Origin of the sequence: Halostagnicola sp. A56 (genome assembly GCF_000691505.1) — an archaeon.
GTDB lineage: Archaea > Halobacteriota > Halobacteria > Halobacteriales > Natrialbaceae > Halostagnicola.
The window spans coordinates 57,672-115,131 of the sequence record NZ_JMIP02000023.1 but is presented as its reverse complement, the minus strand read 5'-3'; the positions used below and the strand labels follow the sequence as shown (position 1 = coordinate 115,131).

Annotated in this window: 47 protein-coding genes and 13 pseudogenes (1 of these 60 running past the window's edge); 25 read left to right on the top strand and 35 right to left on the bottom strand. The window is 59.6% G+C overall.

Features of this window, described 5'->3' with window-relative positions; all coding sequences use genetic code 11:
• Positions 1-181, bottom strand: the 5' portion of a protein-coding gene (locus tag EL22_RS13725) for a type II toxin-antitoxin system VapC family toxin (protein ID WP_197075919.1). 23 nt of this gene lie to the left of the window's left edge; only the first 181 of its 204 coding nucleotides appear in the window; its start codon is at positions 179-181; its stop codon lies off the left edge, out of view.
• A gap of 298 nt (positions 182-479) precedes the next feature.
• On the opposite strand from EL22_RS13725, the gene EL22_RS13720 reads away from it, so the two are divergent.
• The gene (locus tag EL22_RS13720) at positions 480-1,385 is read left to right on the top strand and encodes a PhzF family phenazine biosynthesis protein (RefSeq protein ID WP_050052018.1); all 906 of its coding nucleotides are present in this window, start codon (positions 480-482) and stop codon (positions 1,383-1,385) included.
• A gap of 85 nt (positions 1,386-1,470) precedes the next feature.
• On the opposite strand, the gene EL22_RS13715 is transcribed toward EL22_RS13720, so the two are convergent.
• Complete coding sequence (locus EL22_RS13715; protein ID WP_050052017.1) at positions 1,471-2,298, bottom strand: hypothetical protein; 828 nt, start codon at positions 2,296-2,298, stop codon at positions 1,471-1,473.
• 197 nt (positions 2,299-2,495) lie between these two features.
• On the opposite strand from EL22_RS13715, the pseudogene EL22_RS16240 reads away from it, so the two are divergent.
• Positions 2,496-2,826, top strand: a pseudogene (locus EL22_RS16240) (PEP/pyruvate-binding domain-containing protein); the annotation flags it as partial.
• Positions 2,827-2,867: 41 nt separating this feature from the next.
• Here the strand turns inward: EL22_RS16240 and EL22_RS19375 are convergent.
• Positions 2,868-3,824: pseudogene (locus tag EL22_RS19375) on the bottom strand (UvrB domain 3-containing protein); the annotation flags it as partial.
• 295 nt (positions 3,825-4,119) lie between these two features.
• Between EL22_RS19375 and EL22_RS13705 the strand changes: the two are divergent.
• Positions 4,120-4,881 carry an IclR family transcriptional regulator gene (locus EL22_RS13705; RefSeq protein WP_050052015.1) on the top strand — a complete coding sequence of 254 codons (762 nt, stop codon included), beginning with the start codon at positions 4,120-4,122 and terminating at the stop codon, positions 4,879-4,881.
• A 421-nt stretch (positions 4,882-5,302) separates the two neighbouring features.
• Here the strand turns inward: EL22_RS13705 and EL22_RS13700 are convergent, their stop codons facing one another.
• Positions 5,303-5,926, bottom strand: a complete 624-nt coding sequence (locus EL22_RS13700; RefSeq protein WP_050052014.1) for a hypothetical protein — start codon at positions 5,924-5,926, stop codon at positions 5,303-5,305.
• A gap of 345 nt (positions 5,927-6,271) precedes the next feature.
• Here EL22_RS13700 and EL22_RS13695 point away from each other — a divergent pair, with 345 nt between their 5' ends.
• Positions 6,272-6,991, top strand: a complete 720-nt coding sequence (locus EL22_RS13695; protein WP_050052013.1) for a type 1 glutamine amidotransferase — start codon at positions 6,272-6,274, stop codon at positions 6,989-6,991.
• Between the two features lie 626 nt (positions 6,992-7,617).
• On the opposite strand, the gene EL22_RS13690 is transcribed toward EL22_RS13695, so the two are convergent.
• The 3 genes from EL22_RS13690 to EL22_RS13685 form a co-directional block, all read right to left on the bottom strand.
• A complete protein-coding gene (locus EL22_RS13690) occupies positions 7,618-7,944 on the bottom strand; it encodes a hypothetical protein (protein ID WP_050052012.1) in 327 nt (108 codons plus the stop codon).
• Positions 7,945-8,025: 81 nt separating this feature from the next.
• Positions 8,026-8,247 carry a hypothetical protein gene (locus EL22_RS19370; protein ID WP_071401626.1) on the bottom strand — a complete coding sequence of 74 codons (222 nt, stop codon included), beginning with the start codon at positions 8,245-8,247 and terminating at the stop codon, positions 8,026-8,028.
• An 11-nt stretch (positions 8,248-8,258) separates the two neighbouring features.
• Positions 8,259-9,038 carry a hypothetical protein gene (locus tag EL22_RS13685; protein WP_050052011.1) on the bottom strand — a complete coding sequence of 260 codons (780 nt, stop codon included), beginning with the start codon at positions 9,036-9,038 and terminating at the stop codon, positions 8,259-8,261.
• Between the two features lie 26 nt (positions 9,039-9,064).
• Here EL22_RS13685 and EL22_RS13680 point away from each other — a divergent pair.
• Both EL22_RS13680 and EL22_RS13675 read left to right on the top strand, forming a co-directional pair.
• A pseudogene (locus tag EL22_RS13680) lies at positions 9,065-9,376 on the top strand (phosphoesterase); the annotation flags it as partial.
• Positions 9,377-9,442: 66 nt separating this feature from the next.
• A complete protein-coding gene (locus EL22_RS13675) occupies positions 9,443-10,060 on the top strand; it encodes a MarR family transcriptional regulator (RefSeq protein ID WP_050052009.1) in 618 nt (205 codons plus the stop codon).
• A 65-nt stretch (positions 10,061-10,125) separates the two neighbouring features.
• On the opposite strand, the gene EL22_RS13670 is transcribed toward EL22_RS13675, so the two are convergent.
• From EL22_RS13670 to EL22_RS18150, 5 genes are all read right to left on the bottom strand, one after another.
• Positions 10,126-10,791, bottom strand: a complete 666-nt coding sequence (locus EL22_RS13670; protein ID WP_050052083.1) for an HAD family hydrolase — start codon at positions 10,789-10,791, stop codon at positions 10,126-10,128.
• Between the two features lie 231 nt (positions 10,792-11,022).
• Positions 11,023-11,256 carry a hypothetical protein gene (locus EL22_RS13665; RefSeq protein ID WP_082146796.1) on the bottom strand — a complete coding sequence of 78 codons (234 nt, stop codon included), beginning with the start codon at positions 11,254-11,256 and terminating at the stop codon, positions 11,023-11,025.
• 202 nt (positions 11,257-11,458) lie between these two features.
• A complete protein-coding gene (locus EL22_RS13660) occupies positions 11,459-11,980 on the bottom strand; it encodes a DUF84 family protein (protein ID WP_050052007.1) in 522 nt (173 codons plus the stop codon).
• Positions 11,981-12,313: 333 nt separating this feature from the next.
• Positions 12,314-13,072, bottom strand: coding sequence for an ATPase domain-containing protein (locus EL22_RS13655; protein ID WP_050052006.1), 759 nt, complete (start codon positions 13,070-13,072; stop codon positions 12,314-12,316).
• Entirely contained in the window at positions 13,069-15,993 is a 2,925-nt protein-coding gene (locus EL22_RS18150) for a FlaD/FlaE family flagellar protein (RefSeq protein ID WP_197075918.1), read from the bottom strand. Before EL22_RS18150 ends, EL22_RS13655 begins: the two co-directional genes overlap by 4 nt.
• Positions 15,994-16,516: 523 nt before the next feature.
• Between EL22_RS18150 and EL22_RS13645 the strand changes: the two genes are divergently transcribed.
• From EL22_RS13645 to EL22_RS13635, 3 genes and pseudogenes are all read left to right on the top strand, one after another.
• A complete protein-coding gene (locus tag EL22_RS13645) occupies positions 16,517-18,358 on the top strand; it encodes an acyl-CoA carboxylase subunit beta (protein WP_050052004.1) in 1,842 nt (613 codons plus the stop codon).
• Positions 18,359-18,452: 94 nt separating this feature from the next.
• Positions 18,453-19,478, top strand: a pseudogene (locus tag EL22_RS13640) (replication factor C small subunit); the annotation flags it as partial.
• 274 nt (positions 19,479-19,752) lie between these two features.
• Entirely contained in the window at positions 19,753-20,574 is an 822-nt protein-coding gene (locus EL22_RS13635) for a DUF6159 family protein (RefSeq protein WP_050052003.1), read from the top strand.
• 34 nt (positions 20,575-20,608) lie between these two features.
• On the opposite strand, the gene EL22_RS13630 is transcribed toward EL22_RS13635, so the two are convergent.
• Positions 20,609-21,070: a helix-turn-helix domain-containing protein gene (locus EL22_RS13630; protein ID WP_050052002.1), complete on the bottom strand. Its 462-nt coding sequence runs from the start codon at positions 21,068-21,070 to the stop codon at positions 20,609-20,611.
• Positions 21,071-21,470: 400 nt separating this feature from the next.
• On the opposite strand from EL22_RS13630, the pseudogene EL22_RS13625 reads away from it, so the two are divergent.
• Together EL22_RS13625 and EL22_RS13620 are read left to right on the top strand one after the other, a co-directional pair.
• Positions 21,471-22,463, top strand: a pseudogene (locus EL22_RS13625) (aldehyde dehydrogenase family protein); the annotation flags it as partial.
• Positions 22,464-23,153: 690 nt separating this feature from the next.
• Positions 23,154-24,321, top strand: a pseudogene (locus EL22_RS13620) (ISH3 family transposase).
• 419 nt (positions 24,322-24,740) lie between these two features.
• Here EL22_RS13620 and EL22_RS19155 read toward each other — a convergent pair.
• Together EL22_RS19155 and EL22_RS13615 are read right to left on the bottom strand one after the other, a co-directional pair.
• Positions 24,741-24,821, bottom strand: a pseudogene (locus EL22_RS19155) (response regulator); the annotation flags it as partial.
• A 193-nt stretch (positions 24,822-25,014) separates the two neighbouring features.
• Complete coding sequence (locus tag EL22_RS13615; RefSeq protein WP_050052081.1) at positions 25,015-26,688, bottom strand: type II/IV secretion system ATPase subunit; 1,674 nt, start codon at positions 26,686-26,688, stop codon at positions 25,015-25,017.
• Positions 26,689-27,557: 869 nt separating this feature from the next.
• On the opposite strand from EL22_RS13615, the gene EL22_RS13605 reads away from it, so the two are divergent.
• Positions 27,558-28,586, top strand: coding sequence for a Cdc6/Cdc18 family protein (locus EL22_RS13605; RefSeq protein ID WP_050052000.1), 1,029 nt, complete (start codon positions 27,558-27,560; stop codon positions 28,584-28,586).
• A gap of 78 nt (positions 28,587-28,664) precedes the next feature.
• Here the strand turns inward: EL22_RS13605 and EL22_RS13600 are convergent, their stop codons facing one another.
• From EL22_RS13600 to EL22_RS13580, 5 genes and pseudogenes are all read right to left on the bottom strand, one after another.
• Entirely contained in the window at positions 28,665-28,982 is a 318-nt protein-coding gene (locus tag EL22_RS13600) for a hypothetical protein (protein WP_156184143.1), read from the bottom strand.
• Between the two features lie 607 nt (positions 28,983-29,589).
• Positions 29,590-29,865 (bottom strand): type II toxin-antitoxin system PemK/MazF family toxin, encoded by a 276-nt coding sequence (locus EL22_RS19365; protein ID WP_394298908.1) that lies wholly within the window; start codon positions 29,863-29,865, stop codon positions 29,590-29,592.
• Positions 29,866-30,207 (bottom strand): winged helix-turn-helix domain-containing protein, encoded by a 342-nt coding sequence (locus EL22_RS18145; RefSeq protein WP_197075917.1) that lies wholly within the window; start codon positions 30,205-30,207, stop codon positions 29,866-29,868.
• Between the two features lie 192 nt (positions 30,208-30,399).
• The gene (locus EL22_RS13585; protein WP_255349673.1) at positions 30,400-31,341 is read right to left on the bottom strand and encodes a transposase; all 942 of its coding nucleotides are present in this window, start codon (positions 31,339-31,341) and stop codon (positions 30,400-30,402) included.
• Positions 31,342-31,432: 91 nt separating this feature from the next.
• Positions 31,433-31,786, bottom strand: a pseudogene (locus EL22_RS13580) (DUF5781 family protein); the annotation flags it as partial.
• Between the two features lie 252 nt (positions 31,787-32,038).
• On the opposite strand from EL22_RS13580, the gene EL22_RS13575 reads away from it, so the two are divergent.
• Complete coding sequence (locus tag EL22_RS13575; protein ID WP_050051998.1) at positions 32,039-34,225, top strand: elongation factor EF-2; 2,187 nt, start codon at positions 32,039-32,041, stop codon at positions 34,223-34,225.
• A 260-nt stretch (positions 34,226-34,485) separates the two neighbouring features.
• On the opposite strand, the gene serS is transcribed toward EL22_RS13575, so the two are convergent.
• The gene (gene serS, locus EL22_RS13570; RefSeq protein WP_050052080.1) at positions 34,486-35,865 is read right to left on the bottom strand and encodes a serine--tRNA ligase; all 1,380 of its coding nucleotides are present in this window, start codon (positions 35,863-35,865) and stop codon (positions 34,486-34,488) included.
• A gap of 240 nt (positions 35,866-36,105) precedes the next feature.
• Here serS and EL22_RS13565 point away from each other — a divergent pair, with 240 nt between their 5' ends.
• On the top strand, positions 36,106-37,314 hold the full coding sequence (locus EL22_RS13565; RefSeq protein ID WP_050051997.1) for a potassium channel family protein: 1,209 nt from the start codon (positions 36,106-36,108) through the stop codon (positions 37,312-37,314).
• A gap of 71 nt (positions 37,315-37,385) precedes the next feature.
• On the opposite strand, the gene EL22_RS13560 is transcribed toward EL22_RS13565, so the two are convergent.
• Complete coding sequence (locus tag EL22_RS13560; RefSeq protein ID WP_050051996.1) at positions 37,386-37,964, bottom strand: magnesium transporter; 579 nt, start codon at positions 37,962-37,964, stop codon at positions 37,386-37,388.
• Positions 37,964-38,533, bottom strand: coding sequence for a magnesium transporter (locus EL22_RS13555; RefSeq protein ID WP_050051995.1), 570 nt, complete (start codon positions 38,531-38,533; stop codon positions 37,964-37,966). The genes EL22_RS13560 and EL22_RS13555 overlap by 1 nt, the downstream gene beginning before the upstream one ends.
• A 163-nt stretch (positions 38,534-38,696) precedes the next feature.
• Between EL22_RS13555 and EL22_RS16220 the strand changes: the two are divergent.
• Positions 38,697-38,795 (top strand): annotated as a pseudogene (locus EL22_RS16220) (50S ribosomal protein L39e); the annotation flags it as partial.
• Between the two features lie 467 nt (positions 38,796-39,262).
• Here the strand turns inward: EL22_RS16220 and EL22_RS13545 are convergent.
• Together EL22_RS13545 and EL22_RS13540 are read right to left on the bottom strand one after the other, a co-directional pair.
• Positions 39,263-40,672 (bottom strand): GntP family permease, encoded by a 1,410-nt coding sequence (locus EL22_RS13545; RefSeq protein WP_050051993.1) that lies wholly within the window; start codon positions 40,670-40,672, stop codon positions 39,263-39,265.
• A 695-nt stretch (positions 40,673-41,367) separates the two neighbouring features.
• On the bottom strand, positions 41,368-41,892 hold the full coding sequence (locus EL22_RS13540; protein WP_197075916.1) for a hypothetical protein: 525 nt from the start codon (positions 41,890-41,892) through the stop codon (positions 41,368-41,370).
• 210 nt (positions 41,893-42,102) lie between these two features.
• Here EL22_RS13540 and EL22_RS17320 point away from each other — a divergent pair, with 210 nt between their 5' ends.
• Positions 42,103-42,276, top strand: coding sequence for a hypothetical protein (locus tag EL22_RS17320; RefSeq protein ID WP_156184142.1), 174 nt, complete (start codon positions 42,103-42,105; stop codon positions 42,274-42,276).
• Positions 42,273-42,491: a hypothetical protein gene (locus EL22_RS16210; RefSeq protein WP_082146802.1), complete on the top strand. Its 219-nt coding sequence runs from the start codon at positions 42,273-42,275 to the stop codon at positions 42,489-42,491. The genes EL22_RS17320 and EL22_RS16210 overlap by 4 nt, the downstream gene beginning before the upstream one ends.
• Positions 42,492-42,683: 192 nt before the next feature.
• Here EL22_RS16210 and EL22_RS13535 read toward each other — a convergent pair whose 3' ends face one another.
• A complete protein-coding gene (locus EL22_RS13535; RefSeq protein ID WP_050051992.1) occupies positions 42,684-43,022 on the bottom strand; it encodes a hypothetical protein in 339 nt (112 codons plus the stop codon).
• A gap of 605 nt (positions 43,023-43,627) precedes the next feature.
• On the opposite strand from EL22_RS13535, the gene EL22_RS13530 reads away from it, so the two are divergent.
• A complete protein-coding gene (locus tag EL22_RS13530) occupies positions 43,628-44,332 on the top strand; it encodes a DUF1405 domain-containing protein (protein WP_050051991.1) in 705 nt (234 codons plus the stop codon).
• A 17-nt stretch (positions 44,333-44,349) separates the two neighbouring features.
• Here EL22_RS13530 and EL22_RS13525 read toward each other — a convergent pair whose 3' ends face one another.
• The 3 genes and pseudogenes from EL22_RS13525 to EL22_RS13515 form a co-directional block, all read right to left on the bottom strand.
• Positions 44,350-44,724: a hypothetical protein gene (locus EL22_RS13525; RefSeq protein WP_050051990.1), complete on the bottom strand. Its 375-nt coding sequence runs from the start codon at positions 44,722-44,724 to the stop codon at positions 44,350-44,352.
• A gap of 213 nt (positions 44,725-44,937) precedes the next feature.
• The gene (locus tag EL22_RS13520) at positions 44,938-45,138 is read right to left on the bottom strand and encodes a hypothetical protein (protein WP_156184141.1); all 201 of its coding nucleotides are present in this window, start codon (positions 45,136-45,138) and stop codon (positions 44,938-44,940) included.
• A gap of 168 nt (positions 45,139-45,306) precedes the next feature.
• Positions 45,307-48,053: pseudogene (locus EL22_RS13515) on the bottom strand (valine--tRNA ligase).
• Between the two features lie 346 nt (positions 48,054-48,399).
• Here EL22_RS13515 and EL22_RS13510 point away from each other — a divergent pair.
• Entirely contained in the window at positions 48,400-48,753 is a 354-nt protein-coding gene (locus tag EL22_RS13510) for a hypothetical protein (protein WP_050051988.1), read from the top strand.
• A gap of 9 nt (positions 48,754-48,762) precedes the next feature.
• On the opposite strand, the pseudogene EL22_RS13505 reads toward EL22_RS13510, so the two are convergent.
• The 5 genes and pseudogenes from EL22_RS13505 to EL22_RS13485 form a co-directional block, all read right to left on the bottom strand.
• Positions 48,763-49,023 (bottom strand): annotated as a pseudogene (locus EL22_RS13505) (aspartate kinase); the annotation flags it as partial.
• Between the two features lie 390 nt (positions 49,024-49,413).
• Complete coding sequence (locus EL22_RS13500; RefSeq protein WP_050051986.1) at positions 49,414-49,926, bottom strand: hypothetical protein; 513 nt, start codon at positions 49,924-49,926, stop codon at positions 49,414-49,416.
• On the bottom strand, positions 49,927-50,229 hold the full coding sequence (locus EL22_RS13495; protein WP_050051985.1) for a hypothetical protein: 303 nt from the start codon (positions 50,227-50,229) through the stop codon (positions 49,927-49,929).
• 147 nt (positions 50,230-50,376) lie between these two features.
• A pseudogene (locus EL22_RS13490) lies at positions 50,377-52,388 on the bottom strand (heterodisulfide reductase-related iron-sulfur binding cluster); the annotation flags it as partial.
• Positions 52,389-52,493: 105 nt separating this feature from the next.
• Complete coding sequence (locus EL22_RS13485; RefSeq protein ID WP_050052078.1) at positions 52,494-53,435, bottom strand: electron transfer flavoprotein subunit alpha/FixB family protein; 942 nt, start codon at positions 53,433-53,435, stop codon at positions 52,494-52,496.
• Between the two features lie 407 nt (positions 53,436-53,842).
• Here EL22_RS13485 and EL22_RS18590 point away from each other — a divergent pair.
• From EL22_RS18590 to EL22_RS13470, 6 genes and pseudogenes are all read left to right on the top strand, one after another.
• A pseudogene (locus EL22_RS18590) lies at positions 53,843-54,049 on the top strand (hypothetical protein); the annotation flags it as partial.
• A gap of 44 nt (positions 54,050-54,093) precedes the next feature.
• Positions 54,094-54,270, top strand: coding sequence for an AMP-binding protein (locus EL22_RS18585; RefSeq protein WP_231587962.1), 177 nt, complete (start codon positions 54,094-54,096; stop codon positions 54,268-54,270).
• Between the two features lie 58 nt (positions 54,271-54,328).
• Positions 54,329-54,592, top strand: coding sequence for a long-chain fatty acid--CoA ligase (locus EL22_RS18580; RefSeq protein ID WP_231587961.1), 264 nt, complete (start codon positions 54,329-54,331; stop codon positions 54,590-54,592).
• On the top strand, positions 54,592-54,840 hold the full coding sequence (locus tag EL22_RS18575; RefSeq protein WP_231587960.1) for an AMP-binding protein: 249 nt from the start codon (positions 54,592-54,594) through the stop codon (positions 54,838-54,840). Before EL22_RS18580 ends, EL22_RS18575 begins: the two co-directional genes overlap by 1 nt.
• Complete coding sequence (locus tag EL22_RS18570; RefSeq protein ID WP_231587959.1) at positions 54,827-55,252, top strand: hypothetical protein; 426 nt, start codon at positions 54,827-54,829, stop codon at positions 55,250-55,252. Before EL22_RS18575 ends, EL22_RS18570 begins: the two co-directional genes overlap by 14 nt.
• 394 nt (positions 55,253-55,646) lie before the next feature.
• Entirely contained in the window at positions 55,647-56,744 is a 1,098-nt protein-coding gene (locus tag EL22_RS13470; protein ID WP_050051984.1) for a hypothetical protein, read from the top strand.
• A 208-nt stretch (positions 56,745-56,952) separates the two neighbouring features.
• Here EL22_RS13470 and EL22_RS13465 read toward each other — a convergent pair whose 3' ends face one another.
• Positions 56,953-57,144: an Lrp/AsnC ligand binding domain-containing protein gene (locus tag EL22_RS13465; protein WP_304413707.1), complete on the bottom strand. Its 192-nt coding sequence runs from the start codon at positions 57,142-57,144 to the stop codon at positions 56,953-56,955.
• Between the last annotated feature and the right edge of the window lie 316 nt (positions 57,145-57,460).

Genomic DNA, 57,460 nt, shown 5'->3' with positions numbered 1-57,460 from the left:
CGTCGAATAGCTGGAAGTCGTCCGTGTTCTGTGTGACAACCGTTGCGCCCGTCTCTTTCGCAACGGCGGCAATCAATACGTCTCCGGCGAGGGAATTTATTTTGTCCTTGTTTATATGTTCGTTCTGGTGAAGTTCAGCTTCTAATTCCCCAGCGACAAAGGCGTGTTCCTTATCAATCAATAACGGTATTGGGTACAGACAACCCGAAAGGAAATTAGTACGCCAGGACGGTCACAAATTCGTGACCGATTGTGTATTGTTTCAGTCCATCCTATGTTAGTTACAACTCAAACCGCTCGTAGTAAATGTACCCAACGAAACATGATTGGTTCGCTATCGATGACACCTCGACGAGGAACCGTACTCGCAGTGGTATCGACGGCCCGTAGGTGAGTCGGTAGCGGCGACCGGCGTGATCGAGTGCCGGTATCGTGGCGACGGCGGTGGATTGATACGCCGCCTGCCCTACCGACTTCGTATGGAGACGATTCGGATCGTCCAGGTCGACGCCTTCACCGACGAACCGCTTTCCGGCAATCCCGCCGGCGTCGTGCCGGACGCAGACGGCCTCTCGGCCGCGCAGATGCAGTCGATCGCCGCCGAGATGGCCGTCAGCGAGACGGCCTTCCTGCGTTCGAGCGACGATCCGGACGCCGACCGCCGCGTGCGCTATTTCACCCCAACGCAGGAGGTCGACCTCTGTGGCCACGCGACGATCGGCTCCTTCGCACACCTCCACGACGACGGGCTTGAGCCCGGAACGACCGCCCTCGAGACGAACGTCGGCGTCCTCGAGATCGAGGTCGAGAACGACGGTACAGTCTGGATGACCCAGGGCGAGCCCCGAGTTCGCGAGGCCGACGTCGGTTACGATCGCGTCGCCGACGCGCTGGGGGTAAGCCAGGCCGCGCTCGAGGGGGCCAGCGACGACATTCCGCTCGCGGTTTCCTCGACCGGCCTGCCGTTCTTGATCGTGCCGATCACCTACCTCTCTGACCTCGGCGACGCCGACCCGGACATGAACGCTGTCGAGAAACTCGCCGATTCGGTCGACGCAACGGGCGTCTACTGCTTTACCTTCGACGCGCTCGGCCGCGACTCGACGCTGCACGGACGGATGTTCGCACCCAGCGCGGGCGTCTCCGAGGATCCCGTTACGGGCACTGCGAGCGGCGCCGCCGCGGCCTATCTCGATCGGTTCGGCGCGTTCGACGACGACCTCCCCGAGGAACTACGCCTCGAGCAGGGCCACTACGTCGACCGGCCGGGGCTAGTCCGAGTCCGCCTCGAGGACGGCGTGCGTGTCGGTGGCCGGGGCGTTACCGCGCTGGACGGAACGATCACCGTTCCCGACATCGAGGAAGACGACATCCTCGAGGCCTAAGTATCGCGGCGACGAGAAACGATCTGTGCGTTTCGAAGGGCGGAAACGACGGCGGGCGGTGGCGTCGTCGCTGATTGAACTGCGATCAGTTTCGGGGCTCGTCCGACTCCGATGGCGCGTTCTGGTCGTCCGCGTTGGTCACATCCCGTCGATCCGTCTCGGCGGGAGACGACGGCGCTTCGCCCTCGCTCTTGGCCGTCGGCTGTGGGTCCTGTGAGTGTGAGTCGTCCGGAGCCTGCTCGCCGGTCCGTTCGGAGTTCGAACCGTCAGGAGACGAAAACTCGAACCCGGATTCGGCCGATTTACCGGATTCGGATGCAGAGCGCTCGGCCGAGTGGGACTGTGGCCGACCGGTCGCTTCCGACCGATCCGTCGCCGATTGCCCGCCGGTCGTCTCCGAAGGGGTTGTCACCGCCGATTGCTGGGCGGTCATCGCTGAATCGGAAGTCGACTCTGACTGCTGGACGGGCGTCGACTCGAGGGCGTCCTCCTCGTCGAAGGCGGCCGCGTGTTCGGACCGTTTCAGTTCCTGGACGCTCCGGCGGGTTTCTGCGACGTCTTCTTCCATCTCAGCCAGTCGCTCGTCGAGCGCCTCGACGACCTCGCTCTTGAGTCGGCCATGGTCGAAGCGCTTTGCGGCGGCTCGGCCGGACGCTCGAGGGAGCGACCAGAACAGCGCGTACGTTTTTCCCATCTGCCAGACGAGAAATCCAAGCCCCGCGAGCGCGAGGGTGACGATCGGGTTCGCGTTCTCGACTGCGAGCTGTACGTTGCGGTCGACGACCAGCGTTTCGATCGATCCCCAGAAGCCGAGGACGAAGCCGAGGAGGGCCAATCCAGTTCCGAGAAGCATCGCGCCCGCCGTGAGCGCCCGATTGAATAGCGTCCACTTCGCAGCGTTGGAGAGTTCCATGGTCTGACCAGTAACTCGAGTTGCATAATCGCTGTGGGATACTGTTCAACGATCGAACCAGTCCCGTCCGGGGCCGACCGACCACTGTCGAAGCGGAGAAACCAGCAGGCCGCGGAGATACTCATTCGGGCCCGAGTAGTCTCTGTGAAGTATGTTCGCAACCTTCTTTATCGGACCTGCTGTCCACGCATATAGAGATGGCTGTACTCTGGCTGGACGAGATCAGCGCCGACGACCTCGAGACGGTCGGCGGCAAAGGTGCTTCTCTCGGTGAACTCACGGGGGCGGGCTTGCCGGTCCCACCGGGATTCGTCGTCACGGCAGGTACCTACCGATCGTTTATCGAAAACGCCGACATCGACGACGAACTCTTCGACGTCGTCGACGTCGACACCGACGACTCGAGCGCGCTCGCGACCGCGGCCGACCGCGCTCAGGAACTCATCCTCGAGACGCCGTTCCCCGAGGCCCTCCGCGAGGAGATCCTCGAGGCCTACCGCGAGGTCGGCGACGGCGAGGCCTTGGTACTTCTCGATGAGTTCTTCGAGTCGATCCCTGAGAGAACCATACTGCACTGGGTCTTCGTCGAATCGGATGTTGATCTCGTGCTTGACCGCATTTTGCATCTCACTTGCACGAGCTTCGTCGTTTTCTAAGTCTTCCAGTTTCGCATCAAACTCGACCTCTTCCATGATCGATACTGGCTCATCGTTCAGAACCTCGATCCCGCGTGACGTGATGTGATCTTGAATGAGGTCGCGGACTTTTGCCCCAGCTCCTTCGAGGTTCATCGTCTCATCGCGGTAGCGTTCTTTGGACTTCCCATAAACCGTACTGAGCCGCCTGAGATCCTCTCGGTACGGGTTCGCCATTGGGTCCGGTAGGACAACGTCCATCAGCTGAGAGAATCGCTTAAACGCATTCTTGAACTCGATCCGACGATCATCTGGTTCGAGCGATTGGACGCACTGCTCTACATTATCGAGATCGTCGAAGAACGAGATCGCCTTGTTATGGGCTGCCTCTAGCTCTGGCTGCTTGTCCTCGACCGGAACCATCGCCCGCTCGACATCCTTCGAACTGAACATTGTGAGTGCTTCCTTCAGTTCGTCGGAGACGCCGTAGTAGTCGACGACGAGCCCATGGGTTTTCTCCTCGAACGGACGGTTGACGCGAGCGATTGCCTGTAGCAGGCTGTGCTCACGGAGAGGCTTATCGAGATACATTACTTGTGCGACTGGCGCGTCGAATCCAGTCAAAAGCATGTCGCAGACGATGAGCAGTTCGACTTCACCGTTCGGGTCGACGAAGGACTCCTTGTATCGGCTCTTCTCGGAGTCGCTGGGTGTCCACTCCTTGATGTGTTCGGGGTCGTTGTGTCCCTCCGAGACAATAACCCTCGATTCCGGCCCATTGAAGTTGTCGAGAGTTTCCTTGTATCGGATTGACGATTCCTTGCTGGTGGTGACGACTAGTCCCTTGAACGGCGACGGAACATCGTTCTCGAAGTGTTCAATGATATCCAACGCAACGCGATCGATTCGGGTCTGCGCTTCCGCGAGGTCCTGTGACCGGGCATACCGCTTCTGAATCTCTGCCTTCTCATCGTCCGTCTTGTCCGCGAAAATTCGGTCGAAGAGCTTGTCGAGCGTTTATACTCTGTGTTGATTGCGGAGATCCGTCTATCTTGATTGGACGTTCTCTAGTTATTCGTCCTACAATTCTCCGTCGGACTCGTCGAGACGAGTCGTTTCGCCCCGAACCGACGATTCGTCTAATATAACCGAACGGCTTAACAGGAACAACGTGCTTGGTGGTTTCATGCCAAGTGCAACACCCTCGCTCACGTCGGTCCAGCGGGCCTTCGACGTCATCCGGTTGCTCTGGGAAACCAACGGCGCGGGCCCGTCGGAAATCGCCTCGCGAATGGAGATCCCGAAAAGCACCGCGCACGTCTACCTGCGGACCCTCGAGTCGACCGGCTACGTCGTCAATCGGGGCGGCGAGTACTCGCTCAGTTACAAGTTCCTCTCGACGGGGTCGCGGATCAAGTACCGAAGCCGGATCTATCAGGTCTCGAAACTCGAACTCAAGCGCCTGACCGAGGCGACCGGCGAGCTCGTGACGCTCGTGATCGAAGAGGCCGGTCGGTCCGTGATCCTCCACGAGGAGTTCGAAGATCAGTCCCTCGAGTTAGGTATCTATCCGGGGATGACGTTCCCGTCGCACGCGCACGCACCCGGGAAGACGATTCTCGCTCACATGTCCGAGGAGCGTCTCGAGGAGGTTCTCGAGACGCGCGGCCTCCCGCAGGTCACCGAACAGACGATCACGGACAGGGAGACGCTGCTCGCGGAACTCGCGGACATTCGAGAGCAGGGGTACGCGGTCGATTGGGACCAGCAGGTCGACGGAATGGGCTTGCTCGCGGTTCCGATCGTCGTCGAGGGAACTCTCAAGGCCTGTCTCGGTATCGCCGTGCCGACCGGCCGGCTCAAGAACGAGTCCTACCAGCGGACGCTCCTGCGCGAGGCGGAGGAGTCGGCCGATACGATCCGAATCAAGTATCGGTACGGCCAGTGACCGATCGAACGGCTACGGTAGGCTGATTTCCGTCGATCGGTATCAACGATCGTTGGATAGATATATTATCTGTTACTATACGACTCACATACGAGTTATGACTAATATGCGGTCGGGCTAGTCAACGTTGCTCTCGTTATTCGTCCCGAGCGACTGAACGTTAGAAAGCACACGTATAGGGGCGTTTCGGGTACTGTATTCACGTTCGTCCCTGATGTCCAATTACGAGCAGTTCGATCCGTCACGACGACTCGAACAGACACTAGTCAAGGCTAAAACTAGCCATATACACCTCCTCCCGTGATCTTGTGCTATTTTGTTTGTCGAGATCGAAATAGCCATAATAAATCAATTATATTTGACCTATTTAGAACTCTCCTATAACAACAATATGGTTGTTTTCGCTATTTCAGATACTGATTCAGTTTCCCGCGCCAGTCACTCGCGTCTCGAGCAGGACGAGCCACACTAGCGAGAATCCAAGAACGCTTTTCAGATTCGAGCGAACGAGGTGAATACTTCTCCGAAACGAATCGATAACGTTCTCGTTTTCGACGACGATTGCAGCATCGTAGAACTGCACGAACACTATCACGACGAGGACGAGCAACAACCAGACGAGTATGGAACCGACGCCCGCGATGACAGCGGCCATCTCGTGGATCACAACGAGTACCAGAGAGCCGATACCGAGGATAAAACTGACGAACCCGAATCCGATCGCGGTGACTCCCACGACCAGTACGAACAGAACTGTCCCAAGTAACAGACGTACGTAGTAGGATCGTCCCCCAGCGACAAACTGGCCTAGTGATGTCTCCTTCCCTTCGATTGCAGCCTGAGCACTGGCGATGAAGCCGCCGAGAGCGAACGGAACGACGATCAGATAGGCGAGTGACGCGCCTGCCGAAAGCAGGGGTGAGTCGATCAGACTATTGACGTACTGTAGCTGTCCTCCCGCTCCGATGAGGAGACCAGCGACAAGAAGGACCGGATTCGCTCGGAGGGCGACGTATCCATCTTTGAACGCGGAGACGATTACCATTGTACCTCTGAGTAGACATTCCCGTGTATTAGGTCGAACGTAGGCTCAAAACCGAATTTAAGTATTTCAACGCCCCGCCTGTGTCGAGATACCACTCATCGCGAGAGGCGCGCTGAAGTAGTCGAATTTTCACCGTTCGTCGGTCGAGGCAACCTGTATCGGAGTTCACTTCGTGAGACACGGGTTTCATCACGTCTTCTCCGAACCCACATCTTGCAGTTTCCTTTCTCACCGAGGCCCTCGAGGCTATTCTCGACGATGCTCGAGGCTCGCCTCCCGCGATTCGGTCTCGACAACCCCTAGCGGGCGCAAGGCACTTTTGCGACGAACCGTCTATACCCGGTAATGAGTCAGCTCCGAATCGCCGTCCTCAACGCCGCACAGGAGGACGCGAACACGACGCGAAACTTCCGACGCGAACTCGAGGCCTCACTTGTCGAGTTCGACGTCTGCAATGGCGAGATCCCCGACACCGTCGCGTTCGACGGCGCGGTCGTCACCGGCTCTCGGACCTCGGTCTACTGGGATGAGGAGTGGATCGGTCCCGTCAAAGAGTGGGTCGGCGACGCGATCGACGCCGGCGTCCCCTTCCTCGGGATCTGTTGGGGCCACCAGCTCCTCGCGGACGTGCTCGGGGGCACCATCGCGGATATGGGCGCCTACGAGATCGGCTATAGCGAGATCGAACACACCGGCTCCTCGCGGCTCTTCGAGGGTATCGACGCCGAGTTCACCGCCTTCACGAGCCACTCCGACGAAGTCGCCGAACTGCCGCCGGGTGCCGACTCGCTGGCCGAGAACGACTACTCGAACCACGGCTTTCGCAAGGACCGGGTCTTCGGCGTCCAGTTCCACCCCGAGTACGACCAGCAAACCGCCCGCGAACTCGTAGAGCGAAAGGACCTCTCCGACGACCGCCGCGAGTCCGTCCTCGAGGAAATCACGGACGAGAACTACCAGCAGGCCTGTCAGGCGAAATTGGTCTTCGAGAACTTCCTCGAGTACGTTCGAGAGGTGCGACTCGAGGACGCTGGCGGGAGGGCGTCTCGAGATGCATCCGCTTAAATAATCATCGTCGAAACCGTCTCTCTCTCGTCTTCTTCCTCGAATTTCACTTTTGATCCTCCGCAGTGTTACAGTCCTTCCACCGCTATTCGTTCCCGGATAGGATATTCGATCGTAGAAAGTTTTACTTCTCTACTATCCCTATCGTTCTCCATGCGACTTCGGTAAAGATGGACCACTGGGGAGATTCTCACATTGCTTGTCGATAATCCCTATACAGCGTTCGGAATTCGGGATTTGAGCCGAGCGACGGATCATCCGCATCGAAGCATTTCGGCGGCTGTTGATGACCTCGAGGCAATTGGCTTCGTCGAGATTGAGCATAGTGGGCGGAAGAAGCTCGTGCAGATTAATCGTGCTCGACTCAGCAAGCCTGACGATCCAAAGTGATGTGAGTTCTCCTCCCAAACGAATCGATACCACTAGGTGATTCAAGAGAGATTCGAGTCAATAGTAAACAGAGTGATTTGGAGATCAGCATGTTCATCGCTGTAACAACTGACAAAGGCGGGTGGTAATCCAACCTGCAACAAGCGAGAGTTCCACAGCGTTTGATCGGGCTGCTCGAGTAACTCTCATTTTGGCTCTGGTGAATCGCTGGACAGCGTCGTCTTCGACCGTCAGAACTAGGAGTGTGAAGCGGGAAATCGCCGATGCTCCTCCGAGATGCTTTCTCTCACCTCTCTTTTGAGCTCCTCTTTGAGATTCTGCCCCTCACCGATTTCGTCAGCAGTTCCCCTATTCGTCTGACGACCCATCAAAATCCGAAGCGGAGCGTGGCCGAGCTCATCGGGGTCAGCCAGATTTTCAAGGTCTTCCCGGTAGAGGTCGAATCCTGAGAGATAAAAGTAGCCAGTTGCGATACGGCCTTCCTCGATCTGGGGAATAATCCGCTTGTAAGCGTCTTCTAGTGTTCTATTGGCGTTATCGACAAGCGGAGGAAGCGAGAGCATCGTAATGCCGAGATGTATTCAGTACGCTAACTTAGTGTTTAGTGAACTTAGACTACAGAGGTGGCACCAGACAATAGCCAATCAAACTGGCCGAAGATCCCGCCAGCGGACGTCAACGGTGTCACCATTGGCGATTTCAACCCGGAAAAGATAGCCTTCTCGTTGATCACCAGTCACAGTTCCTGCATCGTCTGAGAGGATCTCAACGATTGTTCCTCGACGTCCATGGAGACGCTCGTGATCTGGATCTGTCACGTCCGGGATATCGATTCGGACCGTGTCTCCAATATCGAATCGTTTCATAGTAGGTGTCATCAGCTCCGAATCCAGAATAGCCCTATCGAACCAGCCATAACGGTCGCACCGGTTATTAGCCCGACTGCCGTCGGAGACGGCAGAGAATAGCCTGCACCCGTGAGCAAAGGAGTTAGAATGAACCCGCCAGCGTATCCTCCGACAGTAAGATATCCAGCGGCAAGGAGACGGACAAACCACTGTTCCACAATTGTATGCGAGCGGTGATCTGGGTCGTCATCAGGTCGGGGCTCAACGATTTCCGGATCGGGCTTTTCCCGCTTGAGGTATCGCCATTCATCAAGATACATTCGGACAGGAAGGGCAGACTCGATTTGGTTGAGAATAGCATATCGGGCCTTGTTCAGCCGGCGATACGACTGTAAACTTTGATACCAAAAGTAACAGATCAGACTTCCAAATCCAGAGGCGAATAGAACGATTGCAGCACTCGTAGTCGTCAAATTTCCTCGGGCGAGAGCGAAGAGTCCGGCTAGTATCGACGTCAAAATCAAGCCGAAAAATCGGTTCATCTGAACCCGCTGATTCGCAGTCTCGATTGCTACCTCCCCATAGTGGATGTATTGATCCATCAAGCGATCCGTCTCTTCGTCGTTCAGATTCGTTAACGGCCCATTCTCTACGGCATTGGGCTCGGCCGATTCGGCCGGGTCTCCCCCAGTAACCTCTTCGGGGTGTTCCGGCTCTGTTTCAGGCATGTCTTTGTCCTCGGTATTTTCGCCAAGATTTGCATTATTCGGCTCGCTCTCGTCAGAGGTCTCGTCAATTGATTCAGACATATTCCGCTAAGGTGTCGGCGAATGACGGCAAACATCTCACCGGCAGCGACGTCGAGTCCGACGGCACCGAACTCGACAGCCTCGAGTTCGACGAAGAGACCCGTGAACTGATCGGCCTCGACGACATCGCCGAGATCATCGGCGAGATCGACGAAGAAGCCGAGATGGACCTAGAGGAGATGGAAAAACAGGCACAGGCGATCAAGGAAGGGAAAGACGCCGGAACGATCAGCGATCCGGACGACGTTATCGAGGAGATGGATCAGTCCTTCGAGGGCGGGGAGGGACAGACTCAGACGGAGACCGAGTCCGAGACCAAGACGGAGACCGACTCCTAGCCCGCAGTGAACGACGCGGAGCGAAACGCGTTTTACCGTTCGGCCCGTCTCGAACTGTAGATTGTTATGACAGCACCCGAGGGTGTCGACGAGGAGAAGCGATCGACCCTGCGTCGATTCGCTGCCGTCGGCGCCGCCTCGCCATTGGCCGGATTCTCGGACTCCGCGAACGCCGACACCGGCGAAAGCAAAACCCGCGACGCGATCGCCGGCTACCTCTCGACGACCCCCGGGGCGCACTTTTCGAAGATCCGTGACGACCTCCAGCTCGGGACCGGCGAGACCCAACACCACCTCAGACGGCTCGAGGAACGCGACGCCGTCGAACGCTACAGCGACGGCGACTACAAGCGGTTCGTGCTCGCGGGTCGGTTCGACGAGTTCGAGAAGAACGCCCTCGGCTACTTGCGCCGGACGACCCCTCGTGGAATGTTGATCGAACTGCTTCGCGACCCGGACGCGAGCGCGGGCGATCTCGCCGACTCCCTCGAGGTCTCTGCGCCCACCGTGAGCAAGTACGCCGGCAAACTCGAGTCGGCGGGGCTCTTATCGCGCGAGGACGGCTACAGCGTCGAACGGCCCACGACGGTCCTGTTACTGTTGATCCGACACGCCGATTCCTTTGGCGACCGGGCGACGGCGCTCGCGCGCGAGTCTGACGAACTGCTCACCTACGACGGCTAATCGTCCGACCGAGTTTGTACACACTGGCGGGTAGCCCCGCGACGGACCGAAACTGACCAGTGAAATCAGCGTGAGTCGCCGGTCTCGAGTACCTCAAGCAGTTCGGTGAGCGATTCGAGTTCGTACTCTGGTTCGGCGGGGAGGTCGACCAAGCGATTGTGCGGGCGTCGAACGAACGCGGTCTCGAGCGACGCGTTCTGCCCGGCGACGATGTCGACGCCGGAGTCGCCGACGTAGAGGCCGCCGTCGACGCCGAGTCGGTCGAGCGTTTCCTCGAGGTAGGCGGGGTTCGGTTTCCGTCGCCGGTAGCCGGCCATCGACGGGTCGCGCCCGCGGACGGTCTCGAACCCGAACTCGAAGTAGTCGTCGACGAACTCCGCCGTCCTGTGGCGGTTGTTCGTCACCAGAGCGGTCGTCGTCCGGTCGGCGAGCTCGGACAGCGTCTCGGCGTCGTCGTAGACCGCGCGGTCGCCGGACCGAACCCGCTCGTGGGTGAGCTCGGACGCGCGGTCGTCTCGTAGTTTCCAGAATTCGTCGGCGTCGAACCCGTGTGCGGCCGCACGCTCGCTGATGCCGTTGGGATCAAATTCTCGAAACGCCTCGCGCTCGCGGTCCGTCGGCTCGATCCCGAGTTCGGAGAGGGCGTGGTCGGTCGCGTTCGCGTAGACCTGCGGGTCGGTTCGTGGCCCCTCGAGGATGACGCCGTCCATGTCGAAGAGGATCGCCTGCATCGTCTCCACTATCGGGCCGGCGAGTGAAGTGCCATTCGGAGTCGGAAAACCAAAGTTTCGCGCCGTAAGCAGCGGTTTCGAGATGTAATACTCACGTTCGGTGACCGGACGCGACCGGGAGGCGACAGAGCGCTCGAGCGGCGTGACAGCATTCGATCGAAGCGGCTGCGGTGGTGATACCCGCCGATCGGCGCGAAGAACTCGAGTCGCGAACGCGGGGATATCGACCGTTCAAACGTCCACTTTCCAGGTCGTACTCGAGGAGTAGCCCCACTTCTCGATGTCGATGTCGTACTCGCTGTTCTGGAGCGCGGTGATGTTCGAGCCGACCTCCTTGGCAGTCATCCCGAGTTCCTTGCCGATCAGTCGCGACTTAAAGTACGTCTTCGTTGCGGCGTTCTCGCGGAGGTACTGCAGGATTTGGCGCTGTTTGCTCGTGAGGTCGGCGGCCATTGCAGTGCTCATACCCGTGCGGACGACCGCACCGACCTTAGGGGGTTTGGTACGTGCGGTTAATGAGTCGCAGTCGGGCGGTTTTCGGGGTTGGTAATGGATCGATACTCCGGTGGAAAGGCCTCGTTGGTACGGCCGGTTAATACATCCGAGCGGACGACACTCAGAAAACGCGACCGATCGTCGAGGAAAGACGCGGCTAACGGCGATCGATTCACTCGACTTCGTAGCGTGTCGTGACGAACGGACCGAACGCACACGCGACCGCTTCGGAAAGCGCCCGCGCTCGAGACGTCAGACCGCCGGTGAGCGCGCCGGCGGCGCCCTCGGCTTCGGCGACGTTTTCCGTCCCGAGTCGGTCATCCATGATCGGACCGAGTTCCGCCCCGGCGTCGAGACGAGCGCCGACAGAGTCCGGAAGCCGAAGCGACGGGCCGCTGGCGACCTCAAGGTGCTCCCCGTCGGTGACGCAGGCCCACATGACGAGTCGCACGCCGGGTGCGTACTCGAATCGCGTCACGCCGCCCTCGAGACCCACGCCGTAGTCCGCGTCGGTCGCCTCGAGCGCGCCTCGAGCGCGTTTTTTCGCACCGGTGACGGTCTCCTCGACGGACGAGGGTTGTTCGCTCACACCCGAGTCGACGCCGACGGGAACGATCTCCGCGTCGAACTCCGCGAGCGTTCGTTCGACGGCGCGTTGCTTGACTGGGTTCATACTCCCGACGGCGACGTGCATACTCGAGATGGGGTGCGTGATCGTTGTGTACTTTACTCTCTGCGGGGCGAACCGAGCGGATCGTCGACACGGAGATCGATACTAATTTGAATGTTTTGATAATTCATACCACTTCCGACGAATTACCTGTTTTCGAGCGTTGTGAGCTACGGATTCCGAAACTCTTATCTCTCGAGTCTCAGAACGAGAAAGGGGGCTCGTCGATGAGAATCGGAAATTCGCCGGTTATCTGGCGGAACTTCTTCAAATGATTTCGGAGGTGTGGCCGACGGGCGGCGAGTTCTCGTAACTCGTCCGACGGTTTCGGTGTTCCCAGCTCTGTCATTGCGAGGGTTAGGCGACGCTCCGGTTCTCGATTACGATTCCCGTGCCGGATCGGACCGAGTACCCGATCCGGTCACCGACCTGTTCGCCCATCCCCGCAAAGCGCTTGATGAACAGCTGTCGACGGATGTCGTTGCCCACCTCGATCATCTCGAGTTCGATGAAAACGTCAGCGATCGATCGGAACGGGCCGATCGCCTCCTCACCGACGGTCGAGGGGTCGACGGTCAACACGACGACTTTCCCCTGCGAGATGATGTCCCGGAGAAAGGAGATGATCTCGAGTGCGGCCTGGCGTTCCTCGTTCTGTCTGACGAGTGCCTCGAACTTCGGATCGTTCCGCAAGATCGCGTCGAACGTGTCGATGACCACAATGTCGGCCGTCCAGATCGTCTCTTCGTCCATCAGATCCGTCAGCAGGTCCTGTCGATTCTGCTCGTCGTCGCTCGCTGTCAGGACGCTCCCGCTGTCTAAGTCGCCGTGGAGAAACAGCATGTTCTCGAACAGGAGGTGTTCCTCGACGTTGTAGTTCAGCGAGTGCATCTGCTTGACGAAGCCCTGCACCTCGAGTTCCGTCGAGAGAAAGGAGACCGACTTGCCGGTCTCACAGAGGCCGTAGGCAAAGCGCTGGGAAATCGCGCTCTTGCCGGCACCGTAATCGCCCTCCATGAGCACGATGCTCCCGGTCGGAATGCCGCCACCGAGTTCCTTGTTCAGTCGGTCGCGGTCGTCGAGTCCGATCGAGAATATGTTATTCATCTGACTCATTCGTCTTCACCCTCCGTCTCCTCGTCGACGACGACGCCGTCGCGCTCCTCGAGCATCACGTCGCGGTGGGTCTCCCGGGAGCCATGAGCGCTACTCGAGGAGTCAGCCGCGTCGTCCCACATCGCCCGTCCGCCGTCGGTGTCGACGCCCTGAGGCGTCGCGTCCGACGCGTTTCCGGCGTGCGGCTCGCCCTCCGATTCGGACGTCTCAGGGCCGTTTCCCGATTCGTTCGATGGCGTCCAGAACCCGTCGTCCTGTCCGGAATCGTCGCTTCCATCGTCCCATATCGCGCCGTCGTCGGTCGAATCGTCGGCCGATCCGCCCCACAGGTCGTCCGGATCGTCGTCCCCGTCGTCGTCCGACTCGACGAGCCAGCCTATGTCTTCGTCGGTATCGGTGTCTGCTTTGTCGGTGCCGTCGTCCACTTCGCCACTGTCGTCGTCCGACCCGTCGATATCGTCGTCCGCTTCTCCAGCATCGTCACGCTCTGGCTCGTCCCCACCTCCAATCGACTCGTCTACGTCCTCGCTGTCGGTCGACGCCGAGTCCGTCTCGGCCGAAACCCAATCGACGCCCTGCTGGGTCGACTCGGAGTCGTCGGCCGAATCGCCCTGTGGTGTGGGTTCGTGGTCGTCAGCCGAATCGTCCTGTGGTGTGGGTTCGGGGGTTTCCCAGGCGAAATCCTCGGACGCTTGCTCGTCCTCGGACTCGGATTCGTCCTGACGGGCAGCGTCGATCGGTTCCGGGTCGGCCGGTTCTGTACCAACCGCGTCCGAGTCGGTTGGTTCCACGCCTGTCGTATCCGTTTCCGGTGTGTCCGCCGCCCGACCGTCGTCGGCCAGCATCTCGCCGGCGGCATCATCATGTACGAGGTCGCCGTCGAATTCGACGGCCGGATCCGCGCCGACGACCGTTGGTTCAACGGTCGCCGATTCGCCGGAGTCGGCCGCCGTCGTCTCGGCAGTGACCGCGGCCGCGGCGACCGCCCGTTCGTCTGTCTCGGTTGACTCGAGAGAGTCGTCGATCCCCGAGTTCGTCTCGCGCTCGAGACCCTCGGACTGCCTCGCGACCGGGTCGATGTCGTCGGCCGCATCATCGCGCTCGAGTGCGGAGCCATCGTCCGAACGGTCCGCCTCGGGATGAGTCGCGCCATCGGCGGAACTGGTCACCTCACCGAGCGAGTTGGTCTCGTCATCGGCCGAGTTAGTCTCGTCATCGGCCGAGGGTCGGTCCGGTTCGGCGTCGACGATCAGGCCGTTCGAGGACGGATCGAACGACCCGTCCTCGCCGCCGACACCGACGTAACTCACGAACGTCAGTTCCGTTCCGGTACCGTCTGCGTCACCTTCCTCGGTCGCCGGCGACATCTGGTTCGAAGCCGCATCCTCGCTCGAGCCTGCCACGCCGGTTGGGGGCGTCGACTCGGCTTCGGCGACAGGCGAGTCGGCCTCGGCGTCGGCTTCCGCGTCCGCCATTCGTTTCTCGATGGCCTCGGCGTCGAGTTCGGTCTCGAGTCGACTCGTCGGGATGCCTTCCTCGCGGACCCACTCGCCGAACGTGCGTCGTTTCTTCTTCGGCGAGGCGGCCTGACTGATCCACCACAGGCTTCGCCGGTGGTCGATGCCGAGCGAGGAGTTGGGCTGTGGATCCTCGAGGTCGGGGCCGCCTCCGAAGCCGTTGAGCATCGTCTGCAAGTACTCCTCGACGGGGTCGTCGACCCAGCGAATCGACCCGTAGAACCGAACCGTCTCCGCCGCGCCGTCGAGGCCGACCTCCTCGACGAGGTAGTCCAACCACTCCATGACGAGGAACTCCGTGTCGTACTCCGAGGGGAGCGACTCGAGGTACGGTCGCCCGCCGTCGTTCCAGGCGCTCTCAATGCCGCTCGCGGTCGAGTCATCGGATCCGGACGACGGTCCCGTCGTATCGTCCGCTCCGAAAACGTCGGCCGCGCTGGCCGTGTCGGCCTCCGAAGCGTCGCCAGTGTCCAAATCGGAGTCATCGGCTGCGCCCGCGAGGTCGTCGGCCGAATCCTCCGCCTGGCCGTCGTCGTCCCACTCAGCCGAACCCGACTCGTATTCGTCTTTGAGTTCGTCGAACGAAAGGTCACCGCCGCCGACCTCGTCATCCGAATCTGTTTCGTCGCCGAAGTCGTCGGCGTCGTCGAACTCGTCGCCGAATCCGTCGTCCGTATCGTCCGCAATCACGTCCTCATCGAGGAAGTCCTCCGCATCCGCTTCCGACACGTCTTCGTCGACGTCCGCTTCGTCTTCGTCGTCGCCGTCGAACAGGCTGTTCCCGCCGAAATCGCCGGTTCCCTGTGCGCCTCCGCCGTCGTCGAACGAATCGCTCAGCGAATCGCCCTCGACGAACGGGTTTACGCCCTGGGTTACCATCTCGTAGACTTCCAGCAGTTTCCGGATGTTCTCTTCGATATCCTCGAGCGACTCGCTAATCTTCTCGTTCTCGCTTTGTACCGTGTTGACCGTCGAGGAGAGCGAACCGACATCGTTTTCCATCTCTTCGACCCGCGCTTCGATCTCGCTCGAGGCCCCGTCGTCGTCGCCGCCGTCGTCCATCTCGTCGAAGGACATCTCCCCGCCCATCGCGTCGCCGCCGCCCATCATGTCACCACCACCCATCACGTCGTCGCCGCCCATCATACCGTCGCCACCCATCGAATCGCCGCCCCCGAGGAGGTCGTCGCCGCCGTCCATGCTGCCGCCGTCCATCCCTCCACCGGAACTCGAGTCGGGCATCAGTCCACCGCCCGAACCGCCGGAGAGTCCACCGTCCGAACCGCCGGAGAGCCCACCGCTCGAACTGCTCGAGAGGCTGTCGTCGCCCATCAGGCCGTCACCGCCGCCTCCCGAGCTATCGTCGTTGCCGCCACCGAACATATCACCGATTATAGATAACATGACCAATTCATCTCTCAAGCGGGTGTTTGTGCTCCTCGTCGCCCCAGCGGACTGGTTCGTCTGCGACGGAGGTCGCCATCTCCGTTGTGCTCAACGACGAGAGTACCCATATAGTATGTAACTATGAACGTATGTATTAAGGTATTGTGGCCGCCGACATTCAGTCGTATTGAATGCTCTAATTCCGCGTTATAGAGCGTTTAGACCCCATTTTCGCCGCCACTACCACACCGAGTATAATGTTCCGTTCACGTGTATTTCGGAGAATTAAGTCGCAGGTCAACCGTGACAGACCGCGTCGAGACGGACGCTTCGAGATCGTGATTTTTCGGTTCGACAGACTCTCAGCGTGGGCGAAGGTTTGTCCTCGTCTGCCGTGTCGTGGACTTAGAGACGAGCCGAAACGTATCGGGAATACAGGGAGTTTGGGCTCGTCTCGTATTCGTCCCCGCGAATTTATTTCTTTAATTATTAAACCGGCAAAAGGGAAAACGGTTTCAAGATATCGGTCGCAGGCTTTGTCATGCACGTTCGTATCGCCGACGGAGCGAGCGAGGCGGAAGCGACGGCCATTGCGACGGCGCTGGCCGAACACGTCGGCGTCGACATCGAGGTCTACGTGGGCGAGGAAGCCGAGCCGACGGTCGTCCGCGAGGCCGACTCGAGTTCGGATGCGACGCCAGCGTCTTCGAGCGCCGCGAGCGAGGACCAAAGCACTCACGCGGCAAACCCGGCCGCGTCGGGTGCGACGGCGGATCGAGCGTCGGACCCGACTGAACCGACCGACCGCGAAGAACGCCTGTGGGCGGAAATCGAGGATATCCTCGAGGGCGGTCCACGGAAGTACAGAGAACAGCTTTCGTCGGAAGGAAAGTTGTTCGTCCGGGACCGCCTCGAGTACTGGTTTTCGGGCCCGGACGACGAATTCCTGTTCGAAGACGGCAAGTTCGCCGCGTTCGACGAGTGGCACCCCGACGGCGTCGAGACTGACGATTCGGGAGAAAGCGACGACAGGCTGCCGGCCGACGGGCTCATCACCGGAGCGGCAACGTTCGAGGGCCGGGACGTCCACGTCATGGCCAACGACTACACCGTCAAACGAGGCAGCATGGCCGAGAAGGGAGTCGAGAAGTTCCTCCGGATGCAACAGCGGGCGCTAAAAACCGGCAACCCCGTACTGTACCTGATGGATTCCTCGGGCGGTCGAATCGACCAGCAGACAGGCTTCTTCGCCAACCGGGAGGGGATCGGCAAGTACTACTACAACCACTCGATGCTCTCGGGTCGGGTCCCGCAGATCTGCGTGCTCTATGGTCCCTGTATCGCCGGTGCAGCCTACACGCCCGTCTTCGCCGATTTTACCGTGATGGTCGAGGGAATGTCCGCGATGGCCATCGCCTCCCCGCGGATGGTACAGATGGTCACCGGCGAGGAGATCGACTTACAGGAACTCGGCGGCCCGGCCGTCCACGCGCGGGAATCGGGCTCGGCGGATCTCGTCGCTCGAGACGAGGAACACGCCCGCGAACTCGTCGCCAAACTGCTCTCGTATCTACCGAGCAACGCAGACGAGACGCCGCCTCGAGTCGAGGGTCGGTCGCCGGCGTCCTCGCCGGCGGGGATCGACGCGGTGGTTCCCGAGCGGCCGAACGCGAGTTACGACGTGAACGCGGTGATCGAGCGCGTCGTCGACGCGGACTCGGTGCTCGAGATCGGATCGGAGTACGGCGACGAGATCGTCACGGCGTTCGCCCGGATCGACGGCAGACCGGTCGGCATCGTCGCAAACCAGCCGGCGCGACGCGCGGGAGCGATCTTCCCGGACGCGGCCGAGAAGGCTGCTCGGTTCATCTGGACTGCGGACGCGTTCAACGTCCCCCTGCTGTACCTCTGTGATACGCCGGGATTCATGGCCGGGTCGCAGGTCGAGAAAGAGGGAGTCCTCGAGAAAGGAAAGAAGCTGATCTACGCGACCGCCTCGGCGACGGTCCCACAGCAGACGGTCATCGTCAGGAAAGCCTACGGGGCGGGGATCTACGCGATGGGCGGGCCGGCCTACGATCCCGAGAGCGTCATCGGTCTCCCCTCCGGAGAGATCGCGATCATGGGCCCCGAAGCGGCGATCAACGCGGTGTACGCCCGAAAGCTCGCCGCGGTCGAGGACCCCGACGAGCGCGAGGCCCTCGAGCGAGAACTTCGCGAAGCTTACCGCGAGGACATCGACATCCACCGCATGGCGAGCGACGTCGTCATCGACGAGATCGTTCCCCCGAGCACGCTCCGGACGGAACTCGAGAACCGCTTCGAGTTCTACGCGGATGTCGAGAAATCCCTCCCGAGCAAGAAACACGGCACGATTCTGTGAGCGACGGCGGCGATGGTCGCCAATCCGGCGAACCGAGGCGACGAAATTCAACGGAACGAAAGAGCAGTCAACAGGACAGCGAAACGAAACGGCATTCGAGACCGTTTCTGATGGGATTCTCGAAACCGTTTCAGAAATGTGTTCGATGGAGAGTATCGAGCAATTAGTTGTGCTTGACCGACTTTCTCGCGGGACACTCTACTTCGATCGAGTCACGACTGTTGAACACGTTCAGGACGAGCGTCGCGTCTACGATCTCACGGTTCCAGGAACCCGAAATTACGTTGCAGGTAATGTTCCAACTGTCATGCATAATACCACCGCGTCACAGGCTGTAGCCCGCGAAATCTACGGAGAAGACTGGCGAGAGAACTTCCTCGAGCTGAACGCCTCCGACCAGCGCGGGATCGACGTCGTCCGCGATCGGATCAAGAACTTCGCCCGCTCGAGTTTCGGCGGCTACGACTACCGGATCATCTTCCTGGACGAGGCCGACGCACTGACCTCCGACGCCCAGTCCGCACTTCGCCGGACGATGGAGCAGTTCTCGCACAACACCCGCTTTATCCTCTCGTGTAACTACTCGAGTCAGATCATCGACCCGATTCAGTCGCGCTGTGCGGTGTTTCGGTTCACGGAACTCTCCGAATCTGCGATCGAGGAGCAGGTGCGCGAAATCGCCGAAAACGAGGACATCGACGTGACCGACGATGGGGTCGACGCGCTGGTCTACGCCGCCGCGGGGGACATGCGAAAGGCGATCAACGGTCTGCAGGCCGCGGCGGTGATGGGCGACACCGTGGACGAGGAAAGCGTCTTCGCGATCACGGCGACGGCCCGCCCCGAGGAGGTCGAGCAGATGGTCGAGCAGGCCATCGACGGCGACTTCACCGCCGCCCGCTCGACGCTCGAGACGCTGTTGATGGACCGCGGCCTCGCGGGCGGCGATGTCATCGATCAGCTTCACCGCTCGGCCTGGGAGTTCGACCTCTCGGAGGACGCCACCGTCCGACTGCTAGAGCGACTCGGCGAGGTCGACTATCGCATCACGGAGGGTGCGAACGAGCGATTGCAGCTCGAGGCGATGCTGGCGGCGCTGGCGCTCGAGAACGAGGCCTGAATCGGCGGCGCTGGCGCTCGAAAATGACCCGCGAGTCGGCGAGATCGAGCGACGCCGTGTGTTCGAAGCGTTTCGAACCGTTCGGCTAGTTTTTCTTTTCCCCCGACAAATAGGCGTGTATGGCTCGAACGCTCAGACGGTGGCGGAAGCCGGGATTCGGACACTGGCGACCGACTGAACGGATTCACTCGAGTGCGAGGCCGACTCGAGTGCCAGCGGAGACGATAGTCGAGCGATCGGCGAGAGCGCCGTCCACAACGGTGGTGATCGGCGGATGAGTCTGCGCGAGCGCCTCGGGACCGGTTTTCAACTCGCCGGCGGCAGCGTCGCGGTGCTTCGTGCGAACCCGGGGTTGACCGTCTACCCGCTCGTGGGCGGCCTCGCAACCGTCGCGTACGTCGCGACCGTCTTCGGCGGCTTCGTCGCACTGGGCGGCTCGGAGTCGCTCGCCCTCGTGGTCGCGCTGCTGATAGGCGCGTACGCCGGGTCGATGTTCCTCGTTTCCTTCAGCATCGCCGCGCTCGTCTGGGCGAGCAGGGAAACGTTCGCCGGTCGGACGCCGTCGGTGAGCGCCGCGTTCCGGGCCGCCGCCGGCCACATCTGGGCGCTTTTGGTCTGGTCGATTTTGAGCGCGTTCGTGGGCGTCGCGTTGCAGGCGCTCGAGGAATCCAGCGAGATCGTCGGCGTCATCGTCGCGGCGCTGCTCAACACCGGGTGGCTCGCGCTGACGTACTTCGTCATCCCGGTCGTCGTCCTCGAGGACGCCGGGCCGACCACGATGATCCAAGAGAGCGGCCGGATCATCCGCGACACGTGGGGCGAGACGCTCGGATCGGAGTTCGGCGTTGGGTTCGTCACAGCCCTGTTGTTCGTTCCGGGGCTGGTATTCGGCGTCGTACTGTACTTCGTCGTCCCCGGCGAATCCGCGCTTCTGGTCGCCGTTCTCGGCGGCGGGTTGCTCATCGGGGTCGGCATGCTCGCCGGCTACACGCTCGGTGCAATCGCGAAGACGGCGCTGTACGTCTTCGCTCGCACGGGAACGATGCCCGGGGAGTTCGACGAGTCCACGCTCGTCGAGGACGCGGAATCCGCGTAACTGAACGCCGCCGACGATGGATTTCCGCCAGCCGCTACAGCCAATCGAGGAGGGGTTTCAACGGCCATAGCACCCCCCGAATCGCGAGTGCGACGGCCCCGAGTCCGAGCATCGAGGCGTACTCCCTGAACGCCGACTCGAGCGCTCGCCGGTCGTCCGACGTGCCGAAAAACAGCATGGTCGGTTCCGTCGCCGGACCGTAGACGGCCATCTCGCGCCCCTTCTCGGAGTAGACCGTCTCGTGCTGTTCGATCAGGTTCGCGTCGACCAACTTCTCGAGATGGTAGCCGATCGTCTGGACCGACACCTCGAGTTCGGCCGCGAGTTCCGCCGCGGCCATCGGTTCGCGGTTCAGGGCTCGAAACGCAGACTGTGCGGTCTCAGACTGGAGGGCTCCGAGGACCTCCTCCGCGTGCTCGTCGTCGAGACAGACGACTTGCGGCGTCTCGCTTCGTTCGAATGTCGTCTCTGAATCTCGTGAAAAGAGTCGCCCCATAGGTGTTTACTGGCCATATCATCAGTTCATAATAAAACGACACTGGTAACGGAGACGCCGTTCGAAGTTACCGTCAGTCCGGCCCGTAGCCAGCGCCGTCGATCGGCTCGCACTCTCCTAATTCGTCTCGAGAGAGCCACCGCTCGCAGATCTCGACGTTCTATAACATAACTGAGTTGTACTGTCAGATCCACAATTCTCCCGACCTCGAAAGCAATTCCCTAACCAAATTATTTTCCCACCGTTTAGTCATTTTAATATATTTCTCCATAAACACTCCTGTATTTTTGTATAGACGGAACTAGGATTTCGTAACAAATTCTCTCAGTCCGTAGCACGTTTTGTGTTTCCATGCCATTTATTTCCAAACCTTAATTACCTTGGTCCTCTATACCCACATATGGCCCGACAAGAGGTCTCAGAGTACGGTATTGACGCTGAATGGAGAAACCTCTACATTGATGGGGAGTGGCGAGAGTCAGAATACGGCAAGACCATTACCGTCACGGACCCATCAACGTGTGAAACGATTGCAACAGTTCCGGACGCAACCGAGATCGACGTTGACGCAGCGTACGAAGCAGCCGCCAAGGCACAGGAGAAATGGAAGCAAACGTCCCCAGCTTGTCGTCAGGAGATCATTCAAGAGGTACTGGTGCTGCTGGAGGAATACAGCGAAGAGATCATCGACCTGCTGGCTCACGAAGCCGGTGGTGTCCGCGCCATGGGCGAAACTTCCCTTCATCTAGCATCCGACCAGGCCGCGGAGGCCGCAACACTGCCCCGACGGATGAAAGGCGAGCACGTCGCATCAAACATTCCCGACAAGGAAAACATCGTCGAGCGCGAGGCCAAAGGGGTCGTCACTGTTATTTCGCCGTGGAACTTCCCATTGAACCTCTCGATGCGCGCCGTCGCACCGGCTATCGCCGCCGGAAATACCGTCGTGCTCAAGCCTGCGACAAACACTCCTATTGTTGGAGGGCTGCTGTTCGCTCGGCTCTTCGAGGAGGCTGGCCTCCCCGCGGGCGTCCTCAACGTCGTCACGGGGCGCGGTTCCGAGATCGGTGACCGCGTTGCCGGCCACCCTGAGAGCGACGTCGTCGCCTTCACGGGTTCGACGTCTGTCGGACGTCAAGTCTCCGCCACCGCTGGTGAGAACCTCGCTGAAGCGGCGATGGAACTCGGTGGCAACAATGGCCATATCGTCACCGCCGAAGCGGACATCGATCAGGCCGTCGATGCCGCGGTCTTCGGTAGTTTCGTCCATCAGGGTCAGGTCTGTATCTCGATCAATCGTCACCTCGTCCATGAGGACGTCTACGACGAGTACGTCGAGAAACTGACTGAGCGCGCTGAGTCTCTGCCCGTTGGCAGCGCCCACAACCCAGACATACACCTCGTGAGTTCCCGTTCTAAACGTTGATCGTCTCTATGAGGTGAGACACTACGATAAGTTCTTCACAAGCCTCTTCCAACCGAGAGTTCCGTCGTCAGTTTGAGCGTTATCTTCAGTGCCTTCCCGTCTCTCAACTGGTCTCGTTTAGATTCTTTACCCAGTTACTTGAATTATAAAAATCGAGAGTAGAAGTTCGTCTTTGGCGAGGTCTCCTTTGTTCACTAGCCTCACCACCTAATGTCCACAGAGACGCCAGAATTGTCTTCACTGGATGGGACTATTTTATCTACTCCGAAAGATCTATGCTAAGCGATCATACAGGATATCTCCTATATTAGGATATAGTGATTGATGGGTATAGATATACATTAGATCTAATCTTTGATGCCCCAACATAGGCCGACGTTTCCCATCAGTGGAAGAGGGATTATTTGGTGTGCTTACGCAATTTCTAGAAACATTCTACTACTGAGAACGGACCATTATTACACTCATACAATTGTAATAGTCTAGTCGATCTTATTACATCCATACGTTCGTATAGAAGTTTACTGAATGATGTTTTTGTTCACTAATAGGAAATGCCCATATGTTATTTATATATAATATTTCACTCTCACCTCAAGACAGAGATATACTCAGTACTTCACAAAGCCGTTAGTTGAGAAGTCCGCTTACTGAATTGTGTCCAGCAATCAGCAACAAACGGACAGTGAAATCCACGAAGACCAGCTCTTTAACTTTCTCGTCAATGTTCTCACCGACGCGTTCTCGCCCGATCTCGGCGAGAACGCTGAGATTGATCCTGAAGAGATTTTCGAGGTTCTCGTCGGCGCAACCGCCGACGGGACCTCGATCTCCACCCTCTGCGAGAAGGGTGAAGACGCTCCCTATGGCAACAGCGTTCTTCATCATCTCCGGACCAAGATCGACCTCGAAACCGTCGAATCTACCGGGAACACGCTTCTCCAACAAGATGCTCTAGAAACCCTCCCTGAGCAGGTGGACGTCTGCAATGATCTCCACCTGCGTCCCTACTACGGTGACGAAGACGAGACAGACGACCTCTACTATAACGAGGCCAAAGCAGGAAAGACCGTGTTCCATGCCTACGCCACGCTCTACGCACGCGTGAACAACAAGCGATACACCTTGACGGTACGCCGTCTCACCGACGGCGACACCGCCAGCGATGTTCTCGTTGAGGCCCTTGGACTGCTCGAGAACTTCGAGTTCGATGTTAAAACGGTATATCTCGACAACGGCTTCTATGACGGGAAGTGTCTCGCGTTACTCCAAGCGCACAATTTCGCGTACATCGTTCCGGTTATCAAGTGGGGCAGCAAGATCAAGACTGAACTCAGCCAAGGCTGGAGTCGTGAGATCTCGCATGATCTCACGACGTCCTATGGCGAGCACGAGTGGACCGTCAAATTCCTGGTCATGATCGACTGTGCCTACAAGAACGGTCGATACAATGAGCATGGGGTGGCGCGTCGACGGCGTAGCCGTGACGCGCCGTTCATCAACGAGCCACGACAGGCTCAATCCTACTACAGCAAGCGGTTCGGGATCGAAGCCAGCTACCGACTCTCCGAGTCAACGCTAATCTCGACGACGACGCAAGATCCGACGAGACGGCTGTTGTTCGTCGTGTTGAGTCTGATACTCCAACGTCTGGCGGTACTTGCACTGGAAGTACTTGGCGACGCCCCGCAGTGGCGGGCGTCACCTCCGATGGTGGCCCTTCGAGGAGTTCGTCGATATGGTAACTCGGGCAGCGTGGACGGCCCTCGCGGCGCGTCGGGCCGTCCCTGCAAATCGGCCACCGGATGACAGATTCCACCGATAACTGGTGACCGCGTGCGTCCTCCCGACTAGTGGCGACATCATCGCGTCGGCGGCTGATTGCCGCCGACCGCGACGCTTCCTCGTCTCCTGACGTCGGTATGGATCGTTGGAGCATACGTCCAGCCCAGATTCGTCAGTAATTCACACCGTGGATTTTTACCTCCTACAGATTTACTTCTACAAGAAGATGAGCGATACTCGCCCAGACTGGTGGATTGAAAATGAGGAGTTAAAAGATAAGCTTGATTTAGCATCTTATGAGCCGCCACGATTTGAAGACAATGTTTATACACATACTGTTGTTGAACCTCTTGAAGATGAATTTAACATTGATCTTAAATTCGTTGGGGTCAACCCTCGATATCCAGAAGATTGGCATGTACGAGTAGACGGAAAACCTCTATTTACTATTGGACGGCGTACGATATTGTGCTCCTCCTCGAGAATTTCTCGAAGCAGATCCCGCATAAATCCGGAATCGTCCGTGATTAGTACGTCCATAAGTAGTTCGACACACTCAGTTGACTTAATAAAATTGGCCGTTGGTCCGCGACCGCTCCGTGAACAGTCGAGAGGGGGGCTGGGGCGGACGGCTCTCGCCAAGGGGACGCCGTTTTAGTACGCGTGTGGTCTCGCGCGACTGCCGCGGATGCGTTCGAGCGAGCAGCGTCGTCGACCCAGATGTTCGAAGGAGTCAGTCCGGCCGCGTGATGTGGAACGGCAGGCCCTCGACGCCGTCGCGCTGGAACTGGTCGATGGTGGAGTTGACCTCGTGGTACTCGAGAATGTTCTCCTGGATCATCCGCTCGATGATGTCCGAGCGGAACTGGAGATCGTCGTAGATGTCCCGCGTGTCCGCGTATCCCAGCAGCGTCGCGATCTGTTCTTCGAGCACGTAGGAGTTGTTCATCCCCTGGAATACGATTTCGTCCTCGACGGGGTCCCAGTAGAACACCTGCCGGGTGACGACGCCGTCCATCTGATCGGAGTAACCCTCGATCTCTTGGACGCTCGTGACTCGTCGAAGGACGTCGTCGCCCTGTTTCACTCGGTTCTGGAACAGCGCCACGTCGGCGTTGTCCATGAACGTCTCGGGGACGTTAATCGGGTCTCCGGTAAAGCGCTGGATCATCGAGACGATGTCGCTCGCGTGGAAGGTAAGCATGACCGGGTGGCCGGTCTGGGCTGCCTGGAACGCCATTCGCCCCTCCTCACCACGAACCTCACCCACGACGATGTATTCGGGACGAGACCGCAGCGCCGCCTCGACCAGGTTGAACATGTCGACGTCGGCGCTGTCCTCGCTGCGACTCTCTCGAGTCAGCAGCTGCTGCCAGGTGTCGTGGGGCGGCAACACCTCGGCCGTATCCTCTGCGGTGTAAATCTTCGAATCCCGCGGGATGAACGACATGATAGAGTTCAGCGTCGTCGTCTTCCCCGACGCCGTCTCGCCGACGACGAACACCGTCCGCTCGTTCTCGAGACACAGCCACAGGTACGCCGCGAGTTCGGGCGACAGGGTCCCCCAGTTCGTAATCTGCGTGACCGACAGGGGCACTTCGTCGCCCTGACGGATGGTGAGACTCGGCCCCTTCACGCTCACGTCGTCGCTGTAAATCACGTTCAGACGCGAGCCGTCGGGCAGCGTCGAGTCGATGATCGGTTCCGCGTCGGTCATCGGGTTCCCGATCCGTTCGCCCATGTTGCTCAGCCAGCTATCGAACTCCTCCTGAGTGCCGAAGTCGACGGTCGTCTCGACCATGCCGTAGGTGCCGTGATCGACGTAACACTCGTTGGGGCCGATCACGTGAATGTCCTCGTTGGCCGGGTCGCGCATGACCGGCTCGAGCGGACCGAGACCGACGATGTCGCGGTTCAGCCGGTACCGGATGTTCTCGTAGGTCTCCTGGGGAATCTCCTGTATCCCCGGGTGGAACCGAACTTTCAACCGATCGATGATATTGTTCAGTTCACTGCCTTTGATGTGGGTCGACTCCTGGAGCAACTCCTCGATCTGATCGTCGTACTCGGCGTCGTTTTCCGGCGCGGACTTGCTCGTACTCCGGCGCAACAACGAGTCTTTGACCGTCTGAAAGACCTTCTGCTCTTCTTCCGAAAGCGTCGGCTCGACGGCAAAGTACTGCATCTTCGCGCCGACGTCGCCGTAAATGTGGCTGAAAATCGGGCCGCCGACCGGGTACAGCACGTTCGGGTGATTGGTCTCGTACTCGGCGGAGGGCTCGTCGATGAGAATCGGAAATTCGCCGGTTATCTGGCGGAACTTCTTCAAATGATTTCGGAGGTGTGGCCGACGGGCGGCGAGTTCTCGTAACTCGTCCGACGGTTTCGGTGTTCCCAGCTCTGTCATTGCGAGGGTTAGGCGACGCTCCGGCTGCCCAACCTGCTGATAGAGCTGCTGACGAAGATCATTCTTATCTTCAAACTCCATCGGATCGTCCTCTGGGACACTGAAGTTCTGCCAGTTCAGCCGATTTTCATCATCGAGGAACTCCTCAATACGTTCACGCTGTTCGGAGTACTTCCACGAGTGACTCACAAACACCCGATACGGCCGATCTTCCAGAGGAAGACGCGGCTGCGTCGACGTGCCGGTCTCATCTGTTGTTGAACCTGATGAAACTAGGCCACCAAGTTCTTGAGCGCCCTTGTATGTGAAATAGCCTGCCACAGCAGCAGCGATAATGAGTTCAGGGGCGTCGTGCCAAAGGTAACGAAGTGGATCATCGTGTGGATCATGATCAACTTGTCCACCTTTCCAGTCGGCATATCCGGCGAGGAGGTCTTTTCCGAGATTGACGACATCGGTGTTTTGTTGGTTTGTGGTTGGAACGGATGTCGTATCGGTGCCTCCAGTAGTATCCTCGAACAGGCCAGCAAACGGATCGTCTTCCCCGTTTGATTTGATAAGGGTATTCACGTCAAGGCTTCCGGTGAGGCTTTGCACCTCGACGGTCGGCACGTTGGTGACAGGGTCGTTTTCGTTGGGTGTCACAGGCGATACATCGCAATTTGGATATTTAAACCTAAGGGGATATTTGCTATTCAGGAAGGTTCGTGTTTCCGTGAACCTCCGAAAAGCCTCCACGACAGATTCCTTCCGAATCACCACAAAGAGACCCGGTATTCAACCGATGGCCAATTGGTGAGATTTGCTTTCCGGAAACAACCCGGTCACGTATTTATGGCCTGACGCAGAACCAGTCACTCACTAACACAATGATCTGCGATGCTCGCGTTCTCCGGGCTGGGTTCGTCCCTCGGGAAGTTCAGCATCGCGACGCCGAGGTCAACCATCTCTCCAGCGTTCTCGAGCCCATCACGAACGGAGAACCCGCCGACACGGCCATCGTCACCGGACCCAGCGGCGCCGGCAAGACGTGCATCTCGCAGTTCGTCACCGAACGCCTACGTGAGGAGGTGCTCGACGTCGAGACGACCTACGTCAACTGCTGGCGCAACTACACCCGGTTCCGCAAGCTCTACCAGATCCTCGGCGATCTCGGCGCCACCATCGACATCCACCGCCAGTCAACGCCGCACGACGAACTCGTCGACCGCCTCCAGCAGCATGACGGCCCGCGGACCGTCGTCATTCTCGACGAGGTCGACCAGCTGAAGGACCCCAGCGTCATTTATGACCTCCACAGCCTCCCGCAGTTCGCGATCATCTGCATCGCGAACAAGGAAGAGGAGCTGTTCAGCCGCGTCGACGACCGCCTCGTGAGCCAGCTGCGCTCCAGCGAACACGTCCGGATGGACAAGTACCACGACGAGCAACTGTACGATATCCTGAGTGCGCGGGAAAAGTGGGGACTCGATGAGGACATCATCACCGACGACCAACTCTACCGCATCGCCGACGCGGCCGCCGGCGACGCACGCCTCACAATCGGTATCCTCCGAACAGCCGCCGGCAAGGCCGATCGCGAGAACCACGAGCGCATCACCGACGATATTCTCTTGGACGCCGCCGAGGATGTTCGGGCCCAGATCAAGCAGAAGAGCCTCGACTCGCTCACGCCGCACCAGCGCGTCGTCTACGATATCGTTCGCGAGCACGGCCCGATCGGGCCGAGCGAAATTCACGAGCGCTATACCGAGGACGTCGATGATCCACGGACGAAACGGACTATCCGCACGTACCTCTCGAAGATGGAGCAGTACGACCTCCTCGAGGCGGAAGGGACGAGTCAGGACCGAGAGTACTCGCTCGTCGATTCAGCAGCGACGTCGCCGATGCAGTGACCGTGACGCCGTTGAGGGATCATAGAACAGTTCATAGATTCTCTGTAATTTCCTCAGAAAACGGTCATTACAGGACACTCACTGGTCAATTGTAATCGCCACGCCTACTTGCGGACCCGGTCTAAATTGACATGGATAAGATACGTCGGCGTACACCCAGTCTTTCACGTTCTCCAGTTCCTCCTCGGACAGGTTTTGTCGCTCTTCGTCTGAAAGGGTGTCTTCCGCCGGTGCCAGATCGAAGGATAGGGGCGCATCCTCCGGGTTCGATTCGATCACTTGCGTCGGCCCTGCAAAGAGCACGAGGACGGAGAACTCATCCCCGCCCATGGAAAGAACCGGTGTTCCTGCGAAACTACCGCGCTGATTTTCAAAGGCGCGTTCCTCGGCCGTCAAGGTATACTGAAAGGCATCGGAATCTCTGAATACATCCCCTCTAGACCCGAGTGTCGTCAGTATCGCCGCAACATCACGTGAATCGACCGAATCCAGCAGAGTTCGCTGATGATCAGATCAAAGAGGAAATTTTGGGAGCAACAGCCATCGATAGTATCAAATTAGTATTTGTTTCGAGAGAATACTCGCCATCAGCACTCAGGAATAATCCCAGTGACGGCAGCGTTCCGAGGGATGCATCTGGAGATGATGCCTGACTATTTCAAGCAATAAGTGGACAACGCGTTCCCCCAGTGAATTTCGGTGAGTGGAGTCGGACCAGTGAGCATACTCACCGCGAGCGAACGGGCCAAAGAACCCTCGAAGCCGCGCCGCTGGCGCAGCTGAGGGGATGACGCTGTGCTTTTCATCGAAGTTTTGCCGAGGGCCAACTTTCCTGGCCCGCAGCGCAAAAGTTCGGTTCGCACGTGTACTTACCGATCCCTCTCAAAATTTGGTAGCCGCTGATGATTTCAACAGAGCCAATACGGTTAGTTTCCATCTGCAGTTGATGTGCCAAGGTACGAGAGAAGAGCGCTAGTGACGCGCTCCACAAAGTCGTCTGTGATCACGCCCTGCACGCCGGCGATGTGGAGTCGTCCTTCAACGTCGCCACCGACCACGGGAGGACATGGCTCTGTGCCCCAGGCTCGCCTCGTATCCACGCCTCGCTCGGTACCGCGAAGCTACCGGGGTGGTGCGACTGGGTAGTGAACGCGACGACGATCGATTCCTCATCGGGGTAGGGGAGGCGGTCAGCTGACACGACCAACCACGGCCTTGGGTTCCCGCCGTCCGATTTGAACGGGTCGGGCGCCCACACGACTTCCCCTCGTGACGCCATCTATGCATCCTCACTGTCGTCGCGCTCGGTGATGGGTTCGACGGCGGTTTCCATCCACATCTCGACTTCCTTGTCGGAGAACCCACCGTCTCTCGCGTCCACCGCAGCGGCGCTGAGGTGGGCAGCCGAGGCCACTGCGTGCTCGGCGTCAGCGATTTTCCAGTACTGACCACGGTGGTCGACCAGCCCGTGCTGTTCGAGGCGATTGAGCGTCGGACCGACGCTCCCCTGCGGCACGTCGACGGCGTCGACGATCTCTCGCTGACGGAACGCCTTGTCGGCGTTCTGGAGCAAGAGTTGGTAGACCTTCCCTTGTGTCGTGTCGGGGGCAAGATCAAGCATCGTCCCGTCCTCGTCAATCGTCTGGAATTGGTCTTTGGAGATCGGCCTTGTATGTATCTATTTGTATTCGATCCTATTAGGTCTTATCTATGACGGAGCGACGGGAATGAGTGAACTGTGACATCCTCGCCCGGCGTGAACGCCGGGGCTTCCACCACGGGTGGAATACCAGCAAAGTGCTGGATTGAGGTTTCAAGACGTATGCGCGTCACTGGTCTCCGGCTCCGCCCCCGCTCCCACCGCTGGTGAGTTAGACGGAACCTTGTCATCGGAAGCCTGCTTCTCAGACAGGAGTTCCTCACTCGGTGACGTGTCTTCGTGGGCCTGCCACTGGCCCCCACTCTGAGGCGAGTCATCGCCTGCCGGTTTCCAAGGCAGGCTCTCTCCCCACGGATTTAGCCGATTGGCTATGTTCGCTGCTGCGTTCAAATCCGCCTGATACCTCGACATCCAGCACGCCTCATTCGTACACTTGAACGTGCCCTGATGCGGTCTGTACCCAATGTACTGACAGGCGTGGCACGTTTTCGACGTGTGGTGCGGATACACGTATTCCACAGGAATACCGCGCTCCGCTGCCTTATCCTCGATGCGTGACTGCAACCGGGAGAACAGCCACTTGCCGAGGCGTCGGTTCCAGTACTTCCCGATGTCCTCGTCGGTGATACCGTCGAGGTATTCGAGAACAATAACCGGATTCTCGAACTGAGTTGTGTATTCGACTGCTCGTGTTGAGGTTTTCTCGATCTCGTCTTCGATGGCGTCTTGCCACCGCCCCCACACGAGGTCGTCCAAGAGGTTCGACGCATATCGTGGTTTCAAGCGGTCTTCAGCAGAGGCTTGTTTTTGTCGGAGGTGTCGGACGCGACCACCATCCACGACCAACGGGTCAACGGGTGTGTTGTCTCGGAGGGCACAGCCCACCAAGAGTTTGGATTCACCCACATCGAACCCGACGGATGTCCCATCGTCGCTCTCATACGAACACGAGTGGTCTGGTTCGACTTCGTAGTTCGCGGTGACGTGCAACACCCAGTGACTGCCGTCGCGTTGCAGGCGGATTTCACCCGCCCACACACTGTCGTCGTCTTCGTCAATCAGAGAGTGCCACCAGTCTTCTTGCTCAGGATTCAACTGGAGCGGAATCCAGAAGTTCGTCCCTCGACCGGGAAGCGGGACTTCCCAGCAGATTTCGTGGCGACGGTCGTCATCGTGGTCGAAGACGGTGATTTGCGATTTGGTAGCAGTGAGCGAGTTGCCGTCGCTCGATGCGTTTGCCCCCGAGCGCGAGATAGAGCACTTCGTCGATCGACTGGGTGTGTGAGGGGTGGGCCTGTTCGTAACGGGCCATGTGGGCGAACTCGTGGAGGGCGAGTTCGCTGGCCATCGCGCTCGAGGCGGCCTGTCTCGAGATGTTCAGCACGTGGTAGTCGTCGTAGTGGGCAGCAAAGGTGCGTTCGTCGGGGTCGTTTCTGAGACGAATGGTGACGGGCAGCGAGAGATCGTGTTCGGTTTCGAAGCGGTCTCGGGCGCTGAGAAAGGGCGCAGCGGGGCCCGATCCGTGCACGCGGATATCCATGGGTATCAATAGCAAGGGCTGGGGGAGTATGTCTGTTTCGCCCGTTCGGTACCGGTACGTACCGCTCGAGTTTCGGCTATCGTTTCGATTCGACCCGATTCGATTTGACTCGACTCGTATCACTGCTAACGTTCGTGTCTGTCATTCACTCACTCAAATGATGGATTCGCGTTGTCAAGCGGGCTACTGTCTCGATTTCCGACGCCAGCGAAACACTACCCTTTTGACCCCACTGGCGGTAAAGGTGGGTATATGGGCCGACGCAAGAAGATCGTACAGGAGTGTGAACGGTTGATGGACGAACCGGAGAACATCCGGAACATCGCCATCGCCGCTCACGTCGATCACGGAAAAACGACGCTTTCGGACAACCTGCTGGCCGGTGCCGGCATGATATCCGACGATACAGCCGGTGAACAGCTCGCGATGGACACCGAAGAGGACGAGCAGGAACGCGGGATCACCATCGACGCGGCGAACGTTTCGATGACCCACGAGTACGAGGATACGAATCACCTGATCAACCTCATCGACACGCCAGGCCACGTCGACTTCGGTGGCGACGTGACCCGAGCGATGCGCGCCGTTGACGGTGCGCTGGTCGTCGTCGACGCCGTCGAAGGTGCCATGCCCCAGACCGAAACGGTCCTCCGGCAGGCGCTTCGAGAAGGCGTCAAACCGACGCTCTTTATCAACAAGGTCGACCGCCTGATTTCCGAACTCCAGGAGGGTCCCGAAGAGATGCAACGGCGTCTCGTCTCGGTCATCAACGACGTCAACGAACTCATCCGCGGGATGACCCAGGACATGGACGACATCAACGACTGGACCGTCTCCGTCGAAGACGGGACCGTCGGCTTCGGCTCCGCGCTGTACAAGTGGGGTGTCTCCATGCCCTCGATGCAGCGAACCGGAATGGACTTCGCCGAGATCATGGAACTCGAGCAAAACGACAAGCGACAGGAACTCCACGAGAAGACGCCCCTGTCGGATGTCGTGCTCGACATGGTCTGTGAGCACTTCCCGAACCCCGTCGACGCACAGCCCCGTCGTATTCCGCGGGTCTGGCGTGGCGACGCCGAATCCGAACTCGCAGAACAGATGCGTCTCGTCGACGAATCCGGTGAGGTCGTGTTGATGGTCACTGACATCTCGATGGACCCACACGCGGGCGAAGTCGCCAGCGGCCGGGTCTTCTCGGGCTCCCTCGAGAAGGGCCAGGAACTGTACGTCTCCGGTACCGCGGGCAAGAACCGAGTGCAGTCGGTCGGTATCTACATGGGTGGCGAACGCGAGGAAGTGGACTCCGTTCCGGCGGGGAACATCGCGGCCGTCACCGGTCTGCGAGACGCTATCGCCGGCTCGACCGTCTCGAGCATCGAGATGACGCCGTTCGAATCCATCGAGCACATCTCCGAGCCGGTCATCACGAAGAGCGTCGAGGCCCAGACGATGGACGACCTGCCGAAGCTGATCGAAACGCTTCGACAAGTCTCCAAGGAGGATCCGACGATCCAGATTACGATCAACGAGGATACAGGCGAGCACCTGATCTCCGGACAGGGCGAGCTCCACCTCGAGGTCATCACCCAGCGTATCGAGAAGAACCAGGGCATCCCGGTCAACACCGGCGAACCGATTGTCGTCTACCGGGAAGCGATCCAGCAGGCAAGCGATCAGGTCGAGGGTATCTCGCCGAACCGCCACAACCGATTCTACATCTCCGTCGAACCGCTCACGGAGGATCTCGTCGAGACGATCAAAATGGGCGAGGCGTCGATGGACATGCCCGAACAGGAGCGCCGCGAAGCGCTGCAGGAAGCTGGCATGGACAAGGACGACTCCCAGATCGTCGAGCACATCCACGGCTCGAACATCCTGCTCGACGCCACGAAGGGTATCCAGCACTTGAACGAGACGATGGAGCTGTTCATCGAGGGACTCGAGGACGCGCTGGACAACGGTCCGCTCGCCAACGAGCCCGTCCAGGGGACGCTCATCCGTCTCCACGACGCGAAGCTCCACGAGGACACGATCCACCGCGGTCCGGCACAGGTCATCCCGGCAACCCGTAACGCCGTCCACAAGGCGCTGATCGACGGCCAGATCAAGATGCTCGAGCCGATGCAGGACGTCCGTATCGACGTGCCGAACGACCACATGGGCGCCGCTTCCGGCGAGATCCAGGGTCGTCGCGGCCGCGTCGACGACATGTACCAGGAGGGTGACCTCATGGTCGTCGAAGGCATTGCGCCCGTCGACGAGATGATCGGATTCGCCTCCGACATCCGCTCTGCGACCGAGGGACGCGCCTCCTGGAACACCGAAAACGCAGGCTTCGAGGTCATGTCCGACTCGCTCCAGCGCGAGAAGGTAATGGAGATCCGCGAGCGCAAGGGTATGAAACTCGAGCTGCCGCCGGCGATCGAGTACATCTAAGCTTCGACCGTTCTTTCACTTTCTCTTCTCGCGACCGACGTTGCTACGCTCGAGCGGTTGGTTCGGTCGTCGATTCGTCAGATGGTTGAATAATGCATTGTGATTTCGGATGGACGCGACGGGTGTCCACTGCTCCGAGTGAGCCACCCGGGTCAAGCTCCGTGGCTTCGCCCTGTCCCCCTGTAGCTAGTAGTAGATGTACCAACAACCGTTCTCGCCCGCACGAAAACTACTCTGGTCGCGCGGCCGCCGTTCAAGCGCTACTCGCGATCGCCCGCACCGAGCGCCGCCTCGCCGACTTTTTCGTGACCCTCGATGACTTCCTGTCCGCCCATGTAGGGCCGTAGCGCTTCGGGAATCGTCACTGTCCCGTCCTCGTTCTGGTGATACTCGAGGACCGCGACCATTACCCGCGGGAGTGCGAGCCCGGATGCGTTCAAGGTGTGGAGGTACTCGGCCGATTCGTGGCGCTCTGGGCGGTAGCGAAGCCCGGCGCGGCGGGCCTGAAACTCCTTGAAGTTCGACGCCGAGGAGACCTCGAGCCAGCGCCCGCCCTCGTCGGGGCCGTCGTCCATGTCGTCGCCCGGTGCCCAGACCTCGATGTCGTAGGTCTTGGCCGAGGCGAAGGTGAGGTCGCCGGTGCAGAGTTCGAGGATCCGGTAGGGGAGCTCGAGTTTCCGAAGGACTTCTTCTGCTTCTCCGAGGAGGTCCTCGAGGCGCTCGTCGCTGGTCTCGGGTTCGACGAAGTTGACCAGTTCGACCTTGTTGAACTGGTGGACGCGGACGATGCCCCGCGTTTCGGTGCCGTGTTCGCCGGCCTCGCGCCGAAAGTTCGGCGAGTAGGCCTGATGTTTGAGCGGCAGGTCGTCGTTCAGCAGAATTTCGTCTGCGTACATGTTGGTGACCGAGACCTCCGCGGTCGGACAGAGCCAGAGGTCGTCGTCGGCGTGGTCGTCCCCGTTGTCGTCGCCGAGTCGGTAGGCGTCCTCGGCAAACTTGGGAAGCTGTCCGGTGCCGCGCATCGAACGGCTGTTGACCGGCACCGGCGGGAAGATGTCGACGTAGCCCTGCTCGCGGTGGACCTCGAGCATGAACTGGATCAGCGCGTGCTCGAGGCGAGCGCCGTCGCCTTTCAGGAAGTAAAAGCCCGAGCCGGTCGTCTTCGCGCCGCGAGCCTCGTCGATGATATCCAGATCTTCGCCGAGGTCGTAGTGGGGGACGACCTCGTCTGGAAGGTCGCGTCGGTCGTCGAATCCCCAGCGTCGGCGTTCGATGTTGTCGGCCTCGTCTGCGCCGACGGGGACGCTCTCGTCGGGAATCTGTGGCACCTCGAGCAGCCGCTGCTCGAGTTCGTCCTCGAGTTCGGACGCCTCCGCTTCGACGTCCTCGATGTCGGCTTTGAGCGACTGGGAGCGCTCGATGGCCGCCTGGGCCTCGTCGTCTTTGCCCTCCTGTTTGAGTTCGCCGATCTGGGAGCTGATCTCGTTTCGCTCGTGGCGAAGTTCGTCGCCGCGGGCTTTCAGTTCGCGCCAGCGCTCGTCGATATCGAGGATCTCGTCGAAGTCGACGTCGGCTCCCCGATTCTCGAGGGCCTCGCGTACCGCGTCGGGATTCTCTCGTAGATAGGTCCGGTCGAGCATTGAGCGGTGATTCTTCGTCGCTCGGCAAAACCGTGTCGGATAGTCGATTTCCGCCGCGGTCGCGACTCGCCTCGAGTTGCGGGTGGATCGCGGGCGGATCATGGGTGGATCGCGGGTGGTCCACGGGAGCGGGTCATCGGCAGGTCACGGGTGGCCCGCGGGACGATCGCTGGCGAATCATGGGGTGGGTCGCGGACGGGTGCGGGAAACCCTTTTTTGCCGGGAGCGCGCTTCTCCGCTATGGATCCGTTCGAGGGCGAGGCGTCGTCGCGGCCCGTCGAGTACGAGCCGGTGAGCGTCAAAGACGTCTTGGTCGAGATGAAAGACACCGCAGAGCTTCTGATCGATCTCTCGTACTCGGCGGTGTTACACCGAAACGAAGCGCTCGCGACGGAAGTGCTCGAGTTAGAACAGCGGATGGATGTCCTCGAGCTTCGCGCGCGGATGAGCCTGATGATGGCTGTTCGAAGCCCCGACGAGGCCGAACAGCTCGCACCGGTTCTCGGAATCGTCTCCGCGACGGGACTGATAAGCGACGCCGCCGGCGATATCGCGAAGATCGTCCTCGAGGACATCCGCCTCCCCGAGGCGATGCGTGCCGCCCTCCCGGAGGCCGTCGAGATGCTCGTACGGGGCGTCGTCGACCCCGGCTCGGAGTTCGCGGGGCGAACGCTCGCGGACATCGACCTCGAATCGGAGACCGGCGTTCGGGTCATCGCGCTCCGGCGCGGCGACGATTGGCTGCTCAATCCGGGCCCCGAGACGCAGATTCTGGCCGACGACGTCGCGTTCTGTCGCGGTCCAGAGCCGTCGATCGGCGACGTGTTCGGTCGGCTGACGGGCGAGTCGTACGATCCACCGGTGATCGACGCACCGACGATCGACGATCTGGAGCGCGCCGTGGACACGATCGTCCACATGAAGAATCTCTCGGAGCTGGCGGTCGATCTGGCCTACAGCAGCGTCCTCTTCGACAGCGAAGCGCTCGCCGAGGAGGTCCGCAACCTCGAGGTCGAGGTCGACGCCATGGAGTCGCGGTTCGAGGCCTGGACGCTTCAGGCCGCCGCCGACGCCGATGACCCCGTCTCGTTGCGAGGACTAATTCACCTCGGCAGCGCCACGGAGGTCATAAGCGACGCCGCGGTCGACATCAGCGAGGGCGTTCTCAGGGACATCGACGTTCACCCGGTCGTTCACATGGCGGTCCAGGAGAGCGACGAGATACTCACTCGAGTTGAACTCGAGGCGGGGAGCGACCTCGACGGCACGTCCGTGACGGCGGGCGTCCCCGACGTCGAGGCAACGATGTCGGTGATCGCGATTCGCCGACCCGACGAAGGCTGGTTGCTCGTCGGCGACGCCGATATCGAACTCCGCGGGGGAGACGTCCTGATCTCGAAGGGGACCAGAACGGCCGCGAGCGCGTTCGAGGATCTGGCGGCGGCCTGATTTCGGGTGCATACGGTAGGCTTTCGGCGGCGACGACTGAGTCCAGTTACGGCGCCACCGCTCGAGTCCAGTTACGGCGACAGCACGATCGACGAGATGCCGATGAAGATGAGCATGCCGAAGACGTCGACGACGTTCGTGACAACCGGAATCGTCGTGTCGTCGGGATCGACCCCGAGGCGAAACGAGGCGTACGTCGCGGCGAAACTACAGACGATCGCGACGACGACGATCGAGAGACCACTCGAAAGCGAGATCGCGAGCAACACGTCCAGCGCCATCTCGGAGCCGATAACCCGTCCGATGAGCCACGCGCCGACTGCGAGCGTGGTAAACACCGTCACGCCGAGTGCGAGTACCGCCAGCACGTTCGCCCACAGCTCTCGGTCTCGTGGATCGAACTCCGCGGTTCCCAGATGCAGCCGCGTGGAGAGTCGCGAACTCAATATCGCGCCGAGGTTGCCGCCCATACCGACCATCGTCGGCACCATCACGGCGAGCAGTCCGTACTCGTCGAGCAGCCCCCGGGCGTCCTCCAGCGTGATGCCCGCGATCAGCACGATCACGGTGAGCAGGACCAAAAGCGGGAACATGTTCCTGACGATACGGTGGACGTCCCACGACTCGAGTGCAGTCCTCGAGGACTCCATCAGGCGATCACCTCGACGACGGCGATCGAGAACAGCAAGAACAGCATGCCGAAGACGTCGCCGAGGGTGGTAACGATCGGTCCCACGAGGTTGTCGGGATCGTAGCCGTGCGTGTACCCGACGAAGATCAGCGCCAGCAGCCCGAATATCATAACGAACGAGGTTAGCACGCCCGAAATGAGCATGATCCCGACGAACTCGAGGAGGGTCGCTGCCTCCCAGTTCAAGAGCGCGAGTGCGAGCCACGTGACGACGCCGATTACGACCGAGATTCCGATCCCGTTGACGAACGAGGCGATGACTGCGTTGACCAGGCGATCGTTCCAGTCGAAGCGCGGTTCGACCAGCCCCTGGTGGAGGCCACTCGAGATGCGGCCGCCGAGCGCGCCGTAGACGTTCCCTCGCGTGGCCAGAAAGACGGGAACCATCACGAGCAGCCCGGGAAACCGCTCGGCCTGCTCGACCATGCTATCGAGGACCAGTCCGGCGAACAGGCCGCCGGCGAGGGCGACGAACAGAACGGGGAGCGATTCACGGTAAATCGACCAGACGTCGCCGCGGACACTCATAGTTCGGAGTCACGTAGTATCCTGTTAAACCTACCGAGGAGGGCGCTGTGGGTACTGCTCGCCACCTCGCTTTCGAGAACCGTTCGCACGCTGGAATCGTCGTCTCGTACCGAGGCGACGGATGGACAAGATTTTAAGCCAGCGCGGGTTACATCGGCCCACTATGGGTAAAAAATCGAAGGGCAAGAAAAAACGTCTCGCCAAACTCGAGAACCAGAACAGTCGCGTTCCGTCTTGGGTCATGCTCAAGACCGACCATGAAGCGAACGGTCGGGCCGAGGAATTCGCTGGTTTCGACGGTCACCGGGAACCGGTTGGTCGACGCCGTCCGCGAGAGGCGGAGTGTGTGGCTTCCGTTTGCTGCAATGACCTGTAGTGTCATATAACTACTGTTTCTGGCCGGGAATAATGTCTCCTCGAATGAGTCGGAGGCGTCTCGAGTTGTACGAGAGGGATCGCCCGAGTGCTCGAGAATACTACTACTGCTGGCAACACTGATTTCCACACCGTTCACGGGTCACTACGTTCCCCGTTCACATTTCGAGATCCTCACTACGTTCGGATCTCGCACTCCCCAACCGATTCGCGCAATTGCTCCGCGCTTGCGCTCATCCCTCGCACGAATTGTGGTCGCGGTTCGGACGAACCGCGATCCAGCGCGCGCCACCGCAGGTAGTCCCGCCAGTGTGGGGTGATATCACGTGCGGTGTCGAAAAAACGTCTCGAGAACTACGCGAGTGGGAAGAGCGTCGATAGGACCAGCGAGATCAACAGGCCAGACACGGAGATTAACGTCGTCAAGACGGTCCACGTTTTGAGCGTCTCTCCCTGCGTGAGCCCGCCGATTTCTTTCACCAGCCAGAAGCCGGAGTCGTTGTACCACGAGAAGATGTTGGCACCGGCACCGATGACCATCACCAGATAGGCCGTGTGGACCTGTAGCTGCCCCGTCAGCGGTGCCATGATGCCGGCGGCGGTCAACATTGCGGCCGTCGCCGATCCCTGCGCGATGCGAACGATCGCGGCGATCAACCACGCGGTGACCAGGAGGCCGATCCCGATGCCCTCCAGTCCGTTCGCGAGGTAGTCTCCGATACCAGAGTCTGCGAGGAGTGCGCCGAATGCACCGCCGGCGGCGGTAATCGCTGCAATGTTCCCGCCGCTTTTGAGGGCTTCAGTGAGTTCTTCGGACCACTCGTTGCGGGACAGGTCGTTTTGCCGCATGAAGGTGTACGCCGCCGCGATCGCGGCGATCGTGAGCGCGACGTTCTTGTCCCCGAGGAAGACGGCGACCGGTTCGATGGTTGCGAGCGCCGGGATCGCTTCCTGAAAGCCATCGACGATCGTCCACGTAGCGATGAGGACGACTGCAAGGAGAACCGGCGCAGACGACTCGAGGATGCCCGGGAGGTTCCTGGTCGATTTGTTCGCGACCTCCTCGAGCTCCTCGGTCGTCGTCGACATCGTGTCACGGAGCGGAATATCAAGCCGAGCGTTGATCCACCGTCCGTAGAGAAGCCCCACGAGGAGCACGGGAGTCGCAGTCACGAGACCGAGAGCGATCGTCATACCCAGATCGGCCTCCAGATCCGAGGCGACAGCTAGCGGGCCCGGCGTCGGGGGAACGAACACGTGCGCCGTCGCCGCACCTGCTCCGACGACGACGATGAAGAGCGTGTAGTCACGCCCCAGGCGGGCGCGCATCGACCGTGCGAGGGGCGCGATCAGGTAAAAGACGCTGTCGAAGAACACGGGAATCGCGAGGAAGGAGCTACTCCCCAGCAGCGAGACGTCCGAGTTCTCCTTCCCCAGGACGTTTTGAAAGCCGCGGATGATGCGCTGTGCAGCCCCGCTCTCGAGCATCGACTTCCCGATGACGGCCGCCATCAGGATGGGAATCCCGATGCCCGCCATATTCTCCCCGAACGCAGTCGCAACCTGTGAGCCGGCATCCGCCGGAGCGAAATCTTCGACGAATACCGTATTCACCACCCCAACGGTGAACGCCGAGACAATCAAGCCGATAAAGGCTGGCAGATCCAACCACACTAATAACGCCACTACTGTGAGAAGGCCTACGAGAAAGGTTATCAGCGGACTATGCGCGACATCGACGACTTGGAGCGGCGTATGCAACATCTCTCCGAATGGGACGCAATAACTTGATATTATTAATATTTGTGATGGTTAAACGTCAGAAGATAGTAATTGAATGTGAATGTAACTCACATAATTTTGATTTCTTCGTGCAGATGTTATCTTGTGATTGCTTTCGGTACACCAGTTGTTTCCTAGATGAATCCGGGTTTCCTATTCGATTGGCGTATATTCTGGAATCTTCGTTTCGAACAATCGCTGAAGCGCAGTCCACAGTATCTCCGTCGGGACCGATTTTGCGAATTCCGAACGTAGGTGATCTGCTTCCTCTGTTTTGGGGTGTTCGTACTGGAAGTGTACCGAACCTAGATCTGGATGATCATTGTCGCGGTGCCAGCCACAATTGAATCCAGTATTCGGGTCAGCGTAGTGGATCCGATAATATTCTGTATCCCCTCGAAATCGCCACTCTACATCGATCACTGGGGAATCCGGACCAGTTGGAGGCGTGATTCGAGCGGGAGCAACATTCGCCCGAATGAACTCCTTCGAGATACTGTCTGGTTCGAACCCAACAGTCGTGATTGTCGGGTGTCGATTCAGCACATCTCGCAGTCCGTCCTGCAAAGCGCGTCTTGGAAACAGGAAGCCCCACCCTCAAGCGCGAGCCGTCAGGCGAGCGGTAGGGTGTGGTAGTTCACAGACAGAGGCATCGATCGTTCCTGGCAATCCCATCGTTAGGCCAGAATTGCGTCTCGGTCGGTCGCCCAATCGTACTCTTTTAGAGCCGCCTTGACGACCGGCAGCCGGTCCGTGAGATGCTCCCACTCGCTGGCGATCTCGCGGCGAGAATCGGCTTCATCGGGATTGTCGATATCGGCGAGAGTCGCGAGGAGTTCGCTGGGCGATTCGACATCGTACGCAGTTTCCCACTCCGCTATCCGCGCCTGCATCGACTCGAGCGTGTCAGCAAGCTCCTCGCGGTCATGTTCGCGTTGGAGGGCGGCGACTTCACGATAGGTCGCCATTAGCTGGTCGACACAGTAGAGTGTCTGTCCGCCACGCTCAATTTTTTGGAGGACGTTGTCCTCAACCAGTTGTTCGAGGTACTTTTGTGCCGTCTTTGTGGTGGTTTCTGTCTCCTCGGCGACCCATGATGCGGTCCGGGGCGTCCTAAGCGTCCGTGCAGCTGCACGAATTCGCTCACCACGCGTCATCGAGGGAGTGTTTTGTTCCTCGTCGGCATCGGTTTCGTTGGGCATAGTCCCTACTACGCCCCGCTAGAATATATATCCAATCCCTTGGATATATTTCTGTAGTTGTGATGAGTGCCACCTACAGTACTGTCATCATGTCTGCAGCGATGAGGAGAATAGGAAAAGGTGCAGTGGTGGAGACCACTTTGCCAAAGATACGTCCTACTGAACGATCATCTTAAAGGACTATATTGATTCAACTTCTTAGACCAGATCATGGCAACCCGGAACTCTGAAATAGTTGAAGCCTTTGAAAAATTCTTCCAAAATTATTACGACAACGAAGTCAAGCAACTGGCTCAAGAATATCCCAACGAAAAGCAAGGAGCTAACCGAACAGAGAGATACTGCAAAAAATTTATCATTTTTCCATGTGTTTTGGAGGTATGAGCACCGACCAGAGTGTGAGAAATTTACGACTGCTGATATCCATTGGAGGACTGGCTTTGGTGATTCAATCGGTAGTATTTCAAGGCACCTTCGGAATTGTGGAAAATCCCGGAGTTTCCGGAGTCCTTAGAGACGTGCTGAGCGGTGGTCTATTGCTGGTGGCAACAATCTTCCTCTTCAGTGGAGTGTATCTGCGCCTGCGCGATTCTCGATAAATACGCAGGTCTACTGAATGGATGGTTCGTCGGTTTCGGCGCGAAACAAAAGGAAAGTGGCGTGCTGTACTCATCCTCTATATCTTGCAGGTGGTTCTTGACAGGAGACGGGTAGATTTCGACCCGAACTGGTAGGTAAGTCTCCTGTACTTACCGCGACTTTCACTCACAAAACGAGTACTGAGTGCCTCTCTACTCGAGCAAATCACCCCGAACCCGACACCCACAGGGGTAGGCGGTGTGGTAGCTCGGGACGAACTGGACGACGGCAGCAACCGGCAGGCCACAGGTCGGGCACTCGGGCTGAGAGGACGGTGGGTCGTCGGTCACCCAGACGCCGTGGCTCGTCGCGACGAACGAAACGCCGCGCACCTCGAGGCGGACTTCGACCGAATCACCGCCGGTTTCGAACAGTCGGGCGAGCGCTTCGGGGTCGAACTCCCTGCCAAGTTGGTAGGCGTCTCGAGGGATGCCCTCCTTCTCGAGGGTGCGGACGATGTCCACGACCAGATCGTCGGTCGAGACGGTCATGGCTCGCGCCTCCTCTCGAGTGTGTGTTCCGTGTTCGGCAATGCGTTCGTCGTCGCTCGTGGTGCGTGCGCAGCGAGTGGCGGTAATTGGGTTCGATTCGTCTGTCGGACGGGATGTTTAAGCCCGCGGAGAAGATATCCAATCATGGCAACCGATCCTCTATCGGGTTGGAAGCCACGTCTCGGGTGCTTGACCCACCCGGGGCATTTCAATACGGAACGCCCCCATGCTGCGGAGTGTGTGGCTTCCATTTGACATCACAACCTGTAGTGTCATATAACTACTGTTTCAGGGCAGGAATAATGTGTGTTTGAGGATCGCTGGGAGCCACTGGATGTCTACAGCACGGATCGATTGAGTGCTCGAGAACACCACTATCGCTGGCAACTAGGATTTCCACGTCCTCCCCAACCGATTCGCTCGTACACTCGCTCATCCCTCGCACGAGTGGCACTCGCGGGTCGCTATTCGCGACCCGTTCCTGAGCGCGCGCCACCGTACGTGGCTTTGTCGGTAGCCGGTACTCGCTGGAACCGTCCCGGCCGCTCGAGCGAAACGACCCGCGACCGCTATCGTTTTGGGGGTTCCACCCATCGCGTCGGACGATGACAGCGACGAGTCGGTTGCCCGACCGAACCTCACTGCCGACGTATTTCGCGCCGGTTCCGAAGGTGATCGAAGACCTCGGACTACGACTGGCGTGGGTCGTCGTCGCGGTCAACCTGTTGGGGACCGTGTTCGGCTTCTGGTACTACAGCGGGCAGTTTGCCGAGACTGCGACGATCATGTGGCCGTGGGTTCCCGACAGCCCGCTGGCGACGCTGTTTATCGCGCTGGCGATCGCCTGCTGGAAACTCGGGCGCGAACAGGCCTGGCTCACCGCGCTCGCGTTCGTCGGCAACATCGTCCTCGGACTGTGGACCCCGTTCACGCTGCTGGTCTTCGCCGACGCGTACGCGGGCCTCCACTGGGCGATGTACAACTTCCTGTTCTGGAGCCATCTCGCGATGGTCGTCCAGGCGCTGGTGCTCTATCGCATCACCGACTTTCCGCTATACGCCGTCGCCGTCGCGGCCGTCTGGTACGGCAGTAACCTCGTCGTCGATTACTTCGTCCCGATCGTCGGCGACCCCCACCACACGTCGATTCCCGTCCCTCGAGACACCGGGATGTTCCTCGAGGCCGACGCCCTAGGGGTCATCGCGGCGGGAGAAGTAACGTTCACGTTCGCCGCCGTCTTCCTGGCGCTGGCGATCCGGATCAAACTGTGTGAACTCGGCCGACTCGAGCGCGGGCGGACCGATCCCTGAGCGCTCGAGACCGTCGCTCACTTGGGGCAGGGCGAGTGGACGAGGTCGTCGGTCTCGGCCAACTCGAGGTAGGGATCGAGCCGCTCGCAGGCGGGCAGTCGCTCGACTCGCTCGGTGGCCGGATCGTAGGTGACGACCTTCGCCTCGACCAGTTTCGGCAGGTGGATGTGGTGCAGTCCCGTGCTGATTCGCTCGCGGTCGTCCGGACGCTTCGTGCCCTCTCTGTGGGCGATCCCGTCGGCGAGTTCCTCGATCGACACCGCACCGACTCGCCGGGAGAGGAAATACAGCGCGTGGCGTCTCCGCCGGTTGAGCAACAGGTCGAAGATTTCGTTCGGCGGGAGGGACCCGTCGCCGCTTCCTTGCTCGGCGTTCGTGGTATCTGAGTTCATGGTTTCCTATACTCGGCTTACGCGGCGGCTTGCGAGGAGGTATCTCGAACCGACTTCAGCTGAGCACGGTACTCGATTGGTGGATGGTTCTATAACCTTTCCCCAACCCCCACCGTCCCCTGAAAGTAAGCACCGTGGACTCGTCCCTTCTCTCTCCTCGAGACGAATCGGCGCACGGTCACTCGGCCGTCCCCGCGTTCGTCGCCGTCGCTCTCAGTCTTCCGCGTCGTTCGCCGTCGACCGGCGTTCGATCCGGACGGTCCAATCGGGAACGGAGGACGGTTCGGAGACGAACACCCACTGTTGCTCGATGGGAACGCCGCTCGCGAATGCCTCGAGCACGAGCGACTCGAGGTTCCGTTCGAATTCGATGATCGCCTCCGCAATCTCGTCGTCGTGGTAGTGTGCTGCCATAGCGTGATCGGTGTACGACAGGTCGTACACTTCGCTATTCTAGCTAGCTCGAGAATATAAACTCGCCGTCAGAAACGGCTGACAGACGGCGTCGCTGACGGATCGGGGAACGCGGCCTTCTCCGTGGCACAGTTACGGTAGAAACGTCGTGATTCGGTCGTGACGAGCCTACTCGTCGTGGTTGACGATGATGACCGCCGATTCGGTCTCGAGCATCTCGCCGTCGCCCGAGTAGGTTCGCTCGAGTGAGACGTCGAACAAGTCGTCCTCGAGTTCTTCGCCGGCGACTCGAAGAACGCCCGCGTCGTCGTCGATCTCGTACTCGCCACTTTCGATCCCCGCGTCGATGTCGCCGACCTTCGAGCCGTATTTCGGCCCGAGCGTCGAGTAATCCAGATCGATCGAGGCGACCTCGGTCGTGATCTCCGGTTGCTCGTCCAGTACCTCGAGGTCGGCGACGTGCATCACGTCCCGGACCGCGTTCTCGAAGCCGGAAATCGAGCCGTAGACGGCGACGGCATCGAGTTCCTCGTTGAGCGGTAGCTGGCGCTCGCTCTTGTAACGTCTGAGCGCGAGATGACCTCAGTGGCCGTCTCGCCGGCCGCGAGGTCGGCGTCGTAGCCGCGCGGTTCGGGCCAGTCTCGCCGGTGGATGCTCTCGAGGTCCGCGACAGCGGTCGATCCCGCGTCACCGCTGGGATCCGACCCCGCGTCGGCGTCGCCAGTCGCCTCCCCCGCGTAGATCGCCTGCCAGATCTCCTCGGTGACGTGGGGGAGAATCGGTGCCCACAGTTCGAGGAAGGTTCGGTGGGCCGTTCGCAGCGCGTACTGGGTCGATGGGTTGTCCTCCCGGGTCTTCGCGATCTCGAGGTAGTCGTCACAGAAGGTGTTCCAGAAGAACGTCCGCAGGCGATCGCGGGCCTTGGCGAACTGGTACTCCTCGAGATAGTCGGTGAGGTCGACGATTGCGTCGTCTAACTCCGCGAGCAGCCACCGGTCGATCGCCTCGAGTTCGGCCGGTTCGTCGGGCTTGCGCGGCGCGAGCGTGTCGACGAGCTTTGAGGCGTTCCAGAGCTTCCGGAGGAGCTTCTCACCCGCCCGGAGGTCTTTTTCCTGATACGGAAAGTCGTCGCCGACGGCGGCGTTTGCCGCCCAGAAACGGATCGCGTCGACGGGGTACTCCGCGAGCACGTCGTCCGGATCGACGACGTTGCCGCGGGACTTGGACATCTTCTCGCGGTTCTCGTCTAATACGTGGCCGTTGATCAGCGTCGCGTCGAAGGGCACCTCGCCGGTGTGCTCGTAGCACTTGACGATGGTGTGGAACAGCCAGAAGGAGATGATGTCGTGGCCCTGCGGGCGCAGATCGAACGGGTAGAGTTCGGGGTTGTCCATCTCGAAGGACTCGCTCTCGGCGTCCCAGTCCCAGCCGGCGTTGATCAGCGGCGTCAGTGAGGAGGTCGCCCACGTATCGAAGACGTCCTCTTCGGGTTCGAACGCGTCGTTGCCACACTCGGGACAGCTGTCGACCGGCGGGTCGTCCGAGAGCGGATCGACCGGCAGATCGGCCTTCTCGGCGATGACCGCGTGATCGCAGTCCGTACAGTACCAGACCGGGAACGGGATCCCCGAGTCGCGCTGGCGGGAGATCAGCCAGTCCCACTCGAGGCCCTCGATCCAGTGGCGATAGCGGGTAAACATCTTCTCGGGGTACCACTCCATCGCCTCGCCGGCCTCGAGGTACTCGTCTGCGTGATCCAGAATTTCAACGTACCACTGCTTGGAGACGCGGTACTCGACGGGCGTATCACAGCGCTCGTGCACGCCGACGTCGTGGACGATCTCGCGCCGATCGCGGAGATATCCGGCATCGTCGATATCCTCGACGATCGTCTCTCGAGCCTCCTCGGTGGACAGGCCCTCGTAGTCGCCCGCGAGGTCGGTCATCGTCGCGGTCTCGTCGATCGCGACTCGCAGCGGCAGGTCGTGGGCCTGGTACCACTCGATGTCGTTCTGGTCGCCGAAGGTACAACACATCACGACGCCGCTGCCTTTCTCCATGTCGACGCGGTCGTCTTCGATGATCGGGACTTCGTGGCCGAACAGCGGGACGCGCGCCGTCTCGCCGACGAGGTCCTGATTATCTTCGTCGTCGGGGTGGACGAAGACCGAGACACACGCCGGGAGGAGTTCAGGCCGGGTCGTCGAGATGACGAACTCCTCCCGCGGCGGGCTCTCCCCGCTAAGTTCGAACGCGATATCGTTGAAGTGCGAGTGGCGCTCGTCGTCTTCGGTCTCGACCTGCGAGATCGCGGTCTCGCACTCTGGACACCAGATCGCGGGCGCTTTCTTGCGGTACTCGCGGCCCTTCTCGTAGAGGTCGATAAAGGAGAGTTGCGAGATGCGCTGGACGCGCGGCTCGATCGTCTTGTAGGTGTGATTCCAATCGATCGAACAGCCGAGCGACTGCATCTGCTCGGTGAACTCCGCTTCGTACTTCTGGCAGACCTCCCGGCACCGTTCCTGAAACTCCCGGCGCTCGAAGTCCTGGTGTCGGATGTCCAGATCGGCTTCGGTCAGGCGCTCGCTCGCGATGCCGTTGTCGTCGTAGCCGAACGGGAACAGCACCTCGCCGTCGTACATCCGCCGGAAGCGGGCGGCGAAATCCTGCAGCGTCGAGCCGTAGAGGTGGCCCATGTGCAGGCTCCCCGACACCGTCGGCGGCGGGGTGTCGATGGCGTAGACGGTGTTCGGATCGCGCTTCGGATCGCCGTCGTAGACGTAGACGTCCTCGTCGACCCACTGGCGCTGCCAGCGCGATTCGACCGTCTCCGGTTCGTACCCGCCCTCGAGGTCCGGCTCCTCGAACGCTTGTTCGGCGTCGTCGGGCTCGGAGTTCGGGGTCTCCGTGCTCATGCTCTCACCGCCCGCGTCGGGCGTCGTCGATGCTGTCGGTGGCGCTGTCGTCGAAACCGCAGTCGGTGTTCGAACATCGGTAATACCAGTCGTTACTCGTCTGAATCCAGTCGCGAACAATACATCCGTCGAAACGGGGTAGAGAGGTGGGCCTAGGACGGCCCTACGAAAACGGCGGCCGCCGGATCGGTGGCCCCTCGACAGGTCCTGCAGGCGGAATCGGCCATACGGGATACGTCTGGGTCGACCGAGTTATGTGTTTCGCGTCCGACTCTCGCCGGAATCGATCTCCCCACTCAGCGATTAGGGGCAACTATTGTATAGGAGATAGCCATAAGTAATTTGTATGCCTTCCACCGACGGCCAGTCGATCAGTCGGGAAACAGCCTACAGTATCCTTTCGAAATCACGACGGCGACGGCTCCTCGCACTGCTTTTCGAACGCGAAGAGGGATCGCTCGAGACGTTCGGCCGAAAAATCGCGGCCAGAGAGTGTGACGAACCGCCGAGTACCGTTCCGAAGGGGGTCTACACGCGGGTCGTCACGGCATTGGTCCATTGTCACATCCCGCGTCTCGTCGACCACGGGTTGGTCGAGTACGACCGGGAGACGCGAACGATATCGCTCGAGGCCGCGGCTCGAGAGCGGTTCCCATTTCGGCCCACACAGGGGCAGTTTTTTCCCTCGATGCCGAACTGACTGACTCGCTCAGTCGGAGAGTACGTCGTCGGAGTGGGATCGGACCCACAGCTCGCCGATCCGCGATAAGCGCGTCCGGTAGGACTTGCCGTGTTCTTCGCGCTCGATGTATCCTTTTCCGCCCGGGCCGAGTCGGTCGACATTGTAGATGACCTTCGAGCGAAAGCTGTCGGTGTACTCCTCGTTGAGTTCTCGAGCCAGCGCCTCGGCCAGTTCCGAGACGGAGTCGAACTCGCCGTCCTCGCCGAGTTTGTAAAGGATGAACTCCTTCGTATCTACAGAGCTAACGTTCGCACCTACATAGCTAGCGTTATATTCAATTTCGTAATTCACTCCCTGCCAGTTATCAACGAACTCGGCAGAAGCATCCTCAATGACAGTTCCATTGGTGGGTTCCCCAACAGTTGTCGTATAGTCCATGGTTAGGCTACAGCCAGCGAGTGGGACTGTGATGAGAAGGAGAACCGTTCCAAGTAGTATCCGCCGAGTCATGTTAATAAACCAACATAGGGCCAGCATAAGTCTTCTCATAGATCAAATGGCCCGTCCTCCTTGCTATTCGGTTAGTTCGTACCTGTAGTGTGGCGAGGTGCACGCCAAAATATCCGAAAATAGAGGTTGAACCGAGATCAGGTATCGCATCGCCGTGTGGCTTCTATCTCAAGCATCCTCGAGCAACGCACGAGCCCGCTGGACGTAGGTATTGGAGTTCCAACTCCGAGCAGCGCTAATCTCGTCCAGAAGGTCGCGTGCGTCCGTAGGTGAGAGTTTCCCCGTTCGTACGAACGCAGACAGGAGCGTCGGCGTCGTCACGAGGCGAGTGTCAGCGAGTGAGGCGTGGATCAAACCGAGATGGGTGAACTCGTCGCAAAGAAAGAGTTCAGCCTCGAGATCGTTCGCAAGCGTGACGGCGGCGTTTTCGCCATCGTCCAGCGGGAATTCCGCATCGAGATCGACCGTTCGCGTCGAAAACGTCTCGGCGCGGGCCAACACCGCCGTCGCAGCGCGACCGTGGGCGTCATCGTAGGACGCGATCTCCTCAAGTTCAGCAACGACGTCCGTCCGAACGACGACGTCGTACGTCTCGAGACAGAACTCGAGTGGATCGAGGTCAGCGGTTGCAGCGGTTCCGAGACTCACGAGCGCCGACGAATCTGCGATGAGCCGCGCCATCTATAGCTCGGCGACCTCGTCGACGAAATCGTCGTTCAGTTGCTGTTTGAGGACCCGCAGATTGGCCGCTTTTTCGGCCCCCACGAGGGATTTGAGTTGCTCGAAAGAGATCTCGTCGTCGTAGTAAGCGGCCGCAATTTCTTGTGTGAGGGCGTCGTCGTGGGCGGCCTCCTGAAGGTATTCTCGGAGTGCGGTCACCAGAACGTCCGTTCGGTCCGCTCCAAGTACGTCTGCGAGTGCATCGGTTCGGTTGATGAGTCGATGGGGTGCCCGGAACTGGACGCGCTTCTTGTCGCTACTCATTATGTGTACATTGTGAGCCAACGGTCTTAGTCATTGCTGTGGGGTATCAGAGAAACGGCCAGGTTCGTAGGGACACGTGGTGAATGATAGACCCGGGTACTATAGTGATCCTAACTAGTATAAATTGATAAACGTGTGAACAATTAAAAGCGCCTCTCGAAGGCGTTCTTCGCTGGGTTTGGGCTCTTCGTCGAAGTCCATCCAGAGGCCGCCCCCGCCGCCACCGCAACAGAACGAATTCGAGCGGTTGCGCGGCATCTCCTCGAGGTCACAGCCGGTCGCGCGAATGAGTTCGCGCGGGGCTTCGTACTCGTCGTTGTACCGGCCCAGATGGCACGGATCGTGATAGGTGACCGTGTACTCGAGTTCGGTCCCCGACAGCTCGAGGTCGCCGTTTTCGACGAGTTCTTCGACGGCTTGGGTCCAGTGGAGCACGTCGATGTCGCCGTTTTCGTTCCAGTACTCGTCGTACTCGAAGGGCATGATCGGATCGTCGGCGAACTCCTCGAAGTCGAGCTCCGGATACTCGTTTTTGAACGTGTTGTAGGAGTGGGGATCCGTACAGACGATGTTGTCGAACTCGCAGTCCTCCCAAGTCTCGACGTGGTGACCGGCCAGTTCGATGTAGAGGAACTCCTCGCCCACCCGGCGGATATCGTTGCCGTCGTACTTTTCGTCCTCGAAGAGGATCCCGAAGCTCACGTCGGCTTCCTCGAGGATGGTCGCGAGCGAGCGGGCGACCTGCTTGTTGCGCTCGTCGTAACTGGGGTAGTCGCCGACGTACCAGAGGTAGTCGACTTCTTTTTCGCGGGCGTCAGTCACGTCGAACGCGAGGTCGTCGGCCCAGTCGGCCCGATTGCGCTGACTGTTGCCGAAGGTGTTGCCGTCCTGCATGACGTTCTGGAAGACGTCCTGCATCGAACTCGAGACGTCGCCCTGGTCGGTCATCTGGCGATTGAGCTTGGTAAAGGAATTCAAGTGCTCGATCTCGACGGGGCAGGCGTCCATGCAGGCCATACAGGACATACAGGACTCCATCGTTTCGGTGTTGATGACGCTCGTCCCGCCGTCGGCGATGATCGGCTTGTCGTCGCCGCCAGCATCGAGGTCTTCACGATAGCTCTTGAGGTCGAGGATGACGTTACGCGGATCGAGCGGGCGGTCGGAGGCCTTGGCGGGGCAAACCGACGAACAGCGGCCGCACTTGGTGCAAGCATCCTGATCGAGAATATCCTTCCAGGTGAAGTCATCGATGTCTTCGACGTTGGTTGCATCCAGATCCGCGGGGACGCCGGGAAGCCGGGCGCCGGCCTTCTCGTCGCGCGTGATGACGTTGGCGAACGACGAGAGCATGTGGAATGGCTTTGCGTAGGGAATCCACGCGATGAATCCGAGCGCGAGCAGCGAGTGGCTCCACCAGGTGAGCCAGTGCAGGGTTTCGGCGTTCGCACCGAAGACGCTCACCGCCTGGTAGGTGGCGGGGTTCGTAGCTGCGTCGGTCGTCGCACGCCGAGCGCGCCGAACAGCATGGCCAGCCCGTAGCCGACGAAGCTGACGATTTCGTGGGCGGGCATCCCCGTGATGTAGATCCGCAAGCCCTCGAGAAGGAAGCCACCGACGCCCAGCCCGAACAGCGTCCAGATGAAGATATCGTCCTCGTTGGAGGTATGACGCCCCCAGAGGCGCTCGTTGCGCACCCAGTACCGTCGATAGATCGCCATGCCGATGCCGACGACGAACAACAGCCCCATCGCGTCGACCATGAACTGGTAGGCCAGGTAGAACTCACCCTCCCAGAACTGGATGCCAAGCAGGAGGTCGGTGCCGTAGCTCTCGAAGGCGATGATACTCGTCGCGATGAACAGGGTCAAAAAGCCCCACATGATAAACGAGTGCATCAGCCCGCCGTAGAGATCGCGGTTGAACTGCTTTTCGTTCGAGAGGACGATCTTTGAGGCGCTGACGATTCGACTCGGCAGGTCATTCAGCCGCTCGAGCGGGTCGTCATCGCCGTCGGTGTAGCGACTCACTCGTTGATAGACGCCGTAGGCGAAGACGGCGAGGACGACTGACACGAGAAAGTAAAACAGGAGCTTCTCGACGCCGTGGAGCCCCAGGTACATCTCTCTGGAAGCGTCCGCCTGTGCAACGATTTTCATACAGTATGTGGGCGAGTGGTAGAACTTAACTCTTCTCACACTGGTCAGCAGAGTCGGTGTATTCAGTGATAGAGTTTCCACTCACAGTAGCGGGGAAGTAGCAGATTACTGGAACTGCTCGGTCAGCGCCGGCACGACGTCGAAGAGGTCGTCGTGGATTGCGTAATCGGCGATATCCATGATCGGCGCGTTCGGATCCGTGTTGATCGCGACGATCGTGTCCGATCCCTTCATCCCGGCGACGTGCTGCACTGCGCCGGAGATCCCGATCGCGATATAGACATCGGGTGTGACGACCTTCCCGGACTGGCCGCCCTGCCGATTTTTCGGGAGCCAGCCGTTGTCGACGATCGGTCGCGACGACGACAGCGTCGCGTCGAGCGCGTCGACCAGTTCGCGGACGATGTCCAGATTCTCCTCTTCTTCGATGCCGCGTCCGATCGAGACCAGCACGTCCGCCTCGCTGATGTCGACGTCGCCGCCACCGACCTCTTCGAAGCCGGTCACGCTCGAGCCGATAGCGTCCTCGTCTATCTCTACGTCGAAGGCCTCGATAGCGGCGTCGCCGGTGCCCTCCGCGATGGGCCACTCGGCGCTTCGGATGGTGACGACGGCCGACGCGGCGTCGATTTCGACGCTGGTTTCGACCTTGACGCCGTACATTTCGCGGTTCGCACGAAGGGTCTCGCCGTCGGTCTCGAGGCCGACCGTATCCGTGACGATGGGCAGGTCGAGTTGGTCCGCGACGGCGGGTGCGTAATCCAGCCCGTTGACGCTGTTGGGCGCGAGCACGTACTGCGGACCGACCTTGTCGTAGAGTTGCGCGATCGCCTGCGTGTAGACGTCGTGGTTGAACTCCTCACTGTGGGCGACAGTGTGGATCACGTCGACGCCGTCGCGGTTCGCCTTCTCGGCGAAGTCATCGACGGGGCCGCTGATGATTGCGAGGTGGAGATCGCCGCCAGTCTCGTCAGCGAGTTGCCCGGCCGTGTCGTCAGCACCGCCCTCGAAAACGGTCACATCGCTCTCACTCTCGGGTTCGTACATCTCGGTCAGGGCCAGGTTGCCCTCGACGGCGCTCTCGTCGACCCCGAGGTCGGAAAGCGTCTGGACATCGAGGTCCTTGCGCTGGGCCTGGCGAATGCCGCGCAGACTGGCATAGCGGGGTTCGTTAATCCCGGTCTGGATCGTCAGCACAGCAGGGAGATCGATAGTCGTCAGCTCTTCGACGCCGCCCTTGAATTCACGTCGCACGGAGGCCTGATCGTCCTCGAGGTCATGCTCGAGGCCGTTGACGACCGCACCCCACTGGAAACCGACGTCCTGGCGAGCGAGACGCCCGTGGCACCGAAGCTGTCGTCGCCCGATTGAACCCCAGATAGGACGAGGTCAGGTTCTTCAGCCTCGACGACGGCCTGAAGGATATCGGTTTTTGCGCCGACGTCGAGCAGGTCGACGCCCTCGAGGACACCGCTGCCGGCGACAGCGTCGAAAAGTTCGTCGTTGCCTGTCCGATGTGCATGACGATGTACGAGGACGGCCGCAAAACCGGCGGATTCGAGGACGACATTGAGATCGTCGATATCGCCGAACTGATCGTCGAAGCGATCGACAAGACACTTTCGCACGAGCCGTCTGAGCGATGCCATATCGCCAGATAACGTCCAATTCCTGGTGAGTTTGGCGGTAGATCTTCAAGAGAGGGGTGAAGTGGTCATCAATCGACGGGAAAACAAGACACTACATCATCAACAACGCCGAAGTCAAATCCGTCGTCTACGACGATCTTGAGACCTACGAGACCAAATGCGATGATCTCACACTGATGCTCTACACGATCGGGACTACAGGCCGCCCGAAGGGTGCGATCCACACGCACTGACAGGTCCTTGCGACAGCGGACACCTACGCGCGATACTGCCTCGAGCCGACCGAGGACGATGTCTTCGGCGACAACCCTCCGCTATACCGTTCGCCTACGGCTACGGCGACCTCGTCACCTTCCCGCTCCGGTTCGGCGGCAGCACCAGCCTCGTCGAGGACGCCAGTCCGGGCGACCTGCTCGAGGCGATCGAGAACACGGTATCACCATCCTCTGTTCGATCCCGACCGCGTTCAACCAGATCCTCTTCCAGCATCCCGACAGCCCCGAGGAGTACGACGTCTTCTCGCTGCGCGTCGGCATGAGCGCTGGCGAGCCCTGATGCCGACGAGCTTTGAGGAGTTCAAAGACGCCTACGGCATCGACCTCATCGACGGCATCGGGACAACGGAGATGCTCCGCATCTTCATTAGTCACTGCCACGACGACGACGAGATTGATCCGAGCGCCACCGGCTTCCCGGTCCCCGGTTACGAGGCCAGGATCATCGATCCCGACACGAGCAAGGAACTCGATCGCGGCGCGTCCGGACTGCTCGCGATCCGCGGCCTGACCGGTGTCGAGTACTAGGACCGCCCGGAGATGCAGGCCGACCCCCGTCGAAGATGGCTGGTCGATCCCCGGCGACATCTTCGTCATGCGCGAGGACGTCCGCCTTGGGTACAAGTCCCATCGTGACAACCTGATCATCTCGAGCGGCCACAATATCCCCGGGTCGGAAATCAAGGTTGTCGTCGAGGAACACGAATCGGTCTCCGAGGTGGCCGTCATCGCCATCCCCGACGAGGAGTGCGGCAACATCGTGAAGGCATTCGGCGTCCTCGAGGACGGCTACGACGGCACCGGCGGCCTCGTTGAGGAGATCCAGAACCACGTCAAGAATACCCTCGAACCTTACAAGTACCCGCGCGAAGTCGATGTCGTCCAGTCACTCCCGCGCACGGAGACGGATCCGCCTCTTGCTACCGAACTGAGTGAGTAAGAAAAAGTTGCAGAGCACAGTAGTCGATAACTTGTTTTATCGCGTCCACTGATAGAGACTAGTGAATTTATTTACCGATAAAATACACAGAGCCTGTGGTAGGTCGACTTGACGACTCACGCTTAAGCGATTCCACGAAATCATTAATAAAAGACAAAGGAAGGCCGTGAGAACGTGTTCTTGCGGCGGTCGGACGGAAGCAGGGCAATCAAATGGAGACGCTTACCGAATGCCACGGGGTTATTGAGAAAACGATCCGTAACTGGCTCGCTCGGTTCTGACGGAACCGATCAAGCAGGCACCCTACGACGCTCCTCGACCACTAAGCTCATCAGAACCTGACTCTGATAAACGTAACACTTAATACCACCCTCGCTACCAAAGTAGACGAGGAATGGCAGTCAATACCATGTTCAATTTTGATCCTCGTTCGATTCCGGAACAGCTGTACGAGGCTGGTGTCGCTGGGGCGGGCGGTGCAGGCTTTCCGTCAGGAGCGAAGTGGGAGAAGCTAGATGAGGTTCACTCGTTGCTGGTGAATCACCAAGAGAGTGAACCGAACTACTACTCCGACGTCTGGCTCGCGGATGACCGTGCCGAGGAGTTTGCGGCGTTCTTCGAGGCACTACTCGAGGAGGGGCTGTTCGACCGAATCGTCATCGGCACGAAACAGAAATACCGCGACGAATGGACCAGCGAATTCGAGGCGGTCTGCGGCGCCGACGTTTACCATGAGGACGACCTCCCCGCCGATCTCGGCGGTCGGGAGGGAATTATCTTTGCCTACACCGGCGAGGCGTACGACTTCAGCGAGGAACAGGTACTCCTGATGATTACGGCCGGCGAACGGATCGGCCGCGATCTGCCCACCGACCACGGGTGGCTCGTCCACAACACGGAAACGCTGTGGAACGTTCGAAACGCGCTGGCCGACGGAACGCCTGTCACCCACAAATACGTCCACGTCGACGGTGACACGCCGGCCCATCGCTGTCTCGAGGTCCCGCTGGGGACGACGGCGGCTGACCTGCTCGAGGCGGCTGATCTGTCACCAGCAGAGCTAGCTGACGACGCCGTCCTCGCGGACGGCGGCCCCGGCTGGAGTTACGTCATCGATGAAGATCCTCACGCGTTCGGAACTAGAAAACGAACGAACGCCGTCATGGTCCTCGACGAGGTGACCGTTGAGGCTCACACCGAGCAGGAAGACCGAATCAACGTCCTCGAGGAACGCGACTGGAACGCTCGCGAGCACGAAACCGAGCCAGCGATGCTCGAGCCCGACTCGGTTCGGATCCCACTGATCACGAACGCCGCATACGAGGGTTTAGTAACTGCCGGCGAGCCGGTGGTTGAACCGGGTGAGCGCGTCTCGGAGGGAGACGTCATTGCGAAACGAACGACCGGATCGATTTCGAACAATCATCATGCATCGATCGATGGCATCGTAACAGAGGTGACGGAGACGCACGTCGTGCTTGAGGCTGAGTAACTCGGCAGGGGACCAACGCCGACAGCTGCGGTATATCCGGTACATGGGGGATCTATTGCTGTCGGCAGTGGCCAGCCGCCGATGTGACAGCGTTGCCACTCCTGAAGAGGCGTCCCAGACCGAGGATTTCCGGTGAGCGTACACACTGCTTTAGTGTAGAATAGCAAAGCAACACTGAATCCACAGTATCTCTTTATAGTTTGTCTGGCTACTCTTCGCCCGGTTTGAGTTCGAATTGTTCGTTTTCCGCGGCAGCGTTGAGCACGATACTGGTGTTCGACTGCCGGATGTCGGGATCGATGAGCAGAGCTTTGATTTGATTGTTCATATCGTCCATGTCTGTGAACTTCCCGATAGCGATCACATCATAGTCTCCGGTGGCTTCGTAGACGGAGATCATCTGCTTGTGATCCCATTCTTCGTGATCTCCGATAGTGCCTCCCCTCTGCTTTCATCTGGATGATAGCCGTTACATCATACCCGAAATAGCTACCCTGTTGACTCGATAGAAATTCTGCTATCCCATGAGAGCGTGAAACAAGTATGGGACGCAGGAGACCGAGCGCTATTCCGTGCTCCGAAGCACGTGCTGTTGACTGGTCCGAGTGCGTAGGAAGCCGAGTCCTGGGGACTACAGCCCGACTGCTGCTCCCAGCGGTAGTCGGGAAAGCCCGTATAGTAAATCACTGTTTCACGCACCGGCGTCCCGAGGTGAA

Bases quoted from the DNA above. Each gene is read 5' to 3' on its own strand.
- EL22_RS13720 (WP_050052018.1), top strand. From the start codon at position 480: ATGGAGACGATTCGGATCGTCCAGGTCGACGCCTTCACCGACGAACCG.
- EL22_RS13715 (WP_050052017.1), bottom strand. From the start codon at position 2,298: ATGGAACTCTCCAACGCTGCGAAGTGGACGCTATTCAATCGGGCGCTC.
- EL22_RS13705 (WP_050052015.1), top strand. From the start codon at position 4,120: ATGCCAAGTGCAACACCCTCGCTCACGTCGGTCCAGCGGGCCTTCGAC.
- EL22_RS13700 (WP_050052014.1), bottom strand. From the start codon at position 5,926: ATGGTAATCGTCTCCGCGTTCAAAGATGGATACGTCGCCCTCCGAGCG.
- EL22_RS13695 (WP_050052013.1), top strand. From the start codon at position 6,272: ATGAGTCAGCTCCGAATCGCCGTCCTCAACGCCGCACAGGAGGACGCG.
- EL22_RS13690 (WP_050052012.1), bottom strand. From the start codon at position 7,944: ATGCTCTCGCTTCCTCCGCTTGTCGATAACGCCAATAGAACACTAGAA.
- EL22_RS19370 (WP_071401626.1), bottom strand. From the start codon at position 8,247: ATGAAACGATTCGATATTGGAGACACGGTCCGAATCGATATCCCGGAC.
- EL22_RS13685 (WP_050052011.1), bottom strand. From the start codon at position 9,038: ATGTCTGAATCAATTGACGAGACCTCTGACGAGAGCGAGCCGAATAAT.
- EL22_RS13675 (WP_050052009.1), top strand. From the start codon at position 9,443: ATGACAGCACCCGAGGGTGTCGACGAGGAGAAGCGATCGACCCTGCGT.
- EL22_RS13670 (WP_050052083.1), bottom strand. From the start codon at position 10,791: ATGCAGGCGATCCTCTTCGACATGGACGGCGTCATCCTCGAGGGGCCA.
- EL22_RS13665 (WP_082146796.1), bottom strand. From the start codon at position 11,256: ATGAGCACTGCAATGGCCGCCGACCTCACGAGCAAACAGCGCCAAATC.
- EL22_RS13660 (WP_050052007.1), bottom strand. From the start codon at position 11,980: ATGCACGTCGCCGTCGGGAGTATGAACCCAGTCAAGCAACGCGCCGTC.
- EL22_RS13655 (WP_050052006.1), bottom strand. From the start codon at position 13,072: ATGAGTCAGATGAATAACATATTCTCGATCGGACTCGACGACCGCGAC.
- EL22_RS18150 (WP_197075918.1), bottom strand. From the start codon at position 15,993: ATGTTATCTATAATCGGTGATATGTTCGGTGGCGGCAACGACGATAGC.
- EL22_RS13645 (WP_050052004.1), top strand. From the start codon at position 16,517: ATGCACGTTCGTATCGCCGACGGAGCGAGCGAGGCGGAAGCGACGGCC.
- EL22_RS13635 (WP_050052003.1), top strand. From the start codon at position 19,753: ATGAGTCTGCGCGAGCGCCTCGGGACCGGTTTTCAACTCGCCGGCGGC.
- EL22_RS13630 (WP_050052002.1), bottom strand. From the start codon at position 21,070: ATGGGGCGACTCTTTTCACGAGATTCAGAGACGACATTCGAACGAAGC.
- EL22_RS13615 (WP_050052081.1), bottom strand. From the start codon at position 26,688: ATGACAGAGCTGGGAACACCGAAACCGTCGGACGAGTTACGAGAACTC.
- EL22_RS13605 (WP_050052000.1), top strand. From the start codon at position 27,558: ATGATCTGCGATGCTCGCGTTCTCCGGGCTGGGTTCGTCCCTCGGGAA.
- EL22_RS19365 (WP_394298908.1), bottom strand. From the start codon at position 29,865: ATGGCGTCACGAGGGGAAGTCGTGTGGGCGCCCGACCCGTTCAAATCG.
- EL22_RS18145 (WP_197075917.1), bottom strand. From the start codon at position 30,207: ATGCTTGATCTTGCCCCCGACACGACACAAGGGAAGGTCTACCAACTC.
- EL22_RS13575 (WP_050051998.1), top strand. From the start codon at position 32,039: ATGGGCCGACGCAAGAAGATCGTACAGGAGTGTGAACGGTTGATGGAC.
- serS (WP_050052080.1), bottom strand. From the start codon at position 35,865: ATGCTCGACCGGACCTATCTACGAGAGAATCCCGACGCGGTACGCGAG.
- EL22_RS13565 (WP_050051997.1), top strand. From the start codon at position 36,106: ATGGATCCGTTCGAGGGCGAGGCGTCGTCGCGGCCCGTCGAGTACGAG.
- EL22_RS13560 (WP_050051996.1), bottom strand. From the start codon at position 37,964: ATGGAGTCCTCGAGGACTGCACTCGAGTCGTGGGACGTCCACCGTATC.
- EL22_RS13555 (WP_050051995.1), bottom strand. From the start codon at position 38,533: ATGAGTGTCCGCGGCGACGTCTGGTCGATTTACCGTGAATCGCTCCCC.
- EL22_RS13545 (WP_050051993.1), bottom strand. From the start codon at position 40,672: ATGTTGCATACGCCGCTCCAAGTCGTCGATGTCGCGCATAGTCCGCTG.
- EL22_RS13540 (WP_197075916.1), bottom strand. From the start codon at position 41,892: ATGCCCAACGAAACCGATGCCGACGAGGAACAAAACACTCCCTCGATG.
- EL22_RS17320 (WP_156184142.1), top strand. From the start codon at position 42,103: ATGGCAACCCGGAACTCTGAAATAGTTGAAGCCTTTGAAAAATTCTTC.
- EL22_RS16210 (WP_082146802.1), top strand. From the start codon at position 42,273: ATGAGCACCGACCAGAGTGTGAGAAATTTACGACTGCTGATATCCATT.
- EL22_RS13535 (WP_050051992.1), bottom strand. From the start codon at position 43,022: ATGACCGTCTCGACCGACGATCTGGTCGTGGACATCGTCCGCACCCTC.
- EL22_RS13530 (WP_050051991.1), top strand. From the start codon at position 43,628: ATGACAGCGACGAGTCGGTTGCCCGACCGAACCTCACTGCCGACGTAT.
- EL22_RS13525 (WP_050051990.1), bottom strand. From the start codon at position 44,724: ATGAACTCAGATACCACGAACGCCGAGCAAGGAAGCGGCGACGGGTCC.
- EL22_RS13520 (WP_156184141.1), bottom strand. From the start codon at position 45,138: ATGGCAGCACACTACCACGACGACGAGATTGCGGAGGCGATCATCGAA.
- EL22_RS13510 (WP_050051988.1), top strand. From the start codon at position 48,400: ATGCCTTCCACCGACGGCCAGTCGATCAGTCGGGAAACAGCCTACAGT.
- EL22_RS13500 (WP_050051986.1), bottom strand. From the start codon at position 49,926: ATGGCGCGGCTCATCGCAGATTCGTCGGCGCTCGTGAGTCTCGGAACC.
- EL22_RS13495 (WP_050051985.1), bottom strand. From the start codon at position 50,229: ATGAGTAGCGACAAGAAGCGCGTCCAGTTCCGGGCACCCCATCGACTC.
- EL22_RS13485 (WP_050052078.1), bottom strand. From the start codon at position 53,435: ATGTACGAACCCGAGAGTGAGAGCGATGTGACCGTTTTCGAGGGCGGT.
- EL22_RS18580 (WP_231587961.1), top strand. From the start codon at position 54,329: ATGTCTTCGGCGACAACCCTCCGCTATACCGTTCGCCTACGGCTACGG.
- EL22_RS18575 (WP_231587960.1), top strand. From the start codon at position 54,592: ATGCCGACGAGCTTTGAGGAGTTCAAAGACGCCTACGGCATCGACCTC.
- EL22_RS13470 (WP_050051984.1), top strand. From the start codon at position 55,647: ATGGCAGTCAATACCATGTTCAATTTTGATCCTCGTTCGATTCCGGAA.
- EL22_RS13465 (WP_304413707.1), bottom strand. From the start codon at position 57,144: ATGATCTCCGTCTACGAAGCCACCGGAGACTATGATGTGATCGCTATC.